49 protein-coding genes and 1 tRNA gene (1 of these 50 running past the window's edge) are annotated in these 57,671 nt (G+C 70.9%); 26 read left to right on the top strand and 24 right to left on the bottom strand.

What is annotated here, in order from left to right:
* Nucleotides 1–735 carry the 5' portion of a M23 family metallopeptidase gene (locus U870_RS0116165; protein WP_025158419.1) on the bottom strand. The gene continues 666 nt to the left of window position 1, outside the view, so 735 of the gene's 1,401 nt are visible here — the first part of the coding sequence; it begins with the start codon at nt 733–735; its stop codon lies off the left edge, out of view.
* Nucleotides 736–892: 157 nt separating this feature from the next.
* Between U870_RS0116165 and lepB the strand changes: the two genes are divergently transcribed.
* Complete coding sequence (gene lepB / locus U870_RS0116160) at nt 893–1,627, top strand: signal peptidase I (protein ID WP_025158418.1); 735 nt, start codon at nt 893–895, stop codon at nt 1,625–1,627.
* 34 nt (nt 1,628–1,661) lie between these two features.
* On the opposite strand, the gene U870_RS0116155 is transcribed toward lepB, so the two are convergent.
* On the bottom strand, nt 1,662–2,603 hold the full coding sequence (locus U870_RS0116155; RefSeq protein WP_025158417.1) for a siderophore-interacting protein: 942 nt from the start codon (nt 2,601–2,603) through the stop codon (nt 1,662–1,664).
* 163 nt (nt 2,604–2,766) lie between these two features.
* Between U870_RS0116155 and U870_RS0116150 the strand changes: the two genes are divergently transcribed.
* Nucleotides 2,767–3,096 carry a YciI family protein gene (locus U870_RS0116150; RefSeq protein ID WP_025158416.1) on the top strand — a complete coding sequence of 110 codons (330 nt, stop codon included), beginning with the start codon at nt 2,767–2,769 and terminating at the stop codon, nt 3,094–3,096.
* Nucleotides 3,097–3,177: 81 nt separating this feature from the next.
* Here U870_RS0116150 and U870_RS23250 read toward each other — a convergent pair whose 3' ends face one another.
* Nucleotides 3,178–4,140 (bottom strand): DUF4190 domain-containing protein, encoded by a 963-nt coding sequence (locus tag U870_RS23250; protein WP_025158415.1) that lies wholly within the window; start codon nt 4,138–4,140, stop codon nt 3,178–3,180.
* 237 nt (nt 4,141–4,377) lie between these two features.
* Between U870_RS23250 and U870_RS0116140 the strand changes: the two genes are divergently transcribed.
* Both U870_RS0116140 and U870_RS0116135 read left to right on the top strand, forming a co-directional pair.
* The gene (locus tag U870_RS0116140) at nt 4,378–5,955 is read left to right on the top strand and encodes a carboxylesterase/lipase family protein (RefSeq protein WP_025158414.1); all 1,578 of its coding nucleotides are present in this window, start codon (nt 4,378–4,380) and stop codon (nt 5,953–5,955) included.
* A 32-nt stretch (nt 5,956–5,987) separates the two neighbouring features.
* Nucleotides 5,988–6,371: a PLD nuclease N-terminal domain-containing protein gene (locus U870_RS0116135; protein WP_025158413.1), complete on the top strand. Its 384-nt coding sequence runs from the start codon at nt 5,988–5,990 to the stop codon at nt 6,369–6,371.
* A 16-nt stretch (nt 6,372–6,387) separates the two neighbouring features.
* Here U870_RS0116135 and U870_RS0116130 read toward each other — a convergent pair whose 3' ends face one another.
* The 4 genes from U870_RS0116130 to U870_RS0116115 all read right to left on the bottom strand — a co-directional run bounded on the left by U870_RS0116130 (nt 6,388) and on the right by U870_RS0116115 (nt 11,518).
* Nucleotides 6,388–8,160: a glycoside hydrolase family 35 protein gene (locus U870_RS0116130; protein ID WP_025158412.1), complete on the bottom strand. Its 1,773-nt coding sequence runs from the start codon at nt 8,158–8,160 to the stop codon at nt 6,388–6,390.
* A gap of 74 nt (nt 8,161–8,234) precedes the next feature.
* Nucleotides 8,235–9,587 (bottom strand): ABC transporter substrate-binding protein, encoded by a 1,353-nt coding sequence (locus U870_RS0116125; RefSeq protein ID WP_025158411.1) that lies wholly within the window; start codon nt 9,585–9,587, stop codon nt 8,235–8,237.
* Between the two features lie 57 nt (nt 9,588–9,644).
* Nucleotides 9,645–10,586, bottom strand: a complete 942-nt coding sequence (locus U870_RS0116120) for a carbohydrate ABC transporter permease (RefSeq protein WP_025158410.1) — start codon at nt 10,584–10,586, stop codon at nt 9,645–9,647.
* Complete coding sequence (locus tag U870_RS0116115; protein WP_025158409.1) at nt 10,586–11,518, bottom strand: carbohydrate ABC transporter permease; 933 nt, start codon at nt 11,516–11,518, stop codon at nt 10,586–10,588. The genes U870_RS0116120 and U870_RS0116115 overlap by 1 nt, the downstream gene beginning before the upstream one ends.
* 144 nt (nt 11,519–11,662) lie before the next feature.
* On the opposite strand from U870_RS0116115, the gene U870_RS0116110 reads away from it, so the two are divergent.
* The 3 genes from U870_RS0116110 (at nt 11,663) to U870_RS0116100 (ending at nt 15,293) form a co-directional block, all read left to right on the top strand.
* The gene (locus U870_RS0116110) at nt 11,663–12,718 is read left to right on the top strand and encodes a LacI family DNA-binding transcriptional regulator (RefSeq protein ID WP_025158408.1); all 1,056 of its coding nucleotides are present in this window, start codon (nt 11,663–11,665) and stop codon (nt 12,716–12,718) included.
* Nucleotides 12,719–12,873: 155 nt separating this feature from the next.
* Nucleotides 12,874–14,532 (top strand): thiamine pyrophosphate-binding protein, encoded by a 1,659-nt coding sequence (locus U870_RS0116105; RefSeq protein WP_025158407.1) that lies wholly within the window; start codon nt 12,874–12,876, stop codon nt 14,530–14,532.
* Between the two features lie 95 nt (nt 14,533–14,627).
* Nucleotides 14,628–15,293, top strand: a complete 666-nt coding sequence (locus U870_RS0116100) for a GntR family transcriptional regulator (protein ID WP_025158406.1) — start codon at nt 14,628–14,630, stop codon at nt 15,291–15,293.
* A gap of 78 nt (nt 15,294–15,371) precedes the next feature.
* Here the strand turns inward: U870_RS0116100 and U870_RS22685 are convergent, their stop codons facing one another.
* Nucleotides 15,372–15,902, bottom strand: coding sequence for a hypothetical protein (locus tag U870_RS22685; protein WP_240183728.1), 531 nt, complete (start codon nt 15,900–15,902; stop codon nt 15,372–15,374).
* A gap of 166 nt (nt 15,903–16,068) precedes the next feature.
* Here U870_RS22685 and U870_RS0116090 point away from each other — a divergent pair, with 166 nt between their 5' ends.
* Together U870_RS0116090 and U870_RS24050 are read left to right on the top strand one after the other, a co-directional pair.
* Nucleotides 16,069–16,893, top strand: a complete 825-nt coding sequence (locus U870_RS0116090) for a cellulose binding domain-containing protein (RefSeq protein ID WP_029947711.1) — start codon at nt 16,069–16,071, stop codon at nt 16,891–16,893.
* Nucleotides 16,890–18,083, top strand: coding sequence for a glycosyl hydrolase family 18 protein (locus U870_RS24050; protein ID WP_052357772.1), 1,194 nt, complete (start codon nt 16,890–16,892; stop codon nt 18,081–18,083). Before U870_RS0116090 ends, U870_RS24050 begins: the two co-directional genes overlap by 4 nt.
* Here the strand turns inward: U870_RS24050 and U870_RS0116080 are convergent.
* The 4 genes from U870_RS0116080 to U870_RS0116065 all read right to left on the bottom strand — a co-directional run bounded on the left by U870_RS0116080 (nt 18,050) and on the right by U870_RS0116065 (nt 21,509).
* Nucleotides 18,050–18,232, bottom strand: coding sequence for a hypothetical protein (locus U870_RS0116080; protein WP_025158405.1), 183 nt, complete (start codon nt 18,230–18,232; stop codon nt 18,050–18,052). The two genes, U870_RS24050 and U870_RS0116080, sit on opposite strands and share 34 nt — an antisense overlap.
* A 95-nt stretch (nt 18,233–18,327) precedes the next feature.
* A complete protein-coding gene (locus U870_RS0116075) occupies nt 18,328–20,232 on the bottom strand; it encodes an FAD-binding monooxygenase (RefSeq protein WP_025158404.1) in 1,905 nt (634 codons plus the stop codon).
* Nucleotides 20,233–20,477: 245 nt separating this feature from the next.
* Nucleotides 20,478–20,553: transfer RNA gene (locus U870_RS0116070), tRNA-Thr, on the bottom strand.
* Nucleotides 20,554–20,612: 59 nt separating this feature from the next.
* Nucleotides 20,613–21,509: a DsbA family protein gene (locus U870_RS0116065; protein WP_025158403.1), complete on the bottom strand. Its 897-nt coding sequence runs from the start codon at nt 21,507–21,509 to the stop codon at nt 20,613–20,615.
* Between the two features lie 302 nt (nt 21,510–21,811).
* Between U870_RS0116065 and U870_RS0116060 the strand changes: the two genes are divergently transcribed.
* Nucleotides 21,812–22,906 carry an ABC transporter ATP-binding protein gene (locus U870_RS0116060; protein ID WP_025158402.1) on the top strand — a complete coding sequence of 365 codons (1,095 nt, stop codon included), beginning with the start codon at nt 21,812–21,814 and terminating at the stop codon, nt 22,904–22,906.
* A gap of 109 nt (nt 22,907–23,015) precedes the next feature.
* Complete coding sequence (locus tag U870_RS0116055; RefSeq protein WP_025158401.1) at nt 23,016–24,320, top strand: DUF4032 domain-containing protein; 1,305 nt, start codon at nt 23,016–23,018, stop codon at nt 24,318–24,320.
* 159 nt (nt 24,321–24,479) lie between these two features.
* Here the strand turns inward: U870_RS0116055 and U870_RS0116050 are convergent, their stop codons facing one another.
* Nucleotides 24,480–25,457, bottom strand: a complete 978-nt coding sequence (locus U870_RS0116050) for a LacI family DNA-binding transcriptional regulator (RefSeq protein WP_205288783.1) — start codon at nt 25,455–25,457, stop codon at nt 24,480–24,482.
* Between the two features lie 244 nt (nt 25,458–25,701).
* On the opposite strand from U870_RS0116050, the gene U870_RS0116045 reads away from it, so the two are divergent.
* From U870_RS0116045 to U870_RS0116030, 4 genes are read left to right on the top strand one after another with little or no spacing between them, the layout of a single operon-like run.
* A complete protein-coding gene (locus U870_RS0116045) occupies nt 25,702–27,369 on the top strand; it encodes an amidohydrolase (RefSeq protein WP_205288782.1) in 1,668 nt (555 codons plus the stop codon).
* Between the two features lie 41 nt (nt 27,370–27,410).
* Nucleotides 27,411–28,307, top strand: a complete 897-nt coding sequence (locus tag U870_RS0116040; protein ID WP_025158398.1) for an ABC transporter substrate-binding protein — start codon at nt 27,411–27,413, stop codon at nt 28,305–28,307.
* Nucleotides 28,291–29,331, top strand: a complete 1,041-nt coding sequence (locus U870_RS0116035; protein ID WP_025158397.1) for an amino acid ABC transporter permease — start codon at nt 28,291–28,293, stop codon at nt 29,329–29,331. The genes U870_RS0116040 and U870_RS0116035 overlap by 17 nt, the downstream gene beginning before the upstream one ends.
* Nucleotides 29,328–30,110: an amino acid ABC transporter ATP-binding protein gene (locus U870_RS0116030; protein WP_025158396.1), complete on the top strand. Its 783-nt coding sequence runs from the start codon at nt 29,328–29,330 to the stop codon at nt 30,108–30,110. The genes U870_RS0116035 and U870_RS0116030 overlap by 4 nt, the downstream gene beginning before the upstream one ends.
* A gap of 82 nt (nt 30,111–30,192) precedes the next feature.
* On the opposite strand, the gene rlmB is transcribed toward U870_RS0116030, so the two are convergent.
* The 5 genes from rlmB to U870_RS0116005 form a co-directional block, all read right to left on the bottom strand.
* Nucleotides 30,193–31,218, bottom strand: a complete 1,026-nt coding sequence (gene rlmB, locus U870_RS0116025) for a 23S rRNA (guanosine(2251)-2'-O)-methyltransferase RlmB (protein ID WP_025158395.1) — start codon at nt 31,216–31,218, stop codon at nt 30,193–30,195.
* Nucleotides 31,215–32,648, bottom strand: a complete 1,434-nt coding sequence (gene cysS / locus U870_RS0116020; RefSeq protein ID WP_025158394.1) for a cysteine--tRNA ligase — start codon at nt 32,646–32,648, stop codon at nt 31,215–31,217. Before cysS ends, rlmB begins: the two co-directional genes overlap by 4 nt.
* Before the next feature lie 34 nt (nt 32,649–32,682).
* The gene (gene ispD / locus U870_RS0116015) at nt 32,683–33,864 is read right to left on the bottom strand and encodes a 2-C-methyl-D-erythritol 4-phosphate cytidylyltransferase (RefSeq protein WP_025158393.1); all 1,182 of its coding nucleotides are present in this window, start codon (nt 33,862–33,864) and stop codon (nt 32,683–32,685) included.
* A gap of 118 nt (nt 33,865–33,982) precedes the next feature.
* On the bottom strand, nt 33,983–38,047 hold the full coding sequence (locus U870_RS23720) for an RICIN domain-containing protein (protein WP_025158392.1): 4,065 nt from the start codon (nt 38,045–38,047) through the stop codon (nt 33,983–33,985).
* A gap of 211 nt (nt 38,048–38,258) precedes the next feature.
* Nucleotides 38,259–38,741, bottom strand: coding sequence for a CarD family transcriptional regulator (locus U870_RS0116005; RefSeq protein WP_021763858.1), 483 nt, complete (start codon nt 38,739–38,741; stop codon nt 38,259–38,261).
* A gap of 179 nt (nt 38,742–38,920) precedes the next feature.
* Here U870_RS0116005 and U870_RS0116000 point away from each other — a divergent pair, with 179 nt between their 5' ends.
* On the top strand, nt 38,921–39,469 hold the full coding sequence (locus U870_RS0116000) for a hypothetical protein (RefSeq protein WP_025158391.1): 549 nt from the start codon (nt 38,921–38,923) through the stop codon (nt 39,467–39,469).
* Between the two features lie 92 nt (nt 39,470–39,561).
* On the opposite strand, the gene U870_RS0115995 is transcribed toward U870_RS0116000, so the two are convergent.
* The gene (locus tag U870_RS0115995; RefSeq protein ID WP_025158390.1) at nt 39,562–40,245 is read right to left on the bottom strand and encodes a response regulator transcription factor; all 684 of its coding nucleotides are present in this window, start codon (nt 40,243–40,245) and stop codon (nt 39,562–39,564) included.
* Nucleotides 40,242–41,393, bottom strand: coding sequence for a sensor histidine kinase (locus U870_RS0115990; protein ID WP_025158389.1), 1,152 nt, complete (start codon nt 41,391–41,393; stop codon nt 40,242–40,244). The genes U870_RS0115995 and U870_RS0115990 overlap by 4 nt, the downstream gene beginning before the upstream one ends.
* Before the next feature lie 193 nt (nt 41,394–41,586).
* On the opposite strand from U870_RS0115990, the gene phoU reads away from it, so the two are divergent.
* Nucleotides 41,587–42,243, top strand: a complete 657-nt coding sequence (phoU, locus tag U870_RS0115985; protein WP_025158388.1) for a phosphate signaling complex protein PhoU — start codon at nt 41,587–41,589, stop codon at nt 42,241–42,243.
* 90 nt (nt 42,244–42,333) lie between these two features.
* On the opposite strand, the gene U870_RS0115980 is transcribed toward phoU, so the two are convergent.
* Nucleotides 42,334–43,083: a phosphoglyceromutase gene (locus U870_RS0115980; protein ID WP_025158387.1), complete on the bottom strand. Its 750-nt coding sequence runs from the start codon at nt 43,081–43,083 to the stop codon at nt 42,334–42,336.
* 40 nt (nt 43,084–43,123) lie between these two features.
* Here U870_RS0115980 and U870_RS0115975 point away from each other — a divergent pair, with 40 nt between their 5' ends.
* Nucleotides 43,124–43,942 carry a class I SAM-dependent methyltransferase gene (locus U870_RS0115975; protein WP_025158386.1) on the top strand — a complete coding sequence of 273 codons (819 nt, stop codon included), beginning with the start codon at nt 43,124–43,126 and terminating at the stop codon, nt 43,940–43,942.
* An 86-nt stretch (nt 43,943–44,028) separates the two neighbouring features.
* Here the strand turns inward: U870_RS0115975 and U870_RS0115970 are convergent, their stop codons facing one another.
* From U870_RS0115970 to U870_RS0115955, 3 genes are all read right to left on the bottom strand, one after another.
* Complete coding sequence (locus tag U870_RS0115970) at nt 44,029–45,162, bottom strand: YgfZ/GcvT domain-containing protein (RefSeq protein WP_025158385.1); 1,134 nt, start codon at nt 45,160–45,162, stop codon at nt 44,029–44,031.
* Nucleotides 45,162–45,758 (bottom strand): FABP family protein, encoded by a 597-nt coding sequence (locus tag U870_RS0115965; protein ID WP_025158384.1) that lies wholly within the window; start codon nt 45,756–45,758, stop codon nt 45,162–45,164. The genes U870_RS0115970 and U870_RS0115965 overlap by 1 nt, the downstream gene beginning before the upstream one ends.
* A gap of 191 nt (nt 45,759–45,949) precedes the next feature.
* A complete protein-coding gene (locus U870_RS0115955; protein ID WP_025158382.1) occupies nt 45,950–46,318 on the bottom strand; it encodes a hypothetical protein in 369 nt (122 codons plus the stop codon).
* A gap of 90 nt (nt 46,319–46,408) precedes the next feature.
* Here U870_RS0115955 and U870_RS0115950 point away from each other — a divergent pair, with 90 nt between their 5' ends.
* The 8 genes from U870_RS0115950 (at nt 46,409) to pstB (ending at nt 57,627) form a co-directional block, all read left to right on the top strand.
* A complete protein-coding gene (locus tag U870_RS0115950; RefSeq protein WP_025158381.1) occupies nt 46,409–47,101 on the top strand; it encodes a response regulator transcription factor in 693 nt (230 codons plus the stop codon).
* Nucleotides 47,102–47,193: 92 nt separating this feature from the next.
* On the top strand, nt 47,194–49,392 hold the full coding sequence (locus U870_RS0115945; protein ID WP_025158380.1) for an RNA degradosome polyphosphate kinase: 2,199 nt from the start codon (nt 47,194–47,196) through the stop codon (nt 49,390–49,392).
* Complete coding sequence (locus U870_RS0115940; protein ID WP_025158379.1) at nt 49,389–50,327, top strand: NUDIX hydrolase; 939 nt, start codon at nt 49,389–49,391, stop codon at nt 50,325–50,327. The genes U870_RS0115945 and U870_RS0115940 overlap by 4 nt, the downstream gene beginning before the upstream one ends.
* Before the next feature lie 66 nt (nt 50,328–50,393).
* Nucleotides 50,394–53,396 (top strand): DEAD/DEAH box helicase, encoded by a 3,003-nt coding sequence (locus tag U870_RS0115935; RefSeq protein WP_025158378.1) that lies wholly within the window; start codon nt 50,394–50,396, stop codon nt 53,394–53,396.
* A 178-nt stretch (nt 53,397–53,574) separates the two neighbouring features.
* Nucleotides 53,575–54,669, top strand: a complete 1,095-nt coding sequence (gene pstS, locus U870_RS0115930; protein ID WP_025158377.1) for a phosphate ABC transporter substrate-binding protein PstS — start codon at nt 53,575–53,577, stop codon at nt 54,667–54,669.
* 104 nt (nt 54,670–54,773) lie between these two features.
* On the top strand, nt 54,774–55,721 hold the full coding sequence (gene pstC, locus U870_RS0115925) for a phosphate ABC transporter permease subunit PstC (RefSeq protein ID WP_025158376.1): 948 nt from the start codon (nt 54,774–54,776) through the stop codon (nt 55,719–55,721).
* Complete coding sequence (gene pstA / locus U870_RS0115920) at nt 55,721–56,818, top strand: phosphate ABC transporter permease PstA (RefSeq protein WP_025158375.1); 1,098 nt, start codon at nt 55,721–55,723, stop codon at nt 56,816–56,818. Before pstC ends, pstA begins: the two co-directional genes overlap by 1 nt.
* 29 nt (nt 56,819–56,847) lie before the next feature.
* Entirely contained in the window at nt 56,848–57,627 is a 780-nt protein-coding gene (gene pstB, locus U870_RS0115915; protein WP_025158374.1) for a phosphate ABC transporter ATP-binding protein PstB, read from the top strand.
* The last annotated feature ends 44 nt before the right edge of the window (nt 57,628–57,671 follow it).

Here is a 57,671-nt window from a genome sequence, read left to right as displayed (position 1 = left end):
GGTCTGCAACCGGGACGCCGCGCCGAGCTTGCCCAGCAGATCTCCCGGTCCGCTCAACACGGCCGAGAGGGGATCGGCGGTCGGGCCGCGCGACACCGCCGACCGCACCAGCGCCGCGGCGGCGGCCGCCGACGAGGCCGCCCGCTTCGAGGCCGCCGTCGCCTGCGTGTCGAGGGCATCGGCCTGCGCTCGGGCCTGCTCCTGCTCGCGCTGGGCCTCCCGCGCCTGCTCGGATGCCGTGGCCAGTGCCTCCTGGGCCGTGGCGAGGTCGCTTGCGAGCTGAGAGGCCTGAGCGACCTCGGCGGCGTCGATGCTCGGGCCGGACCCCGGATCCGGGACGGCGAGGGGGATGTCGTCGGTCGGCGCGGGCGCAGTGCTGGGGGTCGGCGTCGGTGTGCCGGTCGGGGGCCGCGTCGGTGTGGGCGTCGGCGTGCCGGTCGGATCCGGGGTGGGCGTCGGGGTCGGCGTGGAGGTGGGGCCCGGGGTGGGGGTGCCCGCGGGGTCGGGCGCCGTGGGATCGGGTGTCGGAGTATCGGGTTCCGGGGCGTCGGTCGGTCCCGGGGAACCGTCGTCCGGCGTCGCACAGCCCGCCGCCGCGCATCCCTGCGCCGAGGCGGCCGACGTCGGCGCGGCGACGGTCCCGAGGGCGCCGAAGGCGAGGGCAACGGCGAGGGCGAGCAGGGGCGCGATGCGCGGCGGACGACCGCGGCGCGGCCTCCCGCGTCGTGACCCCACCCGCCGACGTCGCTGCGCGCTCTCCATGATCACGCGGGCCGGCGCCGAACACGGCGCACGCCCGTGTTCCGATGCTCTCACCGCGTCCGCCCCGCGACAAGACTCGGCTCCCGGATCGGATGCGGCTCACAGCCTGCGCACGGTACGGTGAGGCATTGTGACCGACAGCACTGCCACGACCCGCCCGCGCCGCTCTGCACGCAAGTCCGGGTGGAAGTCGCTCCTGCGGGATGTTGTCGTCATCTTCGTCGTCGCCGTGCTCGTCTCGTTCCTGATCAAGACGTTCGTCGCCCGCTCGTTCTACATCCCCTCCGGGTCGATGGAGAACACGCTGCAGATCAACGACCGCATCATCGTCAACGAGCTCCAGCCGCGCCTGTTCCCCCTCCAGCGGGGCGATGTCGTCGTGTTCAAGGATCCGGGCGGCTGGCTCCCCGCTCCGGCCCCCAGCACCGGGAACGCTCTCCAGCAGGGCGTCGGCGCGGTGCTCGACTTCGTGGGCCTGGGCGCCTCCGACAGCGATCAGCATCTGGTGAAACGGCTGATCGGCCTCCCCGGCGACACGATCACCTGCTGCAACGCGCTCGGGCAGATGAGCGTGAACGGCGTTCCGCTGAAGGAGCCGTACGTGCTGCTTCCCGCGGGCGTGCAGCAGGTCTCCGGCAAGCCGTTCACGGTCACCGTCCCCGCGGGGCATGTCTGGGTGATGGGCGACAACCGCTACAACTCGGCCGACTCCCGCTATCACATGGACGACCCGGGTCACGGGTTCGTGCCGATGGACGACGTCGTCGGCAAGGCCTTCGTCATCAGCTGGCCGGTCGGCCACTGGTCGTGGCTCAGCGACTACCCGGAGACCTTCGCCGGCGTCGAGGACCAGCGCAAGAAGTGACGCGCCCCGCGCCTGAGAGTCCGCTCAGGCCGGGTCAGTTCTCGGCGCGGCCGAGACGCCAGTAGCCCATGAACGCCACCCGGTGCCGATCGATCCCGTGCCCGCGCACCAGCAGGCGCCGCAGTGTCTTCACGGCGGCGGACTCCCCCGCGATCCAGGCGTAGAAGCCGACGCTGGTGCGCTCCGGCAGCTCCCAGAGGATGTCGCGGTCGACATCCACGTCGTCGAGGGCCTGCTCGGCGCCCGCGGCGGCCCGGGCGACGATCGCGGGGTTGTCGGCCAGCCATCCCTCGACCGCCGGGAGGAGCGCGCTCCCGTTCTCGGCGTCGCCGCGGGCGAGCCAGGTGACCGTCACCCCCGCGGGGGCGTCGAGCGGCAGGGCGTCGTCCGCGGACGGCACCTCGATGAAGACGCGGGCGCGGCAGTCGGCCGGACGGGAGGCGAGGATGCCGGCGATCGCGGGCGCCGCGGTCTCGTCCCCGACGATGAGCAGGTCCCTGCAGTCGGCGGGCTGCCAGTCGATGCCGACGCCGGTGGTGGCGCTGCGGGCGTCGGGGCCGACGATGACGAGCTCGTCCCCGGAGGAGGCCGCCAGCAGCCAGCGCGCGGCCGGACCGCCGTCGCCGTGGGCGACGAAGTCGATGTCGACGCGGCGATCGGCCGGGTCGGAGACACGCACCGTGTAGGTGCGGAACGGGTTCTGCCGGTGCGCGGGAAGGGCACGCCACCGCTCGTACCAGTCGCCGGCGGCCTGCGCGGCCTCGTCGTCGAGGCCGAGGTCCGAGAAGGTGCCGTCGGCCAGCGGGAAGATCAGCTTGATCCGCTGGTCGAGCCCTTCGGTGCCGAAGTGCTCGAAGGCGTCGCAGCGGAAGCTCACTCGGGTGAAGTGCGGGCTGAGCGGGCGGATCGCCGAGACGCGTGCGCGGTAGGGGCGGTAGGCGGGGCGGTCCGTCCGCGGTGGGGCGATGGCGGTCACGCGGGCACGGATCCTTCCGACGCAGGCACGATCTGGGTACTTAGGTAAGGCTACACTAACCGGTTCCGCCTCTCCCGTTCCTGGCATCCTCACGGCAGAATGTCGACCGAGCCGACGCCCGTTCGACCTCCGGGTGCACGTCCCCGATCGAAAGGACAGGACGATGAAGTACATGATGTTCGTGGTGACCTCGGCGACCCCCGACAGCCCGAAGGACGAGTCCGACGTGGAGCTGTGGGTCGACGAGTTCGACGGCTCGGGCGCCCGGGTCACCGGTGACGCGCTCGAACCGCCGGCGGCCTCCCGCGTCGTGAAGGTGCGCGGCGGCAAGCGCTACGTGACCGATGGCCCCTTCGCCGAGTCGAAGGAGTGGATCTGCGGGTTCGACATCCTCGAGTGCGACTCGATGGACGAGGCGGTCGAGATCGCGGCCCGCCACCCGATGGCCCGCAACGGCCAGCTCGAGCTGCGCCCGTTCATGGTCTGGGAGTAGCAGGCCCGGCCATCGCGGCCGCAGGGACGGCGGAGGGCCGGGCGGAACCATGCCGCCCGGCCCTCCGTCACGCGCGCGGTCTCAGCCGCAGTACGAGCCGAGCGTGTCGAACTGGTCGCTGATGGCGTTGACGTCGTCCTCGAGCTGCGTCGAGTCGCGGTCGGCCTCCGGCGTCGCGATGTACGTGTTCAGGTCGGCCTTGAACGTCTCGACGTCGCCGTTGAACGCGTCGAGCTCCGACGACAGGTCGGGGTCGCTGAGACCGGCGGTCGCAGCGGTGAACGCGTCGAAGGCGGCCACGATCTGCGTCTGGGCCGTGGCCAGGTCGGTGGCCAGGTTCGGGATCTGCTCGTTGAGCACCGGGATGAGGCTGTCGGCGGCCGTGGAGAGGCGCGCGCAGTCGACCGTCAGAGCGACGTCGTTGGACGAGTCCGTCGGCAGGTCGGTGGGCAGGCTGCGGACCGCGTTGGCGACGGCCAGCCCGCTCGCCACCGACACGATGATGGTGAACGTCACGGCGACCACGGTGATCACGATGCTGACGTACCCGATGATGAGGCCGGCCAGGGCGAAGCCGCGGCCCTTCTCGCCGGTCCGCTTGATCTGGCTGAGGGCGATGTGGCCGCAGACGACGCCGACGATGTTCACGAAGAACGACGCGACGAAGGCGACGATCGCGAGCACGTTGGTCGTGCCGTTGGACGGCGCGGGCGCGGCGTACGGCTGGTACGGCGGGACTCCGGGGCCACCGGCGGCCGACGGGGCGGGCGGAGCCGCCACGTACCCCGGTGCTGCCGCGGGCGCAGCGTAGCCGGGCGCCTCCGGTGCGACGGGTGCGGAGTACGCGGGCGCCTCCGGCACGGCGGGCTGGTCCGGGGTCGCGGGGAACGCGGCCGTCTCAGCGGCCGGGGTGTCGGCAGCGGCCGGGACGTCGGCAGCGGCCGGAACCTCGGGAACGGGGGGCTCGGTCGCCGGGGGCGTCTGCGCGTCCGCGGGTGCAGGGTTCGGCTGGACGCCGTCGGGTTCGGGTGGGGTCGTCGTCACGGGAGTCTCGCTTCTGGTGAATGGCTCGAACGGACCGCCCGGGATGACGTGACCCCCGGCACGGCCTTGCAAGTCTACGGAGGGATGGCCCGCTTCCCCAAGCCCGGGACCGCGCGCCGTGGAGACCGTCGCCCTGTCGTAACCGCCGTACGACCGGCCGAGAGCCTCCTGCGAACCCGCCTAGCGTCGTCCGGGGTGCGCCATCATGGACGACAGCACCGTGGGGGGAAGGACGACATGAGCAGTCACGACACCGCCGAGCAGGCCGGCGCCGGGCCGGCGGCATCCGGGAGGGGCGACGCGGTGGTGCGCATCCGCACCGGGGCCGTCCGCGGCGTCGCCGGCGAGCGCGCCGCCGTGTGGAAGGGCATCCGGTACGCCCAGCCGCCGATCGGCGCCCGCCGCTGGCGGGCCCCTGTCGCGGCCGAGCCGTGGGAGGGGGTCGCGGACGCCACGACCTTCGGCGCCGCGGCCCCGCAGCAGCTCACTCCGGCGATCTCCCTCGGCCCGGACCCCGAGCTCGACGAGGACTGCCTGTTCCTCAACGTGTGGCGCCCGAACGGCGGGACGGCCGGCAAGCCCGTGATGGTGTGGATCCACGGCGGCGCCTACACCTACGGCTCGGCGAGTCAGCCGCTCTTCGATGCCGAGGAGCTCGCCACGACCGGCGATGTCGTGGTCGTCACGATCAATTACCGGATCGGGGCGCTCGGCTTCCTCGACCTCTCCTCGTTCTCCACGGACGAGCAGGTGTTCGACTCCAACCTCGCCCTGCGCGACGTGCTGCTCGCCCTCGCCTGGGTGCGCGACAACGTCGCGGCGTTCGGCGGCGATCCGGGGCGGGTGACCGTGTTCGGGGAGTCGGCCGGCGGCGGGCTGGTCACGACCCTGCTGGCGACACCCGCCGCCGCGGGGCTGTTCCAGGCGGCCATCGCCGAGAGCTCCCCCGCCAGCTCGATGTACGGGCCCGCCCGGGCGCGCGCGGTCGCCGAGCGCTTCCTCACGGCGGTCGGGGTGGAGGCAGCGAACGCCGCCGCCGTGCTGCGTCGCCTCCCGGTCGACCGGATCGTCGACGCCGCCACGGCGGTCTACAGCGATGTGCCGAGCAGCATCCCCGGCACGCTCGCCTTCGCCCCCGTCGTCGATGGCGATCTGGTCCCGGAGGCGCCGATCACGGTGCTCGACGAGGGCCGCGGGCTCCCGGTCCCGCTGCTCATCGGCACGAACCGCGACGAGGCCACGCTCTTCCGGTACATGAAGTCGCCGCTCATCCCGATCACGCGCGACGCGATCGAGCGGATGTTCGCGCTCATGCTCGCCGACAACCCCAGGCTCGTGGCGCCCCGACGGGAGCAGGTGCTCTCCGCCTACCGCGGCGTTCGCGAGAAAGCCCGCGGCCTCGACATCGCGACCGACATCGGCTTCCGGATGCCCGCCGTCTGGATCGCCTCCGGCCACGCCCGCGTCGCACCGACCTACCTCTACCGGTTCGACTTCACGACGCTCGCGCTGCGACTCCTCGGCATCCGGGCGGCCCACGGCACCGAGCTGCCCTATGTCTGGGGCGCCCTGCACAACGGCCGCACGGATCCCACGTTCCGGCTCGGCGGCCGTCGCGCCGGAGAACGGCTCTCGGCCCGGATGCTCCGGCGCTGGACCGCCTTCGCCCGCACCGGGGTCCCGGGCGACGACTGGCCGGCCTACACCGACTCGGGGCGCGCGACCCTCGTCATCGACGCGCAGGACCGAGTGGCCGCCGACCTCGACCGTCCGCTCCGCGAGGCGTGGGGGGACGTGGTGCTCTCGTTCCGCTGATCCGGCCCGAGCACGCACCCTAGACTCGAGGCATGCTGGTGCTGCTGGCCGTGCTGATCATCGTCGCGATGACGCTCTTCGACATCCTGTCGCGCGACCCCGCCCTGGTGCGGCTGCTGCCGAAGGCGGCATGGGCGATCCTCACGATCCTGCTGCCGCTCATCGGCACCGTGCTCTGGTTCGCGATCGGCCGTCGCCCGGAGCCGGCCTCCGCGCGGCGCACGATCGTGGTGCGCGAGTCGTCTCCCGCCACGCCCGCGCCTCCCACGCCGCACCGGGCGCCCGGGGTCCTCAGCACGGAGGAGCAGCTCGCCGCCCTCGAGCTGGAGATCGAGGAGGACCGCCGCTCCCGCCGTATCGCCGAGCTGGAGGCGGAACTGCGCCGGCGCACCGACGGCGACGGCGAGCCCGCCTGAGAGCGTCGGGCGCCGCTCAGAAGTCGGTGTGCCCGAGCCGCGGCTCCGCCACGAACTCGGCGACGGCGTCGGCCGACGACTCCAGCTCCAGGACGATCAGCTCGTTGCGCCCCGCACGCACCACGGGCGCGGGGACGTGGAGCGTCTCCTGCGGACCGCGGGTCCAGTAGCGCCCGAGGTTGAAGCCGTTGATCCAGGCGACGCCCTTGCCGAGCCCTGTGGTGTCCAGGAACAGCGTCCCCGGTTCCTCGACCTCGACGAAGGCGCGGGCGAAGACCGGACCGGCCAGCCGCTCCGGGGCCGGCTGCCCGCTCGCCGCGGCGGCGTCGAACGCGTCCCGTACGGGGTCGAGCGACGACAGGCGCAACGGGAGCACGCTCCAGCGCCGCAGCTCCTCGCCGTTCAGGTGCACCGGACCGATGAGCCCCTTGGACTCGCCGATGCGGGGGCCGTAGTCGACGCGCCCCTGGTCCTCCACCAGCACGGTGAGGGTGCCGCGGCTCGGCGACAGGGTGATCGCGCGGTCGTGGTGGTCGCGGGCGAGCACGCCGACCCGGGTGGTCCCGACGAAGACGTACGCGCGGTCGCGCACCTCCCCGAACTCCAGCACGGCGGGCTCCTGCGTGTCGATCTCGGCGCGATAGAGGCCGAAGCCGGTGTAGTGGCCGAGCTCGTCGAACGTGGGGGCCCCGTCGGTGTGCACCCACTCCCCCAGGCGATCCGCGACGGCGGCGAGGGGAACCGTCGACTCGAAGGTCTGCAGGAGTGCGGGGGCGGCGGCCGCGACGACCGGCTCCTCCGCCGGGACGGCGGCGTGCTTCGCGATGACGTCGCGGAACGCCCAGAACTTCTCGGTCGGCTCGCCCGCCTCGTCGAGCGGGGCGTCGTAGTCGTAGCTCGTGACGATGGGCTGGTAGACGCCCTTGTCGTTGGCGCCGTTCGTGAAGCCGAAGTTCGTGCCGCCGTGGAACATGTAGATGTTGACGGAGGCGCCGAGGGCGAGCAGGTCGTCCAGGTCGGCGGCCGACTGCTCGACGGGCGTGGTGTGGTGGTGGGCGCCCCAGTGGTCGAACCAGCCGTCCCAGAACTCGGAGCACATCAGTGGGCCGGTCGGCTGGTGCTCGCGCAGGGTGGCGAGGCGCTCCGTCGAGCGGGAGCCGAACGACGCGGTCTTGAGCAGCTCCGGCAGCGAGCCGTTCTCGAGCATGTCGGGCTGCGGCTGGTCGACGGTCGTCAGCGGCACGGTGATCCCGGCGGCGCGGAAGACCTCGACGAGGTGGCGGAGGTAGTCCTTGTCGTCTCCGTAGGCGCCGTACTCGTTCTCGACCTGCACGAGCAGCACGGGGCCGCCCTCGTGGATCTGGAACGGCTTGACGATCGCGAGCACACGCTCCATGAAGGCGGTGACGGCGGCCACGAACGCCGGCTCGGAGCGGCGGATGCCGACGCTCGGGTCGGTGAAGAGCCAGGCGGGCAGGCCGCCGTTGTCCCACTCCGCGCAGATGTAGGGGCCGGGGCGCACGATCGCGTGCATCCCCTCCTCCTGGATGGTGCGCAGGAAGCGGGCGAGGTCGAGGCCGCCCTCGGTCGTCCACTCGCCCGGGCGGGGCTCGTGGGCGTTCCACGGAACGTACGTCTCGATGGTGTTGAGCCCCATGAGCCGGGCCTTGCGGATGCGGTCCGCCCAGTCGTCCGGGTGCACGCGGAAGTAGTGGAGCGCTCCCGAGAGGATGCGGTGCGGCTCGCCGTCGAGGACGAAGTCGTCGCCCGCGATCTCGAACGTGGTCATGAGGTGGGTCTCTCCTGAAAGGTGGGGTGCAGGCGCGTGGCCGGCCGCGACGAGCGACCGGCCACGCGGGGCGGTCACTTGCTGGTGACGGTGAAGCCCTGCTTGTTGCCGTAGTCGACGATCGACTTCTGCCAGGCCTGGAGGCCGGTGTTGAGGTCGCTGTTCGACGCGTACGACTGGCCGACGGAGTCGGCGTAGATGCTGTTCGCGTAGACCTGGTAGGGCAGGTACTGCCATCCGGTCGACACGTTCTTGGCGCCGTCCGCGAGGACCTCGTTGATCTTCTGTCCGCCGAAGTACTCGGGGGCGTCGGAGAGGAATGCGTCGGAGCTGAGGTCCTTCGTCGTCGACGGGAAGCCGCCGGACTGCAGGAAGACCTTGATGCTGGCCTCGTCGTTGTTGAGCCACTTGAGGAAGCCGGCCGCGAGCGCCTGGTTCTTGCTCTGCTTCAGCACGACCTGGCCGCCGCCGCCGTTCTCGGCGTTGGCCGGCTTGCCGTCGTAGGTCGGGATGGGGGCGACGCGCCACTGGCCGGAGGCCTCGGTGACCGACGACTCGAGGGTGCCGGGCATCCACGCGCCGGTGATCAGGGTCGCGATCGAGCCGTTGCCGAGCGCCTTGTACCACTCGTCGCTCCAGCCGGGGACCGAGGAGAGCAGCTTGCCCTCGACCAGCTTGTTCCAGGTGGAGGTCCACTTCTTGGTGCCCTCGTCCTGCAGGTTGACGGTCACCTTGGTGCCGTCGACGCTGAACGGACGGCCGCCGGCCTGCCAGATCATGCTGGTGGTGAAGCCGGAGTCACCGGAGTCGCTGGTGATGTAGGCGTTCGGGTCCGCGGCGTGCAGCTTCTCCGCTGCGGCCGTGTACTCGTCCCAGGTGGTCGGCACGGTGATGCCGTACTTGTCGAAGACGGTCTTGTTGTAGAACATCGCCATGGGGCCCGAGTCCTGCGGGAGGCCGACGAGCTTGCCGCCGACGTTGACCGAGCTCCACGGGCCGGCCGTGTAGTCGCTCTTGAGCTTGTCGAAGCCGAACTGGGTCAGGTCGACGAGCGAGTCGGAGAGGGCGAACTGCGGGATCGCGTAGTACTCGACCTGTGCGACGTCGGGGGCGCCCGAGCCGGCCTTGATCGCGTTCTGCAGCTTGGTGTACTCGGTGGTGTTGGTGCCGGCGTTGACCAGGTTCACCTTGACCTTCGGGTACTGCTTCTCGAAGGCGGCGACCTGGGCCTCCGCCGAGGGGGTCCACGACCAGTACGTGATCTCGCCACCGGCCTTGAGGGCGGCGTCGACATCGGAGCTGGAGCCTCCGGCCGAGTCGGAGCCCGAGCCGGACGAGCACGCGGCGAGGGAGGCGCCGACGACGGCCGTTGCGACGATCGCCGTCGCGACGCGGCGCAGCGACCGTGAACGCAGGATGCGCTTCATCAGGGGTGTTCCTTTCACTTCATTGGGATGTGATGGTGCGAGGGGTGGAGCGTGGTGTCACTGCTTGACGCTGCCGGCGGCCAGACCCGACTGCCAGAAGCGCTGCAGGAAGAGGAACGCGATGACGATCGGGACGATCGTGAGCAGCGATCCGGTGATGACCAGGTTGTAGATCGGTTGTGCCGCGACCCCGGTCGCCTGCGCGCTCCACTGGCTGAGACCGACCGTGAGGGGGTACCAGGTCGGATCGCTCAGCATGATGAGCGGCAGGAAGTAGTTGTTCCAGGTGGCGACGATCGCGAACAGTGCGACGGTCACGACGCCCGGGGCGAGCAGCCGCAGCGAGATGGTGAAGAACGTGCGGAACTCGCTGGCGCCGTCCATCCGGGCCGCCTCCAGCAGCTCGGTCGGGATGGCCTCGGTGGCGTAGGTCCAGATGAGGTACAGGCCGAACGGGCTGATCAGCGACGGGAGGATGACGGACCACGGCGTGTTCGTCAGGCCGACCTGGCTGAACATGAGGAAGGTCGGGACGGCGAGGGCCGTGCCGGGCACCGCGATCGCGCCGAGCACGATCGCGAAGACGGCACGCTTGCCCGGGAAGGTGAACTTCGCCAGGCCGTAGCCCGCGACCGTCGCCAGCAGCGTCGCCCCGCCGGCGCCGACGACCACGTAGAGGAGGGTGTTGCCCAGCCACTTGAGGAAGATGCCGTCGCGGTAGGTGAGCGTGTCCGCGATGTTCTGGAAGAGGGTGAAGTCCTTGCCGAACCAGAGGCCGAACGACGAGAACAGGTCGGGCTGCGTCTTCGTCGCGTTGACGATGAGCCAGACGAGCGGCACCACCGAGTAGATCGTGAAGAGCACCATGACGATGGTCAGCACGATGGAACGGCGCGGCTTGCGGCCTCCCGACGAGAAGGACTTCTCGGCGCGCCGCTCGGCCTTGCGCACGGCGGCGCGATCGGCGCGGGTGGGGGCGATGTCGGTGAGCGTGGCCATCAGCGGACCTCCTTGCGCGAACCGCGGAGCTGGACCACGTAGGCGATCACCGCGGTGACCACGCCCATCACGATCGCGACGGTCGCCGCGTAGTTGAACTGCTGTCCGGCGAAGGACAGGTTGTAGGCGTACATGTTCGGGGTGAAGTAGCTGCTGATCGCGTTGGGGGCGATCTGCTTGAGGAGGTTCGGCTCGTTGAAGAGCTGGAAGCTGCCGATGATGGAGAAGATCGTGGCGATCACGATCGCGCCGCGGACGGCGGGGATCTTGATGCTCCACATCTGGCGGAACGCGCCGGCGCCGTCGATCTCGGCCGCCTCGTAGAGCTCGCCCGGGATGACGCGGAGGGCCGCGTAGAAGATGAGCATGTTGTAGCCCATGAACTCCCAGGTGACGATGTTGCCGATCGAGCCCAGGATCCACGAACCGCTGAGTGGAGCGAGGTCGGTGCCGAAGAGCTGGTTCACGCTGGCGGTGAGGCCGAACTGATCGCCGTAGATGAAGCCCCAGATGAGGGCGGCGACGACGCCGGGGACCGCGTACGGCAGGAAGAGCGCGATGCGGAAGAACCCGGCGCCGTGCAGGCGGGCGCTGTCGAGGGCGAGCGCCGCGACGAGCGAGAGCACGAGCATGATCGGCACCTGGATGACCAGGAAGATGGTGACGCGACCGAGCGACTCCCAGAACTTCGGGTCCTGGAACACGGCGATGTAGTTGCCGAGCCCGGCGAAGACGTTGCCGCCGATGAGCTGCTCGCGGAACAGGCTGAGGTAGATCGCGTAGAGCACCGGCGCGATGATCATCGCGGCGAACACGACCATGAACGGGGCGACGAAGGCCCAGCCGCGCCAGTCGCGACGGGCGCGGCGCTTGCGGGGCTGCGGGGAGACGGCCTGCCGGCTCGCCGGCGGCGTGAGGGACGTCGTTGTCATGGCCTTCCTTGGATGGTTCGGGGGCGACACTGCGATGTTTACGTCAACATCTGCTCGCATACCCTAACATGTTGACGTCAACATCGCGCAAGTCCGACTTGTCGTCACCCCCGGACGGTGCGGCAGTCAGCAGAATGAGGAACTATGACCGAGTCGATCGCCGATCCCGCGCCCGCCGCGGCGCCGCGCACGGGACGCAAGCGGGGCCCCTCCCTCGGCGACGTCGCCGCGCACGCGGGCGTCTCCACCCAGACGGTGTCGCGGGTCGCGAACGGCCTGACCAATGTGGAGGCGGCCACGCGGGAGCGGGTGCTGACGTCCATGCACGCGCTCGGCTACCGGCCGAACCACGCCGCCCGCGCCCTGCGCTCTGGCCGGTTCCGCAACCTCGGCGTCGTGATGTTCACCCTCTCGTCGTACGGCAACATGCGCACGCTCGACGCCATCGCCGTCAACGCGGCCACCGCGGGCTACTCGATCACGGTCGTCCCCGTGGAGCGCCCCACCCAGAAGGACGTGAGCATCGCGTTCTCCCGCCTGCTCGAGCAGGCCGTCGACGGCATCGTGATCGTCATCGAGGCGCACATCGTCGACCGCGCCGACGTCGAGCTCCCCGAGGGCCTCTCCGTCGTCGTCATCGACTCCACCCAGCGACCCGATTACCCCCAGGTGGACAACGACCAGGCGCTCGGCGCCCGGCTCGCGACCGAGCACCTCCTCTCGCTGGGCCACCGGACCGTCTGGCACATCTCCGGCCCCACCGAGTCGTACTCGGCCGCCCGCCGCGAGGCCGCCTGGCGCGAGACGCTGGAGGCCGCGGGCGCCCCCGTTCCCGAGGTGCTGCACGGCGACTGGTCGACCCAGGCCGGGTACGAGCACGGCCTCGCCATCGCGACCCGACCCGAGATCACCGCGGTCTTCGCCGCCAACGACCGCATGGCGCTCGGCGTGCTGCGGGCGCTCCACGAGGCCGGCCGCCGCGTGCCGGAGGACGTCAGCGTCGTGGGGTTCGACGATATGGCCGAGTCGGACTCCTTCTGGCCGCCGCTGACCACCATCCACCAGGAGTTCGAGGTGACGGGCCGCCGGGCGGTGGAGCTGCTCATCGCCGAGATCGAGGGACGTCCCGAACCGGTCACCTCCACCGTCGTGCCGACCCGCCTGGTCATCCGCTCGAGCACCGGCCCCGCACCGCGCTGAGGCTCCACGGCCGCCTCGCTATACTGCGAGAGTCCGGCGGGCCGCTCCCGAGCCTCCCGCCGATGCTCGAAAAAAGGGCACGAGGCGCGCGCGGGGATGCGTGCGTGGGACACATACGGAAGCTCACCATCCGTTCTGTCTCGAAAGGCTCCGCCATGCCCTCCGTGTCCGCTCACGTCGCCGCCACCCTCGCCGCCCACGTCCAGCACGTCTTCGGGGTGATGGGCAACGGCAACGCCTACGTCCTCGACGCGTTGGAGCGCCAGGGCGCCGTCCCCTACACCGCCATGCGTCACGAGGGCGGCGCGGTGGTCGCTGCCGACGCGTTCCACCGGGCGTCCGGCGGTCTCGCCGCCGCCACCGCCACCTACGGCGCGGGCTTCACGAACACCCTGACCGCGCTGGCGGAGGCCGTGCAGGCGCGGATCCCGCTCATCCTGCTGGTCGGGGACGAGCCGACGTCCGGCCCGCGGCCGTGGGGCGTCGACCAGATCGCGCTCGCGTCGGCGGTCGGCGCCCGCACCTACACCGTGGGCCGCGCCGATGCCGCGGCCACCACCATGATCGCGGTCGAGCACGCGCTCACCTATCGCGTGCCGACCGTGCTCGCGATCCCCTACGACATCGCGACCCGGGAGGCGGGCCCGATCCCGGCCGCCCCGCAGCCGGTGCTGCCCGAGCCGGTCGCCCCGACGGGCCCGTTCGCCGCCGCCTCCGTCTCCGCCGCCGCGGACGCGCTCGCGAGCGCGAAGCGGCCCGTGCTGCTGGCCGGGCGCGGCGCCTGGATCGCGGGAGCAGGCACCGCCCTCGGCGCCCTCGCCGACGCCACCGGCGCGGTCACCGCCACGACCGCCCTCGGCCGCGGCGTGTTCCCCGACGCCCGGTACGACCTCGGGGTCGCCGGCGGGTTCGGCGCGGAGGGGGCGATGGACCTGATCCGCGAGGCGGACGTCGCCGTCGTCTTCGGCGCCTCCCTCAACCAGTTCACGATGCGGTTCGGCGAGCTGTTCGCCCCGGGGACGCGCGTCGTGCAGGTGGATGTGGGCGCGGCCGCGACCCATCCCCACGTGGGCGCCTACCTGCGCGGCGACGCTCGGGTGGTCGCCGAGGCGCTGGTCGCCGAGCTGAGCGCCCGCGCCGCCGCACCCTCGGGCTGGCGCGAGGCGGTCGAGCCGGGCGGGCTCCGCGTCCACGACTGCGGCGAGGCGGGCGGCCTCGCCGCCGACGGCCTCCTCGACCCGCGTGCGGCCGCCGCGCGCATCGGCGAGCTGCTGCCGGAGGACCGAGTGGTGGTCTCCGACGGCGGGCACTTCATCGGCTGGGCGAACATGTACTGGCCGGTGGCCTCCCCGGACCGGATGATCATGGTGGGAACCGCCTACCAGTCGATCGGCCTCGGCTTCCCGAGCGTCGCCGGCGCGGCCGTCGCGCACCCGGAGTCCGTCGTCGTGCTCACCACCGGTGACGGCGGCGGGCTGATGGCGCTGGCCGACCTGGAGTCGGCCGTGCGCGTCGCGCGGGGCCACGGCCTCGCCGTCGTCTGGAACGATGCGGCGTACGGCGCGGAGGTGCACGTCTACGGGCGCAAGGGCCTCGCCGAGGGTCCGATGCTCATCCCGACCGTCGACTTCGCCGGCCTCGCCCGCGCGGTCGGCGCCGAGGCCGCCGTGGTGCGGACCCTCGACGACCTCACGGTGCTCGGCGAGTGGGCCGCGCGTCCCGCGGACGAGCGCCCCTTCCTCCTGCTCGATCTGCGTATCTCCCCCGCCGTCGTCGCCCCATACCAGCAGGAGATCGTCCGCGCGAACCGCTGACGCCCGCCGAGGTTCACGATGTGGCGCCCATTCGAGCGGAATGAGCGCCACGTCGTGAACCTCGGGCGGCCTGCGGCGGATAGGATCGCCTTTCGATGGCGACGGACGAGAAGACGCAGAGCAAGTCCCAGGCCGCGTACGACTGGGTCAAAGCGCGGATCGCGCGACGCGAGTACACCCCGGGCTACCGGCTGGTGCTCGGGTCGATCGCGGCCGAGCTCGACATGAGCGTCGTCCCGGTGCGCGAGGCGCTCCGGCAGCTCGAGGCGGAGGGGCTGGTCACCTTCGAGCGCAACGTCGGCGCCCGCGTGGCGATGGTGGACGAATCCCAGTACGCGTTCAGCATGCAGACGCTGGCGATCCTGGAGGGAGCGGCGACCGCCCTCGCGGCACGCGCCCTGACCGTCGACGACCTGCGCCGCGCCCGCGACATCAACGACCGGATGGTCGCCAGCCTCGATCACTTCGATCCCGGCTCGTTCACCGCGCTGAACCACGAGTTCCACGCGACGCTGTTCGCCCCGTGTCCCAACCGGCGCATCCGCGACCTCGTCGACGCCGAGTGGGGCCGGCTCGGCAACCTCCGCAGCTCCACGTTCGCCTTCGTCCCCGGGCGCGCGCAGGAGTCGGTGCGCGAGCACGAGGCGATCGTGCTGCAGATCGAACGGGGCGCCCCGCTCGACGAGATCGAGACGGCCGCGCGCCGCCACCGCTCGGCCACCCTGGACGCGTATCTGGAGCACGAGCACTCGTCCGGGTGAGCGCGCCGTACCCGCCTCAGCGCCTGGTGTCACCGCGACGGACCGAAACGCGGCGAAAGGCGCCGTGGCGGCCGATTCTCAGCCGTCGCGGTCGCTACGCGGCATCCCACCCGGCGGCGGCGCGGACCGCACGCGCGAGCTGCGACGGCGTCGCGTCGGTCGCGTCGACGACCACGTCCTCGAGCGCGGCGCCCTCCAGGATGGCGGCGAGCTCCCCCGCCCGCCGCAGATGCCAGGCGAGGCCCGCGGGGTCGTCGTGGTGCCGGGAGCGGAGCCGCCGTTCGCCGACGTCGGGGCGGCGACCAGGCGGCAGACGAGCAGCGCGGTGGCGCCCGCGGCCTCCGCGTACCGGCCCACCTCGGCGGCCGACTCGATCACTCCGGCCAGGATGAGCCGGCGCGCGCCCGCTTCCCGGTAGTTGGCAGCGAGGGAGCGGAGGTTGCGCAGCTCGAGCTCGTGGTTGAAGACGTCCTCCACGGGCGCGGGATGCATGCGACGCACCGCATCGAGGTCGATGACCGCGTGCGGGGCGGCCTCCGCCGCGCTGATCGCATCCGCGACCGTCGACTTGCCGACGCCGACCGTCCCGTTCACGAAGACGCATTCCATGCCTCCCAGTCTGGACGACGACGACGTCGCGACGGCGGAACGTGCACGCGAGAACGCCGGGACGGCCGATGATTCGCCGCTTCGGCGAGCGGGCACTGACCGCGCGCGCAGAGCCGCCGATAGTCGCGGGTGACGGCATCGGCCGCCACCGAGTGGAGGTTCCCCCGTGATCGACTCCCCCCGCACCGCATCGCCCGGCCCCGACGCGCCCGGCACCGACGTTCCCGGCACCGACGTTCCCGGGGCGGCATCGTCGCACCGCCGACGCTCCGCCCTCGCCGCTGCCCTGCTGACCGCGGCCCTCGTCGTCGGCGGGGCCGTCGCCTCGACCACGGCGAGCGCTGCCACCGATCGTGTCGATGTCACCTGGAGCGTCAGCAACTCGTGGACGACCGGGTTCCAGGCGTCGGTGGATGTCGCCAACGGCTCGCGGACGACGCTCACTCCCTGGCAGGTGCGCTTCACCTTCCCGCACACCCTGGTCAGCATCTGGTCCGCCGTGCAGCAGCCCTCGGCGGCCGGCACCCTCACCGTCGGCGCGCCCGCGTGGGCGACGACTCTGGCGCCCGGAACGAAGGCGAACTTCGGAGTCACCGCGACGAAGGCGGGCACGGCGGCCCTCGTCCCCTCCGGGTGCACGGTCGTCGGTCTGCCGGCGGGGGTCTCCGTGCCCTGCTCCGTGAACGGCGGCTCCGTCGGCGGAGGCGCCACGGGAACGCCGACCGCAACACCGACTCCCCCGCCGACGCAGACGTCCACGCCGACGCAGACGCCCACACCCACACCCACACCCACTCCGACCCCCGTTCCCACTCCGACCCCCACCGCGACGCCCGCGACGCCCGCCCCGGCCTCCGGCGGCCTCGATGTCACGTGGAGCACGACCTCCGAGTGGACGGCGGGCTTCCAATCCGCGGTGCGCGTCCGCAACACCTCCGGGACCGCGCTGAGCCCTGGCAGCTCGGCTTCACGACCGCGACGACCGTCGTGAGCCTCTGGGACGGGACCGCTGCGACGAGCGCGGGAGGCTTCACCGTGACGGCGCCGTCGTATGCGAAGGCGCTCCCCGCCGGTGGCGAGATCTCCTTCGGCCTGACGTCGACCAAGGCCGCGGGCGCCGGGCTGGTGCCGACCGCGTGTCGCGTCGTCGGCAGCCCCTTGTCCTGCACCATCAACGGCACGCCCACCCCGACGTCCACGCCGACACCGACCCCCACACCGACACCGACACCGACACCGACACCGACCGTCCCCGCTCCGTCCGGCTCCCTGCTGATCGCCCCGTACGTGGACCTCGGCCTCTGGCCCACCGCCGATCTCACGGCCTTCAGCCGGGCGAGCGGCGCCCCGGCCGTGACCGCGGCGTTCGTGGTGGCCGATCGGGGGAGCGCCTGCTCGCCCACCTGGGCCGGTTACACCGCGTACGCCATCGGCGGCGGTCAGGACTTCCAGCCGAACATCGCCGCGTTCCAGGCGGCAGGAGGCCGCGTCATCGCCTCGTTCGGCGGAGCGGTGAACGACGAGCTCGCCCGCGTCTGCACCGACCCCGCGAAGCTGCTCGCCGCGTACGCGAAGGTCGTCACCCGCTTCGCACTCGACCGCGTCGACTTCGACATCGAGGGCGCCGACGTCTCCGATGCGACGGCCAACCAGCGCCGGGCGTCCGCCGTGGCGGCGCTGCAGAAGCAGCGCGCCGCCGCGGGCCACCCGCTCCAGGTCTCCCTGACCCTCCCGGTGATGCCCACGGGACTGCTCGACAGCGGGCTCCGCACCATCCGCGAGTTCACCGCCGCGGGGGTCCAGCTCTCGGCGGTCAATCTGATGACGATGGACTACGGGATCGGCGTCACCGACATGGCGAAGGCGGCGATCGACGCTGCGACGGCGACCGCCGCGCAGCTGAGGTCGGTGAGCGCGTTCGCCGCACTCAGCGATGCCCAGCGGCGCGCACTGGTCGCCGTCACCCCCATGATCGGCGTGAACGACACCGGCGAGCTCTTCACCGTGGCGAACGCGACCGCCGTGGCCGCCGCCGCGAAGGCGAATGGATTCGCGGGACTGGGCTGGTGGGAGCTCACCCGCGACCAGCCCTGCACCGGCGGCATCCCGGCGTACATGTGCACGGGGACCGCTTCAGCGCGCTGGGCCTACTCGAAGGCGTTCATCGTCGGCGCCCGCTGATCGAGCCCCATCCCGGCGGGACCGGGACCGGTGCCGTGCCCGGCACCGGTCTCGCCGTTGACCACCGCCCAGGTCCCGAAACCGAAGAGCGCGATCGCGACCAGCGCCAGGATGACGACGAGCACGATGGTCGCACGCTTGTGATTCACGGACCCTCCCCCAGGTGGACAACGGAGTCCACCCTACGGGGAGAACGGTAGGTTTCAGAATCGTCTGCCGGAATTAATGGACTCGGTGCACCGACTCAGACCGTCGCCGTGCGGCGCGCGACCAGGATCGGCGCGAAGAACGACGCCAGCTCCTCCGTCGCGTCGAGCGGCAGGACGTGCGCGACGTACTGGTCCGGCCGCACCACGACGATCGCGCCCCCGCGATCGATCCCGCGCTCCTCGAAGACGTCGTGGTCAGGGTCGACGGCGTAGACCTTCTCCTGGTCGATCAGCTGGAACGGTCCGACCCGGGGCCGGAACAGTACTGGGACCGCACCGAGGTCGACCTCGGTGTGCGGCTGCTGATAGATCACCTTCACGTCGAAGTGCGCGTCCAGGTCCGCCCCTTCCGGGGTCGAGACGACGACCGGCGAGTCGGGTGCGCCCAGCAGCCACTCGGCGAGCGCGGCCACCGGCGCGGATTCCCCTGGCAGCGCGGTGTCGGCGAAGACGTACACGCGCCACCGACCGTCCGCCTTGGCGTGGTGGCCGAGGTGCACCGGGTTGCCGTCGCAGACCCGCGTCGCGTTCGGCGACTTGAACCGCTTGCCGAGCGGGAAGCCGGATGCCCGCTCCTGATGCGTCGGCTCCCCGATGAGCAGGCTCGGCGGGTACTGGGTCATGAACCCGGCCGGGAACTCCGCCGTCCGCACGTAGAAGTCCTCCAGCTCGGTCGGATCGCCGAGTTCGTCGGGCTTCGTCGCCATGAGCGACGACCACTCCCGGTCGAAGTCGATCAGGTTCTTCGCGATGACCTGTCGCTCGGCCGAGTAGGTCGCCAGCAGGGCCTCCGGGCTGCGGCCCTCGAGCACGTGGCCGAGCTTCCAGCCGAGATTGAACCCGTCCTGCATGGAGACGTTCATCCCCTGACCCGCTTTGGCGCTGTGCGTGTGGCAGGCGTCGCCGGCGATGAACACCCGCGGGGTGCGGCTGCCGAGCTCCTGCGCGGTCACGTCGTCGAACCGGGCGGTCAGCCGGTGCCCCACCTCGTAGACGCTGTGCCAGGCGACGTTCTTCACGTCGAGCACATAGGGGTGCAGGATCTCGTTGGCCTTCGCGATGATCTGCTCGATCGTCGTGGCGCGCACGGCACCGTTGTCGCCCTCGTGCACCTCGCCGAGGTCGACGTACATGCGGAAGAGATGGCCTCCCTCGCGGGGGATGAGCAGGATGTTGCCGGCCTCCGACTGGATGGAGCACTTCGTGCGGATGTCCGGGAAGTCGGTGACCGCGAGCACGTCCATCACGCCCCAGGCGTGGTTGGCCTGGTCGCCGCGGAGGGTGCAGCCGATGGACTCGCGCACCGCGCTGCGCGCGCCGTCGGCGCCGAGGACGTACCGGGCGCGGATCGACCGCTCCTCCCCCTCGCGCTCCCCCGCCGTGCGCACGAGCCGCACGTGGACCGGGTGGTCGTCTCCGTCGTCCGTGACGGTCAGCCCGGCGAACGCGTAGCCGTAGTCGGGTCGCATCCGGGTCGGGGCGTTCGCCATGTACTCCGCGAAGTAGTCGAGCACGCGTGCCTGGTTGACGATGAGGTGCGGCCATTCGCTGATGCCGGTGGGGTCGTCCACGGCGCGAGCGGCCCGGACGATCCGCGAGGGATCGTCGTGGTCCGGCTTCCAGAACGCCATCTCGGTGATGCGGTAGGCCTCGGCGATGATCCGCTCGGCGAAGCCGAAGGCGTCGAAGGTCTCGACGCTGCGCGCCTGGATGCCGTCGGCCTGCCCGATCGCCAGGCGCCCGGGGCGGCGTTCGACGATGCGCGTCGTGACGCCCGGGAACTGCGACAGCTGCGCGGCGGCGATCATCCCGGCCGGCCCGGAGCCGACGATGAGCACGTCGACCTCGTCGGGCAGGTCGTCGGGGCGGTCGATCCCCGTCCCTGCGGCGGGCTGGACGCGCGGGTCTCCGGACACGTAGCCGTGGTGGTGGAACTGCACGGGTTCTCCTCACTGCACTGTGGGGCATAGATTGTTCGATTATCGAACACAGCGTTCTGATATCGCACACCGATCATAGGCGTGCGGAAGCGCAGCGACAAGGTGCGACGACACAGTCGTGGCAGGGCAGCGCGTGCGGACGGAGCGGCGTGCGGCGCGGCAGACGCGCGACGCAGAGGGCGCGGAGCGAGCCGCCGCGAGGAGGGGTCGCGGCGTCCACCGCGACACGAACCGCCGAAGGCGGATGGAGCCGGCTGCGGGACTCGAACCCGCGACCGCTCGCTTACAAGGCGAGTGCTCTACCAACTGAGCTAAGCCGGCGACGACGGCTGGCCCGTCGCCCACCATCCTAGAGGATGGCGTGGAGATCGCTCGAGGCGTCAGCCCGCGGGAGTCGGAGTCGGGGTAGGGGTGGAGGTCGACGAGTACTCGTCGCCCTGCGCCTGCAGCACGAACGCCTTGAAGTCGTCGGCACTCGTCAACGAGCCGGTGTACGGCTTGCCGTTGACCAGCACCAGGAGCGCGTTCGTCATCTTCTTGACATCCGAGTTCGGAATCGGCCCGCTCAGCGCGCGATCGCTTGCGCTGGTGGCCCAGCTCTTGAACCGGCCGTCGTCGATGCACGAGTCGATGCTGGAGACGCTGCTCGCCTTCGCGTCGGCGACGCGCGTCTTCAACTGCTCGTCACTGAGGCCCGGGCTGCCCTCCTTGGGCTGCTTCTGGAAGAGGGAGGCGTTGAAAGCCCAGAAGGCCTCCGGCGAGTAGTTCGCCACGCAGGCCGCAGCGTTGGCCGCGCGGAGCGAGTACTTCGTGCCGGCGGAGTGACTGGTGTAGATCGCGACCGGGTGCATCTCGACGGTCACCGCGCCGTCCTTCACCAGCGGCTGGAGCTGCGAGAGGTTCGTGCGCTGGAAGTCGCCGCAGAGGTCGCAGAGGTAGTCGGCGTAGATGCGGATGTCGACGGTGTTCGCCTCGGGGTTCGGCGTGGTCGCGACGGGCTTCGAGTCGGCGGCGAGGGCCGGGGTCGCGACGACCTTCAGGCCTGCGCCCACGACGACGCCGTCACTGGCCATGTTCTTCGGGCCGGGGACGGTGGGGCGGATGGCGCCGACGATGACGACGGCGACGATCGCGATGACGGCGAGCACGCCGAGCGCGATTCCGCTGCCGATGAGGGTCCTGTTGCGACGGTCCTTGCGCTGCTGGGACGTGCGGAGCTGGCGCGCTTTCTCCCGCGCGGCCGCACGGACGTCGCCGTTCTCGTCGGGATCGGTCATAGGGGCAATCACACTCTCGGGGTCGTTCGGGGCTGCGCAGGGGGGACGCAGCGGCGTCGTCGTGCACCGGGGACGCACGCAACCGGACGATCCTATTCGGGCAGTCTGGGAATAGACCAGACGGTCGCTGAACGCGCAGGCACGACGCCGGCGCCTCGACCCCAGGGGCGGTCGTCGGCACCCGCGCCGATGCCATATTATGGGGGATTGCGGCGCCGATGCCCAACGGACGTCGACGCCACGTTCATCCATCACAACGGATCGTCCGGCACGTACCTGCCGGTGAAGGAGAAAAAGAGAAAATGGCGACTGTCACCTATGACAAGGCGACCCGGCTCTACCCGGGTTCCAACCGTCCCGCCGTGGACGCGCTCGACCTGGACATCGCGGACGGCGAGTTCCTCGTCCTCGTGGGCCCGTCGGGCTGCGGCAAGTCGACCTCCCTCCGCATGCTCGCGGGTCTGGAAGAGGTCAACGACGGCAACATCTTCATCGGCGAGCGCAACGTCACCGACGTTCCGCCGAAGGACCGCGACATCGCGATGGTGTTCCAGAACTACGCGCTGTACCCGCACATGACCGTCGCGGAGAACATGGGCTTCGCGCTCAAGATCGCCGGCGTCGGCAAGGAGGAGCGCGCCCAGCGCGTCCTCGAGGCCGCCAAGCTGCTCGACCTGGAGCCCTACCTCGGCCGCAAGCCGAAGGCGCTCTCCGGTGGTCAGCGTCAGCGCGTCGCCATGGGCCGCGCGATCGTCCGCTCCCCCCAGGTGTTCCTCATGGACGAGCCGCTGTCGAACCTCGACGCCAAGCTCCGCGTCCAGACCCGTACGCAGATCGCGTCGCTCACCCGCCGCCTCGGCGTCACCACGGTCTACGTCACGCACGACCAGACCGAGGCGCTCACCATGGGCGACCGCATCGCGGTCCTCAAGGACGGCGTCCTGCAGCAGGTCGGCACCCCCCGCGACCTGTACGCGCAGCCGAAGAACGTCTTCGTCGCCGGCTTCATCGGCAGCCCGGCCATGAACCTGTTCACGGCCGACGTCACCGACGGCGGCATCCAGTTCGGCAACGCGGTCGTCCCGGTCGAGCGTGACATCCTCGCCGCCGCCGGCTCCGCCGTCACCATCGGTGTCCGCCCGGAGGACGTCGTCGTGTCGTCCACCGAGGGCAGCGGCCTCAAGGTGACGGTCGACCTCGTCGAGGAGCTCGGCGCCGACGGCTACCTGTACGGCCACTCGGAGGTCGACGGCAAGCGCACCGACATCGTCGGCCGCGTCGACGGCCGAGTGCACCCGAACGCCGGCGACACGGTGTTCATCACCCCGAAGCCGGGCCACGTGCACGCCTTCCACGCCGAGTCGGGCGAGCGCCTCGGCGGCGCCGTCGTCGACTGAGGTCGCGCGCACTAGGCTCCTGAGAAGGAATCCCACTCTGCCGCAGTCCGGTTCCCGGGCTGCGGCAGAGTGCTTTCCCCCTCCCGCACCGACACCGGAAGGCACCATCATGGCCGGCTCCGTCAACATCACCGCAGCGACGGTCGACCCCGCACTGCTCGACCTGCCCTGGAACATCCCCCTCGACCAGTGGTCCGCCGAGCACATCGCCCTGCTGCCGAAGGGCATCAGCCGGCACCTCGTGCGCTTCGCCAACCTCTCCGGCTACGTCATCGCCATCAAGGAGACGACGGCCGAGATGGCCCAGCGCGAGTACGACATGCTGCGCACCCTGCAGCGCCTCGACGTGCCCTGCGTCGACCCGGTGGCGGTCATCAAGAACCGGACGGACGACGACGGCAACGAGTTGAACGCGGCCCTGGTCACCCGGCACCTCAAGTTCTCCCTCCCGTACCGCGCGCTGTTCTCGCAGACGCTGCGGCCCGACACCGCCACCCGCCTCGTGGACGCGCTGGCCGTGCTGCTGGTGCGTCTGCACATCGTCGGCTTCTTCTGGGGGGACGTCTCCCTGTCGAACACCCTGTTCCGTCGCGACGCCGGCTCCTTCGCCGCCTACCTGGTGGACGCCGAGACCGGCCAGCTGTACGACGGGCTCTCCAACGGCCAGCGTGAGAACGACCTGGAGATCGCCCGCGTCAACATCGCCGGCGAGCTGATGGACCTGGAGGCCGGCGGTCGCATCGACGAGGAGCTCGACCCGATCAGCGTCTCCAACGGCATCGTCGCCGCCTACCGCTCGCTCTGGAAGGAGCTGACGGGCAGCGAGTCGTTCTCCTCCTCCGAGCGCTGGCGCATCAGCCAGCGCGTCGAGCGCCTGAACGAGCTGGGCTTCGACATCGAGGAGCTCGCCATCAAGACCTCGGACGAGGGAACGACGGTGCGCATCCAGCCGAAGGTCGTCGACGCGGGCCATCACCAGCGCCGTCTGCTGCGCCTCACCGGCCTCGACACCGGCGAGAACCAGGCCCGGCGCCTGCTCAACGACCTCGACTCGTACTCGGCGACGCTCGGCAAGCAGGGCCTCGACGAGGAGGCGATGGCGCACGAGTGGCTGCTGCGCGTCTTCGAGCCCGTGGTGCGCGCCATCCCGGCGGACCTCAAGGGCAAGCTCGAGCCGGCGGAGGTGTTCCACCAGCTGCTGGAGCACCGCTGGTTCATGTCGCAGAACGAGGGCAGGGACGTCCCCCTCGCCGAGGCGCTCACCTCGTACATCAACGACGTGCTGCGTCACCGTCGCGACGAGGCCACGGTGATCGCCCCGGCGACCGACACCATGAGCATCCCGACCATCCGGCGCGCGGCCGGTCTCGACGACGACGAGGACGACGCCGACGACTGGCGCTCGAAGGTCTGAGCCGACGGCGGGAGCGGAGGCGCCCCGGTCCGTGCAGTGCCCGGATCGCGGGCTCCGGAGGAGACCGGCGCGGGAACGCCCCGTATCTCCTCCGCTCCCCGCGGAATCTCCCGCGTCGAGCAGGGATCTCCTCCGTCGCCCACGAGGCGAGGCGACCGCCTAGCCTGAGTCGCGCACCCGGAGGACGGCGTCGAGACCGCGACGCACCGTCTCGGCGGGACGGTCGTGCTCCATCAGCTCCAGCAGCAGTTCCCCGCAGGCGCGGCCGAACGCGCGCGGCTGGAGGTCGACCGAGGTGATCGGCGGCGTGTGGAACTCCATGATCAGACTGTCCACCCCCGAGACCAGCCGGATGTCGACGCCCGGACGCATCCCGAGGGTGCGCAGCAGGCCGGCCACGCGCACGGCGACGCCGTCCGCGCCGACCAGGATCGCGTCGACCCCCTGCTCGCGGGTCCACTCGGCCAGGCGGCGGGCAAGCGTACCGTTCTCCTCGTGGATGGTGGTCACCAGCACGCGCGGCTCCAGCCGGCGCTCCGCGCACCACGCGCGGTAGGCGGATTCGAGTTCCTGCGCCCAAGCGGAGACCTGCTCCACCAGCAGCAGCCCCGGCTGCCCGGAGCCGAGCGCGACGAACCGGTCCAGCACCTCCCGGGTCGTTCGCGTGTTGGGCGACTCGACGATCCCCCACGGGTCGGAGAAGCCGGGCGGCGGGGAGTCGCCGGTGACCACGGGGAGGTCCTGGGCGAGGATCATCGCCGCGCCCTCGTCGTCGGAGTGCGGCTCGATCAGGATGAACCCGTCGACCGGCGGGAAGGACTCGATCCGCGGGCTGGTCGGCGTGCTCGGCACGATCAGGAGCGAGAGGTCGGCTTCGTGCAGCCGCTCGGTGAGGCCGAGGGTGGTCTCGGTGTAGTAGCCGAAGTGGACGGCGGATTCGGGCAGGTAGAGCCCGACCGCTCCGGCGCGGGATTGGCGCAGCGCGCGCCCGAGCCGGTTGATGCGGTAGCCGGACTCCTTGGCGATGGCGAGCACCCGCGCCCGGGTCTCCTCCGAGACGCCCTTCTTGCCGTTCAGGGCGAGGGAGACGGCGGCCCGGGAGATGCCGGCGCGCTCGGCGATGTCGGCCAACGTCATGGTCGGCATCGTCGCTCCTCTCCTGCCGCGGCGCCTGCGGGGCGGGTTCCGCACCGCGATCGCCCTGCGATCGGCCTGCGATAGGCCTGCGCATGCACGGCGCGTGCACAGCGATTGCATCGCGGCTCCATCGCATTGTATAGTCCCAGATTAATCGATCAAGTTCTCAATCGATTCAGTTCGGATTTCCCGAGCGTTTTCCTCCTTCGCCGCACAGCTGCGGCGACGAAGAGATGGGTGGCACGTGGCAGTGGAGCTCGACCTCGCATTCGTCGACGGCATGGTGTTCGACGGAGTCTCGGAGGCGCCGCGGCGGCTCGACGTCGGCGTGGCCGCGGGACGCATCGCCGCGCTCGGCCCGGACGTCGCCGCCGGCATCACGGCGAGCACCCGCGTGATCGATCTGACGGGCCGGATGCTCCTCCCGGGCCTGATCGACTCCCACGTGCACCCCGTCGAAGCCGGGGTCGAGCGACTCGCCTGCGACCTCTCGTCGGGCTGGACCCGCGAGGACTACCTGCGGATCATCGCCGACTACGCCGCCGCCAACCCGGAGCGCGAGTGGATCGTCGGCGGCGGCTGGCAGCAGGCGGCCTTCGCGGGCGGTGCGCCGCTGGCGGCCGACCTCGATGCGATCTGTCCCGACCGGCCGATGGTCATCTCCAACCGCGACCACCACAGCGCCTGGGTCAACTCCGAGGCGTTGCGCCGGGCCGGCATCGACCGCGACACCCCCGACCCGGTCGACGGCCGGATCGAACGCGACGCCGACGGCCTCCCCACCGGCACCCTGCACGAGGGCGCACGGATGCTCGCTCTGCGGCTGGCGCCCGACGCGACGGCCGAGGAACAGTACGCCGGCCTGCTCGAAGCGCAGCGCCACCTGCACTCGTTCGGCATCACCGGCTGGCAGGACGCCCTGATCGGCGACTACGGCAACCACTCCGCCGACATCGTCGAGGCCTACCAGCGCGCGATGGACGAGGACGCACTGCACGCCCGCGTCAACGGCGCCATCTGGTGGGAGCGTGAGCGCGGCGTCGAGCAGATCGCGCGCATCGAGGCACTCCGGGAGCGCTTCCAGGACGAGCGCTTCCGCGTCACCACCGTCAAGGTGATGCAGGACGGGATCGTCGAGAACCGCACCGCCGCCATGATCGAGCCGTACGAGCACCGGTGCGGCCCCGGCGAGACGCACGACGACGGCATCTCGTTCGTCGATCCCGAACTGCTCGCGGGCTACGTCAGCCGCCTCGACGCCGCCGGCTTCCAGGTGCACTTCCACGCCATCGGCGACCGCGGCGTGCGCGAGTCGCTCGACGCCGTCGAGGCCGCGCGGCACGCCAACGGCGACAGCGGGACCACCCACCACATCGCGCACCTGCAGGTCGTCCACCCGGACGATCGCGCCCGCTTCGCCGCCCTGGGCGTCGCCGCCAACATCCAGCCGCTCTGGGCCTGCTACGACCCGCAGATGGTCGAGCTGAACGTGCCTCTGCTCGGCGCGGAGCGCACCACCACCCAGTATCCGTTCGCCTCCCTGCTCGGCGCCGGCGCCCACCTCTGCGCCGGATCGGACTGGCCGGTCACCAGCCCGGACCCCTGGCTCGGCATCCACGTGGCGGTCAACCGCCGGGTGCCGTCGTGGCACCCCGACCACAACCCCGAGGCCTTCCTCCCGAACGAGAGCCTGACCCTCGCCGCCGCCCTGCGCGCCTACACCAGCGGCGCCGCACGCATCAACGGCCGCGACGACCTCACCGGGTCGATCGCGGTGGGCAACTGGGCCGACCTGGCCGTCGTCGACCGAGACCCGTTCGCCCACCCGGCGGACACGATCGCCGACACCCGCACCATCGAGACCTTCGTCGCCGGGGAGTCCGTGTACGCGGCCCTCCCCGCCGCGCGCTGATGGTCCCGTCCCGCACAGCACACCCCCAAGGAGACAGCACCATGAGAAATCGCACCCTCACCGTCCTCGCCGTGGCCGCCGTCGCCGCCGTGCTCACCGGCTGCTCCAGCGGCGCCGCGGGCAGCGCGGACCGGCAGACCGCCCTCACCGACCTGACGATCGAGAAGAGCTCCACCGCGGCCGAGTTGCTGCCCGCCGACATCCAGAAGGCCGGCAAGCTCGTGATCGGCGTCGACCCCACCTACGCTCCCAACGAGTTCAAGGACAAGGACGGCGCCCCGATCGGCTGGGAGATCGACCTCATCGACGCGGTGGCCTCGAAGCTCGGTGTGAAGACCGACTACCGGGTCGCCAAGTTCGACAACATCGTCCCGAGCATCCTCGGCGAGAAGTACGACATGGGCCTCGGCGGCTACTACGACACCAAGAAGCGGGAGGAGACGCTCGACATGGTCGACTTCTTCACCGCGGGCAACCAGTTCGCCTCCCCCGCCGCGAAGCCGATCACCGACGAGCTCGACGTCTGCGGGCTGAAGGTCGCGGTGCAGAACGGCGGGTCGGCGCCGCTGGTCTACCTGCCCGAGGTCGACAAGAAGTGCGAGGCCGCCGGCAAGGCGAAGGTCACCCAGCTCGGCTACGACACCCAGGACGACGCGACCGCCGCGGTCACGCTCGGTCGCGCCGACGCGATGGTCGCCGACTCCCCCGTCATCGGCTATGCGACCAAGCTCAGCAAGGGCAAGCTCGTCACCTCCCCGATCTACGACTCGCTGCTCTCGGGCACTCCGGTGAAGAAGGACCGCGGCGAGTTCGCGAAGGCCATCCTCGCAGCGCTGCAGGACCTGCAGAAGGACGGCAGCTACACGAAGATCCTCACGTACTGGGGCGTCGAGAACGGCGCACTCGAGACGATGCAGATCAATGGCGCGACCGAATAGCGCTCCCGACGCCGGCACCGCCTCGCGCGGTGCCGGCCGTCGGCGCTCCACCGACCCGGGCCTCCATCCTGTGACCGGAGCCCCGGCCATCCGCTCCACGCCGGTCCGTCACCCCTGGCGCGCCGTCGCCGGCGTGGTGATCGTGCTCGCGCTCGCACTCTTCGTGATCGACGCGAGCCGGCGCGAGGCCTACGACTGGTCCGCGTTCGCGCAGTACCTGTTCGACCCGCGCATCGTGCAGGCGGCCGGGGTCACGCTGCTGCTCACGGTGCTCTCGATGATCATCGCGGTGGTGCTCGGCGTGCTGCTGGCGGTCATGCGGCAGAGCCCGAACTACATCGTCCGCTGGGCATCCGGCGTGTTCATCTGGATCTTCCGCGGCACCCCGGTCTACGTGCAGCTGGTCTTCTGGGGCCTGCTCTCGACGATCTACCGCACCATCGAGATCGGCATCCCGTTCCAGCAGCCCTGGCTCGTGTTCGAGAGCATCGACCTGTTCGACGTGTTCTGGATCGCCGTGTTCGGTCTGGCGCTCAACGAGGCGGCGTACATGGCCGAGATCGTCCGCGCCGGTCTGCTCTCGGTCGACCTGGGGCAGAAGGAGGCGTCGACAGCCCTCGGCCTCACCCGGTCGCAGACGATGCGCAAGATCGTCCTCCCGCAGGCGATGCGGGTGATCATCCCGCCGACGGGCAACGAGGTCATCTCGATGCTGAAGACGACGTCCCTCGTCACCGCGGTGCCGTTCAGCCTCGACCTCTACACCCGCTCGCGGGACATCTCGGCCGAGACGCTCAACCCCATCCCGCTGCTGCTCGTCGCCTCGGTCTGGTACCTGGCGTTCACGTCGCTGATGATGATCGGCCAGCACTTCCTGGAGCGGCGGTTCGCCCGCGGCTTCGACCAGCGCGGCGGCGGACACGTCCCCGAGCCGATGCCCGAGACCGTGGCGATCGGGGCGGCCGGCGCCGCCCCGGCCGGCGAGCATCCCGCACCCACCCCGACGGAAGGAGCGGGCCGATGAGCGGCACCGTGACCGGCGCCCGGCCGATGGTCCGGGCCGAGGACGTCCACAAGGCGTACGGCAGCCACCACGTGCTCAAGGGCGTCTCGCTCGACGTGCACCAGGGCGAGGTGGTCTGCGTGATCGGGCCGTCCGGTTCGGGCAAGTCGACCTTCCTGCGCTGCATCAACCACCTCGAGAGCATCGACGGCGGCCGCATCCTGGTCGACGGGTCCCTGATCGGCTACCGTCAGGCCGGCGACCGCCTGCACGACCTCAAGCCGCGGGAGGCCGCGGCCCAGCGCCGCGACATCGGGATGGTCTTCCAGCGCTTCAACCTTTTCCCGCACCTCTCGGTGCTGGAGAACGTGACGACCGCGCCGATCATGGTCGGCGGCCAGAAGCCCGACCAGGCGACCGCCCGGGCCCGCGAGCTGCTCGACCGGGTCGGCCTCGGCGAGAAGGCGAACGCCTATCCCGGCCAGCTCTCGGGCGGTCAGCAGCAGCGGGTCGCCATCGCCCGCGCGCTGGCGATGGACCCGAAGCTGATGCTGTTCGACGAGCCCACCTCGGCACTCGACCCGGAGCTCGTCGGCGAAGTGCTCGACGTGATGAAGGGCCTGGCCCAGTCGGGCATGACGATGGTCGTCGTCACCCACGAGATCGGCTTCGCCCGTGAGGTCGGCGACACGCTCGTCTTCATGGACGGCGGCGTGGTCGTCGAATCCGGCGACCCCCGCGCCATGATCGCCGACCCCCAGCATCAGCGCACGCGCACCTTCCTCTCGCACGTGCTCTGACCCCCCGCGACACGAAACCGCCGAGTCCGCAGATTCTCTGCGGACTCGGCGGTTTTCGGCGTACTTTGCGCGGACTCGGCTGCTACGCGGCGGAGCCGGAGGACTCGGCGCGGAGCTTGGCGATCTCGTAGAGGGTGACGCTGACGGCGATGCCCGCGTTGAGGGATTCGGTCGCCGCGCTGATGGGGATCGAGACGACGGCGTCGCAAGTCTCGGTGACGAGGCGGGAGAGCCCCTTGCCCTCGCTGCCGACGACGATGACGACCGGACGGTCGGCGAACGACAGCCCGGGCAGCGAGACATCGCCGTCGCCGTCGAGACCGAGCACGAAGACGCCGGCCTGCTTGAACGCCTTGAGCGTCTGGGTCAGGTTGGGCGCCATCGCGACGGGGGTGCGCGCGGCGGCGCCGGCCGAGGTCTTCCACGCGGAGGCGGTCATGCCGACCGAGCGCCGCTGCGGGATGATGACGCCCTGGCCGCCGAACGCGGCGGTGGAGCGGATGATCGCGCCGAGGTTGCGCGGATCGGTGATGCCGTCGAGCGCGACGAAGAGCGGCGTCTCGTCGGAGCGCAGGGTGCGGTCGAGCAGCTCGCCCGGGTGGGCGTACTCGTACGGCGGGACCTTCAGCGCCACGCCCTGGTGCACGGCGTCGCGGCCGGCGAGCCGGTCGAGCTCCGGCCGCATGATCTCCAGGATCGGGATGGCCCGGCCGGTCGCGATGGAGAGGATCTCCTTCATCCGGTCGTCCATCTCCACGCGCGCGGCGATGTAGAGGGTCGTGGCCGGGATGCGGGCGCGCAGTGCCTCGAGCACCGAGTTGCGGCCGGTGACGATCTCGCTCTCGTCGCCGCTCTTGGCCCGGCGGGCGGCGCCGGACGCACCGCGCGGCGCACCGTCGCGGCCTCCGCCCCGCCCGGCCTGCTTGGCCGCGGCGCGCTCGCGCAGCACCTTGTTCTTGTGGGCGACGTGGTACTCGCGGTCCTCGGCCTTCGGCGTCGGGCCCTTGCCTTCGAGCGCACGGCGCCCGTTGCCGCCGCTGCCGACCTGGGCGCCCTTGCGCCCCTTCCGCACGGCGCCGCCGCGGGACTTCCCACCCGAACTCTTCATGATTCGATACTCCAATGCGACCCCGTCGGGGTGTCTTCGATGATGATGCCCGCGCCGGTCAGCTCGTCCCGGATACGGTCGGCGGCCGCGAAGTCGCGGACCTGCCGGGCGGCCTGCCGGTCGTCGAGCAGCCGCTCGACCAGCTGGCCGAGCGCCGCGTCGGCGGCGGACGAGCCCGAACGGCTCCACTGGGGGGACAACGGGTTGATGCCCAGGACCTCGGTCATGGCGAGTGCCTGGCCGCGCGCGGAGGCGGCGGCCTCCAAGTCTTCCGCATCCAGCGCGGCGTTTCCTGAACGCACGGTGTCGTGCAGGACGGCGAGGGCCTGTGGGATCGCCAGGTCGTCGTCCATCGCCTCCGCGAACGCGTCGGGCACGACCTCGGCCCCGCTCCCGGCGAAGCGTGTGCCGCCGAGCCGGCGGTCGACGCGCTCGAAGAAGCCGGCGATGCGGTCCAGGGCCGCGTCGGCCTCGGCGAGCGAGCCGTCGTGGAAGTCGATGGTGGAGCGGTAGTGCGCCGAGCCGAGGTAGTAGCGGACGACGAGCGGTCGGGCCGCGCCGAGCAGGTCGGTCGCGTAGACCGAATTGCCGAGCGACTTGCTCATCTTCTGCCCGTTGACGTGCACGAGGCCGTTGTGCACCCAGTAGTTCGCGAAGGCGTCGCCGGCAGCGGTCGACTGCGCCAGCTCGTTCTCGTGGTGCGGGAAGCGCAGGTCGAGCCCGCCGCCGTGGATGTCGAACTGCGGCCCGAGGTAGCGCCGCGACATCGCGGAGCACTCGATGTGCCAGCCTGGTCGTCCGTCGCCCCACGGGGAGGGGAACGCGGCAGACTCCGGCTCGTCGGCCTTGCGGCCCTTCCAGAGGGCGAAGTCGCGGGGGTCGCGCTTGTCGCGCGGGTCGGCGTCGGCCGCGGCCTCCATGTTGTCGATGCTCTGCCGGGTGAGCTCGCCGTAGGCGGCCCAGCTCTTCACGTCGAAGTAGACGTCTCCGGAGCCGTCGGCGGCGGCGTACGCGTGGCCGCCCTCGATCAGCCGCTCGATGAGCTGCTGCATCTGCGGGATGCTGGCGGTCGCGCGGGGCTCGTAGGTCGGCGGCTGCACACCGAGCGCGGTGTAGCCCGCGGTGAACTCCAGCTCGTACCGGTAGGCCAGCGCCCACCACTCCTCGCTGCTGCCCTCGGCCTGCGCTGCGGCGGCGTTGATCAGGATCTTGTCGTCGATGTCCGTGACGTTGCGCACCAGGGTGACGTCGAACCCGCGGTAGGTCAGCCAGCGGCGCAGCTGGTCGTAGACGAGGGCCGAGCGCAGGTGGCCGATGTGCGGCGACGACTGGACGGTCGGACCGCAGACGTACATCCCCACGGCGCCGGAGCGGAGGGGGACGAAGTCGCGCAGCGCGCCGGCCTTCGTGTCGTAGAGTCGCAGAGTCACGGCATACAGCCTACGGGCCGCGGGGTCCGCGCGCTCAGCGTGGCAGGAGGAGGACGGTCGCGAAGGCGGCGATGCCCTCCCCGCGACCGGTGAAGCCCAGCCCGTCCGTGGTGGTCGCGCCGACCGAGACGGGTGCTCCGAGCACGGCGGCGAGCGCCTCCTGCGCCTCGGCCCGGCGGGGTGCGAACTTCGGGCGGTTGCCGACGATCTGCGCGGTGACGTTGCCGATCCGGTAGCCCGCCTCCTCGACCAGGCGGCGTGCTTCGGCGAGGAAGACAGCGCCGCGCGCGTCGGCGAGTCGCGGGTCGTCGGTGCCGAAGACGGTGCCGATGTCACCGAGTGCGGCGGCGGAGAGCAGGGCGTCGACGATGGCGTGCGCCACCGCGTCTCCGTCGCTGTGCCCGGCGAGCCCGGCCTCCCCCGGCCAGTGCAGACCAGCCAGCCACAGCTCCGCTTCGGCGTCGAACGCGTGCGTGTCGGTGCCGAAGCCGGTACGCGGCACCGCGTCTCCCCCACCGGTGCCGCCGAGGAGCTCCTCGGCCCTGCGCAGGTCCCACGGCGTCGTGATCTTGAAGGCGTGCGCGTCTCCCGGGACGACGGAGACCGGGTGCCCGGCAGCGGAGACGAGTCCGGCGTCGTCGGTCTCGTCACGCTCCGCCGCCGCGTACGCCGCCAGCAGCTGGTCGCGCGGGAACCCCTGGGGTGTCTGGATGGCCGAGAGCGCCGAGCGGTCCACCGTCTCGTGCACCTCTCCGTCGGGCGAGACGCGTTTGATGGTGTCACTCACCGGCAGGCCGGGGATGACGCCGTGGCCGGTGCTGCGCACGGCGGCCACGACCGCGTCGAAGAGGGCGGGCGGGGTGAGGGCGCGTGCGGCGTCGTGGACCAGCACGACGTCGATGTCCGGGGCGAGAGCGCCGAGCCCGGCGGCGACGGAGCGCTGGCGGGTCTCCCCGCCGGGCACGACGGCGACGGGGGCGACGTCGCCCAGCGCGGCTTCGGCGATCGTCCGCGCCTCGTCGAGGTGCTCGGCCGGCGCGACCACGATCGTCTGGGCCGGCTCCGCCAGGCCGCGCACCGCGCCGAGCGACCGCTCCAGCAGGGTCCGGCCCGCCAACCGGACGAACGCCTTGGGGAGACCCGCCCCCAGGCGGGTGCCGCTGCCGGCGGCGACGACGACGACGGCCACGCGAGGGGAGGGGATGCTGCTGCTCACCCTCCCGAGACTACCGGTGCGCCCCTGCCGTCCGGCGGTGGGCCGGGCGGCAGGGGCGCGCGAAGGGGCGGACGGCAGTGGCGGACGGAAGGCGACGATCCGGCTTCCGCCGCGGCCGTCAGACGGTGCGCCTCCGTCGCCCGCGGATCAGCAGCGCCCCCGTACCGGCGGCGACGAGCAACAGGGCCAGCGCACCCGCGACGACCGGCGCCGTGCTCCCGGTGTCGGCGAGGCCGCCTGCGGGATCCGTGCCGCTGCCGACGGAACCGGCGACGGCCGCCACCGTCACGCCGATGCTCCACAGTTCACCCGCTGCGGTGCGGACCACGAGCCGGTGGCTCCCGGCTGCCGCGTCCACCGGGACGGTGCCGGAGAGGACGATCGCGCCGCCGTCGCCGATCGCCGTAGCGAGGGTGACCGGCGTGGAGTGGAACTCGAGCGCATACTCCGTGCCCACGACGGTCGGGTCGACGGTGACGGTCACGGCGTCGCCGGGCGTGAGCACAGCGCCCTCCGCCAGCGGACGGCCCGCGGCATCGACGACGTCGGTCACGGCCGGGGCCGGTTCGGGGGCTTTCGCGCCGACCGTGACCGTGTTCGATGCCACCGAGGTCGTCGTGAAGCCGCCCGCCGTCGCGTTCACCGAGACACGGAGCGGGAGCCCTTCGTCGGCGGCCTGCGGCGTGTACGAGGCGTCGGCCGCGTCCGTCACGACGGCGACGCCGTCCACCAGCCAGGTGTACCGCAGGGTGGCGTCCGCCGGGTCGACCGTGACCTTCGCCGTGACCGGCTCGGCGACGCGAGCAGCGCGCAGGTCGGTGACGGCGAGGGCGATCCCGCGGTCGAGGGCGACCGTGTAGGTCGCCGTCGCTGTGCCGTCCTCGCTCGTCACGACCACGGTGCCGACGTGGCCGTTCCCGGCCGACGGCTGGGTGACGGCGACCCGGGCCTTCGCATCCACTGCGACCGCCGCGAGCGCCGGCACGGCCGCACCACGGGTGGCCACGGTGTACGCGGTCGTCCCGGTCGCGAAGCCCGCCACCGGCTGTCCGCCCACGGTGAGGGCGGCGAGGCCCGCGACCGCTCCCGCGCCGGCGGTGCGCGCGTAGATCTGCACCTCGGCGATCGTCATGTGCGTGTTCGGGTACGCCGTCATGACCACCCGGACCTTCGCTGTGTTGACCCCGCCGACGGGCACGTCGACGATCGGAGCGCTGCCGTCCGCCGGGACGGGGACGACGGTCGGCGAGCCCGGCGCGTCGATCCACGCGCCGAGTGCGTCCGCGTACTGCACCGTGAGCTGACTCGGCCAGCTCGTGGTCGAGCCGTCCTTGTACGCGTAGACGGTCACGTGGTTCACCGTCTGCGTGCCGCCGAGGTCGTAGGTCAGCGTGCTGGAGGTCGGCTTGTTCGTCGACACCCAGTTCGACCAGCCCTTGTCGGTCGTGGTGCCGTTCCGGGTGTTGTCGGCGGAGTAGCCGCTCTCGGTCGAGGTCGCCGTCGCCTTCGTCGCCTGGTCCGTCGCCACGTTCCGCTCCGACGGGGTGGTGACGATCAGGGACAACGTCGCCGGGAGGGACGGGGCGGCCGGATCGTTCGAGACGGCGACACCGGGCACCGTGACCACGCCGGGGTTGGCCAGCGCGGCGTCGGTGACGGCGGTCCAGTCCCACGTCACGGCGGCGTCGTGGGTCGCGCCGCTCGCGCCCACGTGGGCCGGGACGGTGGCGGGGGCCGCGGCACGCACCGCGGCCGCGGAGACGCCCGCGAAGGTCGTCAGCGACACCGGATCGGTGCGGCTGTAGCCTCCCACGTCCACCGTCGCGACGGCGGAGTCGAAGGCGTGCCCGAACAGATCGGTGCCGGAGCCACGGAGGGCGACCGTTCCCGGCACGCTCCAGTCGGCACCCGCGGTGTCCCAGGTCACGGCCACCGGCGAGCCCGCGCCGGAACGGTAGACCGGCACGACGGTGGACGGCAGGGAGGGCGCGCTTCCGGCGAGGGTCGCGACCGCGACCGGCTGGATCGACACGAGCTGCGTGTCCTGGATGGTCCACAGCTGATTCGCTCCGGTGTTCGAGCCGTACACGCCGACCGGTGCGTTCTCGGCCGTCGACTGGCCGCCCACGTCGAGCACCGAGCCGGCCGCCACACTCAGGAGGCTGTAGCGGGCCCCGTCGACCGTCGACAGCATCCACTGCGCCGACGGGTCGGAGGCGGCGGCACCGTCCGCGAGCAACCTCACCGCGGTGCCCGCGGAGGTCGCCGTCAGGTAGCGGCCGGAGCCGTCCTGCAGCGTGTAGCGCTCGGTGTTCGCAGCGCCCGAGGTGAGCGTGCGGACCGTCCAGGTCTGGCCTGCGGCCACGGTCGCCGTGGTGGCGGACGAGGTGATCGTCGCCGTCCCGGTCGCGCTCCCGGTCAGATTCTTGCCGCTCTGCACGCCGCGCAGCTGGTACGCGTGCCCGTCCTGCAGCGGGACGGCGGTCTCGGCGACCCCGCGCACGCCGCTCACGACGAGCGTCGTGACCGACTTCGCGGGCACGGTGACGCGCGCGGTCTTGGCCGCCGCGTCCACCGGGAGGGCCGCCTTCCGCACCAGGGCGTTCGCCGTCGGGTCGCTCGCGGGCGACTCGGTCGTGACGATCGGGGTGATCGTCGCGCCCGCGTCGATCGCGCCGAACTTCGACAGGTCGATGATCAGGTCCTCGGGTGCCGTGCCCGCGTTCGTGTGCACCAGCGTGACCGTGCTGCCGTCGGCGCCGAGGGCCGTGGTGGTGGCGGCGTTCGTCGACGGGATGATGTGGTCGCCCGGGCGGATGTAGTGCGTGAAGTTGCGCACCGTGTTGTACTTCGCGTTCGTCACGACCTTGCACGACGGGTCGGCGTCGCCGTCCGCCAGGCGCCGCACGGAGTTCCCGTCGGCGTTGCAGTCGAAGTCGATGTCGATGCTGCCCCAGTTGAGCTTCTCGACCTTCTGCATGTTGTAGTAGTCCTCGACGGGCTGCCAGAAGATCCACGCGCTCGGCTCCAGCTCGCGCAGGTCGTCCGTGATGCGCGTGGCCATGCCGATGCCGTTGTTGATGTTCGTCTGGTTGTTGACGCCCGTGCCGTCCCAGTCACCCTCGACCTCGCTCATCCAGAGGTCCTTGCCGGTGGCCTTCGCGACGTCGCGCACCTGGGTGCGACCGCTCGTGCCGTAGGTGTGCACGTTGAGCTGGTCGACGGCGGCCTTGGCCTGCGCCGTCCAGCCGTTCCAGTCGGTCATGAAGGTCGACGGATTGGTCTCATCCATCGCCGAGATGTGCGCGCCCGTGGTCGTGCCCGGCTTCGCCAGCTCGGCCTGGAGCGCCTTGATCACCGTGTCCTGCAGTGCGGGCCCCATGTGGGCGCCCTCCTGCCCGCCCTTCTTCGGCCATCCGGTGCTCGCGTCGATGTTCGTGCCCCAGTAATTGGTGTTGGGCTCGTTGAACGGGTCGATGCTGTCGAAGCCGATGCCGCTGGTCTGCTCGATGTGCTGGACGACGGTCTTCAGGTAGGTGACGTAGTCCGCGATGCTCGAGGTCTTCAGCTGGTCGCTGGAGGCGTTGAAGTTGCCCGAGACGTAGCCGCTGTTGGTCATGAAGTACGGCGGGGAGTTGCTGAACGCCTCCCACTTCGTGATCGTGTCCTTCAGCGCGTCCACCCACCAGCGCTGGGTGGCGTCGGCCGTGAAATCGTAGGAGGCGGGGTCGTCCGCATCCCACGCCGCCCCGAGTCGATCGCGGTCGGCGTAGCTGCTCGTGATCGCTCCCTGGGCATCCGTCGCCGTGACGTCCGGGTTCCACCAGCCGTCGACAGCGCCGCCTGCCCGCAGGTAGGGCGGGACGTCGGTCGCGTTGCCGCCGCCGACGTTGTAGCGGGCGATGTTGAGGTTGAGCCCGTCGGTGCCGAAGACCTTGTCGAACAGGTCCTGGCGCACGGCCTCTGGATAGCCGCCGGTCGCGTTGGCGAACCAGGCGAGGCTGGTGCCCCATCCTTCGAACGCGGCGTTCTGGTAGGCGGGGTTCGGGGTGATGGTGACGGCGGAGGCGGTGGCCGCTGCGGCGGTTTCCTGGCTGCCGGGGATGCTCGCGATGCTTCCGGCCGCGGCGAGGGAGCCGACGGCGAAGGAGGCGAGCAGCAGCCGTCGAAGACGTGACGACACTGTCAGGTGACCTTTCGATTCTGGTGATGTTGACGTCAACATGTTTACGTCAACATGGCAGAGTCTGGCGCACCCCTCCCGTCGAAGTCAACGGTCGATCGCGGAAATCCCCCGCGCCGGCAGCATGCATTCCCCCGGCGACATGCCCCGGGAACGTATGCGGCCCCGCGACCAGGAAGGTCGCGGGGCCGCAGGAAAAAGCAGGGGTTCGTTAGGAGGCGAGCACCTCGTCGAGCAGGCTGGAGGCCTTCTCGTCGTCGGTCTTCTCCGCCAGCGCGAGCTCGGAGATCAGGATCTGACGCGCCTTGGCCAGCATGCGCTTCTCGCCGGCCGAAAGGCCGCGGTCCTGATCGCGGCGCCAGAGATCGCGGACGACCTCCGAGACCTTGATGACGTCGCCCGACGCCAGCTTCTCCAGGTTCGCCTTGTAGCGGCGGGACCAGTTGGTGGGCTCCTCGGTGAACGGGGCTCGCAGGACCTCGAAGACGCGGTCCAGGCCCTCCTTGCCGATGACGTCGCGCACTCCCACGAGGTCGACGTTCTCGGCGGGGACCTCGATGGTCAGGTCACCCTGCGTCACGTTGAGCTTGAGGTACAGCTTCTCTTCACCCTTGATGATTCTTTTCTTGACCTCGGTGATCGTTGCAGCACCGTGATGGGGGTAAACGACGGTTTCGCCAACCTCGAAAAGCATAGATATGTTGTCCCTTCAGCAAAGAATAGGATACCACACGAGGCACATGCTAAGGTTCGCCCTCGCACCTCCCGAGGCCCCGAGACGCCCTCGCGCATAGGCTAAACTCGACTCGAATCTCCGCTTCCTGACAGGGCTGCACCGCGCCGTCGAGCGGAAACGATCGGGAGGGTCATCCAGTGAAAGCTCGAGTCGCGGCGTCCGTCGTCCTCGCCCTGACGGTTGCGTTCGGCACCGCGGGTTGCGGGCTCATCGCCCCGCAGGCCACCACGAAGCACTACGACGCGAGCGACGGCGTCAGCGGCAGCGTCGGCACCGTCGACGTGCGCAACGCCATCCTCGTCACCGACGCGTCGGGCGGCACGGTCGGCAGCCTGGTGGTCACCCTCGTGAACACCGGGACGAGCTCCCAGCGCGTGGCCGTGACCGGCGGCGACAAGAGCGCCGAGCCGGCCTACGTCACGGTCGACGCCGGCCAGACCAAGAAGCTCGGCACCGACCCGGCGTCCACCGCCGGCAACGTCTTCTTCACGCCCTTCACCGCCCTGCCCGGCAGCCTCTACCCCGTCTACTTCCAGTACGGCGACCAGACCGGCGTGCAGCTGCAGGTCCCCGTGCTCGACGGCGGACTCCCCGAGTACAAGGACCTCGTCCCGCCGGCCGCGCTGCCGACCGAGACCCCGATCCCGACCGAGACCCCGACGCCGACGGAGACCCCGGCGCCGTAGCCCGGACACCGCCCGCATACGACGAAGCCGCCCCTCATCGCGAGGGGCGGCTTCGTCGTGTGCGAGCCGGGCGGGGCTCGTGCGCGGCCCGGTCAGGCGTTGAACCGGTAGCCGAGGCCGCGCACGGTGACCAGCATCTGCGGCTCGGACGGGCTCTCCTCGATGCGCGAGCGGATGCGCTTGATGTGCACGTCGAGCGTCTTCGTGTCGCCGAAGTAGTCGCTCCCCCAGACCCGGTCGATCAGCTGGCCGCGCGTGAGCACGCGCCCGGCGTTGCGCAGCAGCAGCTCGAGCAGCTCGAATTCCTTGAGCGGCATGGATATCTCCGACCCGTTCACCGCGACGGTGTGACGGTCGACGTCCATGCGGACGGTGCCGGCCTCGAGGATGCCGTCGTCCTCGATCTCCTCGGCCTCGACCCGACGACGCAGCACCGCGCGGATGCGCGCGAGCAACTCCCGCGACGAGTAGGGCTTGGTCACGTAGTCGTCAGCGCCGAGCTCCAGCCCCACCACGATGTCCACCTCGGAGTCCTTGGCGGTCAGCATGATGATCGGCACGGTCGAGCGGGAGCGGATCTCGCGGCAGACCTCGGTCCCCGGGATCCCCGGGAGCATCAGGTCCAGGAGCACGAGGTCGGTGTCGCCCTTGTCGAACTCGGCCAGGGCGGTCGGGCCGTCCTCGGCCACGGTCACCTCGTAGCCCTCACGGCCGAGCAGGTACGCGAGCGGCTCGCTGAGCGCGGCCTCATCCTCGACGAGCAGGATGGATGTCACTGGTTCTCTCCTATCGGGGGACGAACGGTGGAAGCTTCGGGCAACCGGATGGTGAAGGTGGAGCCGCGTCCCGGCTGCGACCAGACGCGGACCTCGCCGCCGTGGTTCTGCACGGCGTGCTTGACGATCGAGAGACCGAGACCGGTTCCGCCGGTGTTGCGCGAACGGGCCTGGTCCACCCGGAAGAACCGCTCGAACACCCGGTCGAGGTCGTCCTCCGGTATGCCCTCTCCTTGATCGGTGACCGCGATCTCGACGACGCCGTCGAGGGTGCGCACGCCGATGCCGACCCGCGAGTCGTCCGGAGAGTACTGGATGGCGTTGGAGATCAGGTTGTCGACCGCGGTGACGAGCAGGCTCTCGTTGCCGAGCACCTCGGCCGTCTTCTCGCCGCGCATGGCGATCTCGATGCTGCGGGCCTCCGCCGCGACCCGGTTCTGGTCGATCGCCGCCTTGACGATCTTCGAGGCGGAGAGAGTACGGGCGTCCCCCAGGGCATCGGTGGCCTGCAGCCGGCTCAGCTCGATGATGTCGCGGGTGATGCGGGCCAGCCGTTCGGCCTCCTCGCTCAGCCGGTGCGCGAACCTCCGCACCTGCTCCGGGTCGTCCGACGCGCCGTCGAGCGCCTCCGCGAGCAGGCTGACGGCGCCGATCGGGGTCTTGAGCTCGTGGCTGATGTTCGCGACGAAGTCGCGGCGCACCGAGTCCAGACGGTACGACTCCGTGCGGTCCTCCGCCAGCAGCAGGATGTAGCGGGAACCGAGGCGCGCCACCCGCACGCTGAGGTGGATGTTCGCGTCGCCGAACGGCCCACGCGCCAACTCGCAGTCCTCGGTCACCGGTTCGCCCGTACGTCGCACGCGGTCGACCAGCTCGACGAGGTGCGGGTGCACGAGCGTTCCGCCCCAGACCAGGCCGATCGCGTGCGCGCCTGGCGAGGCCTTGATGACGTTGTTCGACGGATCGAGCACGACGCCGGCCGACTCCATCGCGTCCAGCACCTGGTCGACGCCGTCGGGCACCGCGGGGTTCACCACGGCCGCGGCATGGTCGCCCCGCCGGGCGGCGATGTGCAGGATCCACACGAAACCGGCGCCGACGGCGAGGCCGAGGCCCAGCGAGAGCAGCACCAACCAGGCGGAGTCCATGTCGCAAGCGTATGGGATGGCGGAACACGGGTCTGCCGCGTGCCCCATTCCGCCGCGTGTTTTCGCGGGTACGTTAAGGAGTGTTCAGGCTCAGGGCACCGACTGTTAACCTGATGCGGCGAACATCGTGAGCGGGGTCAGAAGACCCCCGCATCCCGCGTGCCCGCGCACGCCCAGGAAGGATCCAACACCCATGCGCGAAGTGTTCCAGCAGGAGCTGGCCGAAGTCCAGGACCGGCTCGTCGAGATCGCCGAGCTCGTCGTCCACTCGATCCAGCAGGCGACGCGGGCGTTCAACGAGTCCGACGTGTCACTGGCCGAGGACGTCATCGCCAACGACCACAAGATCGATGAGCTGACCGTCGTCCTCGACGAGCTCTCCATCCAGATCCTCGCCCGGCAGCAGCCGGTGGCCCGCGACCTCCGTATCGTCGTCAGCGCGCTGCGCATCAGCGCGTCCCTCGAGCGGATGGGCGACATGGCCGAGCACATCGCCCAGCTCGCCCGCTACCGCTTCCCGGACAAGGTGGTGCCGAAGGGTCTGCGCTCCACGTTCGCCGAGATGGGCCGGCTCGACGTCGCCATCGCCGAGAAGCTCGCCGAGCTGCTGCGCACCCAGGACATCCGGCTCGCGGACGAGATCCGCAACGACGACGACGACGTCGACGAGCTGCACGCCAGCGTCTTCGACAAGGTGCTCGGTGAGACGTGGAAGGGCCAGGCCGTCGACACCGTCGACGCGACGCTCGCCTCCCGCTACCACGAGCGCTTCGCGGACCACGCGGTCTCGATCGCGAAGAAGGTCCAGTACCTGGCGACCGGCGACTGGGCTCCCGAGCTCGCCTCCTGACCCAGGATCACCGCTGACACCAAGAACCGCCGAGCGGGCGAATGATCTGCCCGCTCGGCGGTTTTTCGTGTATTTCGTGCCTTCTCGGGGCTACTTCTTGCCCTGGGCGGCGACCGCGGCGGCGCCGGCGGCGGCGGCCTCGGGGTCGAGGTACCGGGCCGGCTCCGTCGGGCGGAAGTCCGCGTCGAGCGTGTAGACGAGCGGGATGCCGGTCGGGATGTTGAGCTCGGCGATGTCGTCGTCCGAGATGCCGTCGAGGTGCTTCACCAGCGCGCGCAGCGAGTTGCCGTGCGCGGTGACGAGCACCGTCTTGCCCTCCACGAGGCTCGCGGTGATGTCGGACTCCCAGTAGGGCAGCATCCGGTCGATGACGTCCTTGAGGCACTCCGTGCGCGGGAGGTCGCTGCCGAGCCCGGCGTAGCGCGGGTCGTGCGCCTGCGAGAACTCGCTGTCGTCGTCCAGCGGCGGCGGCGGGACGTCGAAGGAGCGGCGCCACAGCTGGAACTGCTCGGGACCGTACTTCTCGAGCGTCTCGGCCTTGTCGAGGCCCTGCAGGGCGCCGTAGTGGCGCTCGTTGAGGCGCCAGGACCGCTTCACGTCGATCCAGAGCCGGTCGGAGACGTCGAGCGCGTAGTTCGCCGTCTGGATCGCCCGGGTGAGCACGGAGGTGTAGAGGATGTCGGGCTGCAGGCCGGACTCGGCGAGCAGCTCGCCGGCGCGCTTGGCCTCGGTGACGCCCTGCTCGCTGAGCCGGACATCCACCCAACCGGTGAACAGGTTCTTCTGGTTCCACTCGCTGTTGCCGTGGCGGAGGAGGATCAAAGTGTAGGGCGCGGACATGCCTCCTAATCTACCGTGCCGGGTACGGCAGACTGGAGCGATGGCTTCCGGTGCGATCGGCACGGTGACGCGTGGCACGACCAACACCAACCGGCTGCGCCGCATCGACCGCTGGGTTGCGGCCCAGCCGGTCCTCCGCCGCGCCCCGGACCCCCTCGTCGTCGACCTCGGGTACGGGGCGAGCGGGGTGACCGCGCTCGAGCTGCAGCAGCGGCTCGCGAAGGCCCGGCCCGACGTCGAGGTCGTCGGCCTCGAGATCGAGCCGGCCCGCGTCCGCACCGCGACGGAGCAGCTCGCCGCCGTGCGGGAGGGGCGGACCGGGTTCGACCCGGGCGCGCGCATCCGCTTCGCGGTCGGCGGGTTCGAGGTGCCGCTCCCCGACGATCGCCGCGCGGCCGTCATCCGCGCGTTCAACGTGCTGCGGCAGTACGACGAGTCCGAGGTCGCGGCCGCCTGGAGCCGGATGCTCGCCCGGTTGCAGCCGGAAGGGCTGCTGGTCGAAGGCACCTGCGACGAGATCGGCCGCATCGCGAGCTGGGTCGCCCTCGACCCGTCCGGTCCGGTCTCGCTGACGGTGTCGCTCCGGCTGCGCGGGCTGGACGCACCCTCCATCGTCGCCGAGCGGTTGCCCAAGGCGCTGATCCACCGCAACGTACCCGGGGAGCGCGTGCACGTCTTCCTGCGGGAGCTGGACCGGCTGTGGCGCATCCACTCCCCCCTCGCGGCCTACGGCCCGTCGCAGCGCTGGATCGCCGTCGCTCAGGGGATGCGCGACGGCGGCTGGCCGGTGCTCGGCGGCCGCACCCGCTGGCGCCTCGGCGAACTCACGGTCGCCTGGTCCGCCGTCTCCCCCGCCTGACGTGCGCCGAGGGCCCCGCACATTCGTGCCGAATGTCGACTCTGGGCGCCGCTTTCGCGACATTCGGCACGAATGTCGCGCGGGGGTCAGGCGCGGGGGCGGCGGGTGACGGCGCCGAGGCGCGGGAGGTGCGGGACCTGGGCTTCGGCACCGGCGGCGGGAGGCACGACGACCTCCTGCGCGGCCGCGACGGGAGTGCCGTCCGCGTCGACCGTGAGCGTCGCGTCCGGCGCGGTGGAGCGCTTGACGACGGCGAGCGCGATCGGGCCCAGCTCGTAGTGCAGTGCGGTGGAGGTCACGGTGCCGACCTCCTTCTCGCCGAGCGAGACCGTGGCGCCGCGGGCCGGGTGCACACCCTCCGAGCCGTCGAGGTGCAGCATCACGAGGCGGCGCGGCGGGTGGCCGAGGTTGTGGACCTTCGCGACGGTCTCCTGCCCGCGGTAGCAGCCTTTGTCGAGATGGACGGCGCTGCGCAGCCAGTCGAGCTCGTGCGGGATGGTGCGCTCGTCGACCTCGGTCGCGAACCGCGGACGCCAGGCCGCGATCCGCAGCGCGTCGGCCGCGGTCGCGCCGGCGACGGCGAGTTCGCCGCTCTCGACCCGGGCGACGAGGGAGTCCAGGGCGTCGCGCGGGACCAGGCGCTCGCTCCACGTCCATCCGGCACCGGGATGCTCGCCCTGCGCGTACTGGTGGCCGCCGGCGGTCACGGCCCGCCAGGGGTCGTGCCAGATGAGGGGGACGCCGTTCGGAGCGGCGATCGGCAGCGGCGGGTCGCCGAGCGTGCCGATGGTGGCGAGGTCGGCGCTGCGGTCGGCGAGCTCCACGCGGAGCAGGAAGCGCATCCGGTCGAGCCACGACAGCAGGCCCTCGGCCTCGGGGCGGTCCACGAGCAGCCAGAGCGTCTCGCCGTCCTCGATCAGCCGGACGGCGTGCTCGACCCGGCCGGTCACGTCCAGCAGCAGGGTCTCGGACGACTCCCCGGGCTGCAGCCGGTTCACGGCCTGGCTGGTGAGGGAGTTGAGCCAGCTCAGCCGGTCCGGCCCGGTGATCGTCAGCACGGCGCGGTCGGAGAGGTCGACGATGGCCCGCCCGTCCGCGAGGGCGCGCTGCTCCCCGAGCGGGTTGCCGTAGTGCGCGGGAACGCCGGCCTGCGCCGTCGAACCGGGCACGGCGCCGGCGTCCACGGCTCCGGGGAGGTGCAGGAAGGGCGAAGCGGCCATCACTCCGCCTTGGCGAGGCGCGCCGACGCGTGCGTGCGCAGTTCCTGCCCGAGCGCGGCGATGTCCCACGCCCAGAGCAGGTGGTTCTCGACGAGGCCGTAGAGGCGGGTCGCCGCGGTGTACTCCTTCGCCCCGGCGGTGCGCAGCACGGCGTCGGTCGCGAGGTCGATGCGCGGGCCCTTGACCTGGCCGACGTAGACCTCGCTGACGCCGTCGGGGTGGATGACGGAGACGTCGAGGTCGAACGCGCCGTTGGAGTTGCGCAGCGTCTCGACGGCCTGCGCCGTGCCGAACGGGCGCGGACCGGAGCCCGGCAGCATCGCCGGCCCCTGGTCCCCCTCGATCAGCTTGCGACTGAGGCGCCAGTAGCCGGTCTCGGCGGCGAGCGGCGTCTTCTCCTCGTCGAGGATCCACGACGTCGACGAGTACTCGAGGTACGGCTGCCCGTCGTGGCTGAAGCTCACGCGCTGGCCGAACTCGAGCTCGGTGTGCTCCTCGCCGATGGCATAGTCGAGCACGCCGGTGCCCTCCCAGACCCCGAGGAGCCAGGAGAGCGGGACGAGCTCGGAGGGGAGGTCGGTCGGCAGGTCGATCATGTCGGGGCCGCTCCCCGGCCTAGCGCTGGCCGCGGAAGAGGTTGTAGACGACCAGTCCGGAGACGCCGAGGATGGCGAGCGTGGCCAGGCCCAGCAGGCCGACGAAGAAGAGTTCGAGAGCGACGAGCATAGGACGAGTCTATGTCAGCGGCGCGTCCCTGTCAGCGCGCGGGTCCGGCGCGGGCGACGCGTCAGCTCGCGGCGGAGACGATGCCGAGGATCGCCCCGGTGATCCCGAGGATGACGAAGCTGCCGGTCAGCGTCGCCGCCAGCCGGTTGACGAAGCCGTCTTTGCGCTGGGTGGCGAGCTGGGCGGTGAAGGCCAGGAGCACGCTCACACCGAGGGCGAGGGAGAGCCACGACGCGTAGGCCCGGTGCGGGGAGAACAGACCGATGAGCACCGCGAGCACGATCGCGACGGCCCAGACCGACCCGACACTGCCGTAGAGCGCGGCCCGCGGCATCGGCTCCGGCGTCTCGGCGGCCGCGGCGGGACCCTGCGGGTGCGGTCCGGGACCGGGCAGGTCGGGGCCGGGCGCGCCGTTCGCGATGTCGCTCATGTTCCCATTGTGCCCCGGGTGCGGGCTCCGGCGACGGTCGGAGCATGCATTTCGGGTAGCATTGCCGCACCGAGAGGGTGGAGGAACTGGGTGGCGCAGCTGTTGATCCTCACCTCTGCGCCGGACGTGGAGGTGCTCCCTTCGCTCGCCCTCCTCAGTCATCGCACCCGCCAGATCCCGGCCGAGCCGGCCGCTCTCGTGAACGCACCGAGCTGCGACCTCATCTTCGTGGACGCCCGGCGCGACCTCGCCAGCGCGAAATCCTTGTGCAAGATCCTCACCACCACGGGTGTGACCGTGCCGCTTCTGCTCATCCTCACCGAGGGCGGACTGACCGCGGTGAGCGCCGACTGGGGCGCCAGCGACGTGGTGCTCGACAGTGCGGGGCCCGCCGAGGTGGATGCCCGCATCCGGCTCGCGATCGGCCGCCAGACGCAGGAGCACTCGCAGAGCAAGATCCAGGCCTCCGGCATCACCATCGACGAGGCGAGCTACTCGGCCAAGGCGCACGGGCGCCAGCTCGACCTCACCTTCAAGGAGTTCGAGCTGCTCCGGTTCTTCGCGACGCATCCGTCGCGGGTGTTCACGCGCGAGCAGCTGCTCAGCGAGGTGTGGGGCTACGACTACTTCGGCGGCACCCGGACCGTGGACGTGCACGTGCGGCGGCTGCGCGCCAAGCTCGGCGACCTGGAGTCGCTCATCGGCACCGTGCGCAATGTCGGCTACCGGTTCAACGTCTACGACGACGACAACGACCGGGTGCCCTCCAGCGTCCACCACTGACCGGCGTGCATCGCGGGCCTGTGGAACGGTCGTTTATCCACCGTTAACCCCAGCCCGTCCCCGTCGTCGCAGGCGAGTGCCAAGATGGGGGGATGGACGCCGATGACATCCTCCTCGACAGCGGGCTGACCGGAAGCCTGGGCAGCGACTTCGACGACGACTTCGCGCCTTTCATCTACGAGCCCGATCCCGATCTTCCCGACGACCGGTACCTCGACCGCGAGATCAGCTGGCTGGCGTTCAACCAGCGCGTGCTCGAGCTCGCCGAGGATCCGCTGCTGCCGGTGCTCGAGCGCGCCAACTTCCTCGCGATCTTCGCCAGCAACCTCGACGAGTTCTTCATGGTGCGCGTGGCCGGGCTGAAGCGCCGCATCGCCACCGGCCTCGCCGTGCCGACGAACGTCGGCCGCGCCCCGCAGGACGTGCTCGCCGACATCTCCCTCAAGGCGCACGAGCTGCAGGAGCGGCACGCACGCGCATACCGCGAGCTCGTGGAGCCCGCGCTCGACGCGGCCGGCATCTCCGTCGTTCCGTGGAGCCAGCTCGACGAGGCCGACCGCGCGCAGATGCGCGAGGTGTTCTCGCAGCAGATCTTCCCCGTGCTCATGCCGCTCGCGGTGGACCCGGCGCACCCCTTCCCCTACATCTCCGGGCTCTCGCTCAACCTCTCCGTCCGGGTGCGCAACTCGCGCACGGGCAAGGAGCAGTTCGCGCGCCTCAAGGTGCCTCAGATGCTGCCCCGCTTCGTGCGCATCGACCAGCGCGAGGGACTCGGCGAGGTGCGCTTCATCCCCCTCGAGGACCTGATCGCGAACCACCTGGGCGACCTGTTCCCCGGCATGGAGATCCTCGACCACCACGTCTTCCGGGTGACCCGCAATGAAGACGTCGAGGTCGACGAGGACGAGACCGAGAACCTCATCCAGGCGCTGGAGCGCGAGCTGCTGCGCCGCCGGTTCGGTCCGCCGATCCGCCTCGAGGTCACCGAGGACATGGACGACCTGACGCTCGGGCTGCTCGTGCGCGAGCTCGACGTCACCGAGCAGGAGGTCTATCGCCTCCCGGCCCCGCTCGACCTCGGGGGGCTCTTCGACCTGGCCCGGATCGACCGTCCCGACCTGCACTACCCGAACCACGTGCCGACCACGGCGGCCCAGCTCATGCCGAGCGAGCCGAACGCCAAGCCGGACGTGTTCGCCGCGGTCTCGCGGCAGGACATCCTGCTGCACCACCCCTATGAGTCGTTCGCGACCAGCGTGCAGTCGTTCCTGGAGCAGGCCGCCGCCGACCCGCATGTGCTCGCCATCAAGCAGACCCTGTACCGCACGTCGGGCGACAGCCCCATCGTCGAGGCCCTGATCGACGCCGCAGAAGCCGGCAAGCAGGTGCTCGCCCTCGTCGAGATCAAGGCCCGGTTCGACGAGCAGAACAACATCTCCTGGGCGCGCAAGCTCGAGAAGGCCGGTGTGCACGTGGTCTACGGGCTCGTCGGGCTCAAGACGCACTGCAAGCTCGCGCTGGTGATCCGCGAGGAGAAAGGCGTCCTCAAGCACTACAGCCACATCGGCACGGGCAACTACAACCCGAAGACCTCCCGCATCTACGAAGACCTCGGGCTGCTGACGGCCGACGACCAGGTCGGCAAGGACCTCACCCGGCTGTTCAACGAGCTCTCGGGCTACGCGATCGAGAAGAAGTTCAAGCGCCTCCTGGTCGCGCCGCTGCACCTGCGCAAGGGGCTGCTCAAGCGCATCGACACCGAGCGCGCGAACGCCGCCGCCGGCAAGCCGTCCGGCATCCGGATCAAGCTCAACTCCATCGTCGACGAGGCGATCATCGACGCCCTGTACCGCGCCAGCCAGGCCGGGGTCCCGGTCGACCTGTGGGTACGCGGCATCTGCGGGCTCGTCCCCGGGCGGGAGGGCCTGTCGGAGAACATCCGCGTGCGCTCGGTTCTCGGCCGCTACCTCGAGCACTCGCGCGTGTTCTCATTCGTCAACGACGGCGACCCGCAGGTCTACATCGGCAGCGCCGACATGATGCACCGCAACCTCGACCGCCGCGTCGAGGCCCTGGTGCGTCTCACCTCGCCGGACCATCTGGCCGAGCTGGACGCGCTGTTCGACCTCGCCTTCGACACGCGCACGGCCTCCTGGTCGCTCGCCGACGACGGCGTCTGGACCCGCCATCACCTGGACGAGGAAGGAAAGCCGCTGATCGACCTGCAGAATAAACTCATGCAGCAGATCAGTCACCGTCCTCGCAGCCAGCGCACGGGAAGCAGGCGGTGAGCCAGGCCATCTACGCCGCGGGCGCCCTGTGCTGGCGTGTGGTGGACGAGCGGATCGTCGTGCTCGTCGTGCACCGCACGAAGTACGGAGACGTCACCATCCCCAAGGGGAAGGTCGACCCCGGCGAGACGCTGCCGCAGACCGCGGTGCGCGAGATCCAGGAGGAGACCGGCCTGTCGGTCGCGCTCGGTATCCCGCTCGGTATCTCCGCGTACCCGCTCGCCAGCGGCCGCGAGAAGATCGTGCACTTCTGGGCGGCCGAGGTCTCCGCCAAGGCGATCGAGCAGTCCACCTTCGTCCCGAACGGCGAGATCGCCGCGGTCGAGTGGGTCACGATCAAGAAGGCCCGCGGCTATCTGACCTATGAGCGCGACGTCGAGATCCTCGATGCATTCGAGGGCTTCGTGCGCCAGGGCATCACCTCGACCTTCTCCCTCGTGGCCCTGCGGCACGGCAAGGCCGAGCCGCGCGGCGGCTGGGACGGCTCCGACGCGTCCCGCCCGCTCACCGACCGCGGCGTCAAGCAGGCCGCCGGCGACGTACCCACCCTGCTCGCCTGGCGGCCCAAGCGGATCATCACGAGCGACGCCGTGCGCTGCGTCGCCACGGTGGCGCCGCTCGCGGCCGCGACCGGCATCCAGCCGCACCGCACCCACGACATCAGCCAGGACGCCTACGAGGAGGGGCGTGGCGACGTCCGCGCCGTCGTCGGCAAGCGCGTGCGCGCGGGCAAGAACGCCGTGCTGTGCAGCCACGGCCCCGTACTGCCCGAGATCCTGCGCGAGATCGCCCTCGCGACGGGGACGATGCCCGGCGCCTATCTGAACGACGCCGCCGACCTCGACACCGGCGGGTTCTCGGTGGTGCACCTCTCCGCTTCGAATCCGGCCTCCGGCATCATCGCGATCGAGACGCACGCTCCCGCGGTGGCGTGACGACCGGCCCCGTGCCGGTGTCGCCGGTCCGTGCCGGGTGTCGCCGGTCCGTGGGAGTGTGAGGCGATGACCTCCTCCGACCCCGCCCCGTCGTCGTCCTGGCGGGAGGCGGTCGCGCGCCTCTCGCGCCCGGCGACGGAGGACGGCACCGGTGGAGCGACCGCCGCGCTCCACTTCGAGCTGCGGCAGCTCGTCCGCCGGCCGGCGGACCGCTGGCAGCGATCGAGCTCGCGCACGGTGCCGGCCGAGCCCGGATCGGACGCCCCCGTCGTCCTGGCCGTGCGCCCCGCGCTGCTCGGCGCCTCGGGACGCTGGAAGACCTCCGGCATCAGCTGGGGCAGCATCCCGTACCACGTGCATCGACTGTCCCTCACGCGCGATCAGACCCGATGGTTCCACCAGGTGGCGGCGTTGCAGCGCTCGACGCCGGTTCCGCTCGGCGACGACCCCGATCGCATCCTCCTCGACGACTACGAGAGCCCCTTGCTCTGGGAGCTGCTCGCCCGGGCGGACGATGCCGGGATCGAGCTCGTCACGGGCGCCGCGGGCGGCTCGGTGCAGCTCGGGCGCGAGGCGGATGTGCTGCTCGACGCGAGCGTGGGCGACGGCGGGCTCGACCTGGAGACCGTCGTCCTGTTCGACGGCGAACGCCATCCCCCCGGATCGGTGGGGCGGATCGGCGACCACGGCCTCTACACGGTGCGCTGGGCCCCCGCGCCGCAGATCCTCCTCGCCCCGAGCACCGCACCGCTCACGGCCGAGCAGCAGTCGGTGCTCGACCGCCCGCTGCCCCGCGTTCCGGCCGCGGAGGCCGACGAGTTCCTCCAGGAGGTCTACCCGGCCCTCCGCCACGCGATCGCCATCGAGAGCGCCGACGAGAGCGTCGCCTTCCCGCGCATCGACCCGCCGACCCTCGCGCTGGTCGTCGAGCACCGGCCGAACGCGTCGGTCGAACTGCACTGGGAATGGCTCTACCGGGTGGGTTCCACTCGCTCGCGGCGGCCGACGGACCTCGAGCCCGCGCCGGGGCAGTACAGCGACCCGGTCGCCGAGGCGCGCTGCCTGGCGCTGATCGGCCGCGACCCGCTCCCCGACGGCCTCGTCGCCGGCGTCCCCGCCGCGCTGCGTGACGTCGACGCGCTCGACTTCGTCGAGCAGACGCTCCCGCGCCTGGCCGCCCGGGGCGACCTGCGGATCCGCGAAGTGGGCGTGCGCCCGGCGATCCGGGCCGTCACCGACGCCCCTGAGTTGACGATCACCGTGATGCCCGGCGACGACGCCGACTGGTTCGACCTGGGGGTCATCGTCCGGGTCGAGGGCCGCGACATCCCCTTCACACCGCTGTTCGAGGCGTTGTCCCGCGGCGCGAAGAAGCTTCGGCTCGTCGACCACACCTATCTGCGGCTCGATCTGCCGGTGTTCGACCGGCTGCGCGAGATCATCCAGGACGCCTCGACCTTCCCCGAGTGGGAGACCGGCGTGCTGCGGCTCAACCGTCACCAGGCCGCGGTCTGGGAGGAGTTCGAGGAGCTCGCCGATCACACCGAGCAGGACCCGTCCTGGCGTGCGACCGTCGCGGGGCTGCTCGCCCTGGCGGCCGGCGACGATCCCCTCGACGGCGCACCGCCGCCCGCCCCCGCCGGCACCGTCGCGCTCCGGCCGTACCAGGAGCACGGCCGTCGCTGGCTGCACTTCCTCTGGCGGCACGGTCTCGGCGGCATCCTGGCCGACGACATGGGCCTCGGCAAGACCGTGCAGACGCTCAGCCTCATCGCCGACGCCGTGGCCGCGCGCCCGTCCAATGCTGCGCCCGCGCCCTTCCTCGTCGTCGCTCCGGCCTCCGTCGTCGCCAATTGGGGGTCGGAGGCCGGACGGTTCACCCCCGGGTTGACGGTGGCCACCCTGAGCTCGGGGGTGCGGAGCGTCTCCCGGCTGCGGGAGGCCATGGCGGGGGCCGACCTGATCGTCACCTCGTACGCCCTCTTCCGGCTCGACGCGGAGCGCTATGCGGAGCTGGACTGGGCGGGGCTCGTGCTCGACGAGGCGCAGGTCGTGAAGAACCGGCAGTCGCTCATCCACCGGTGCGCCCGCGACTTCCCCGCCCCGTTCAAGCTCGCCATCACCGGGACGCCGCTCGAGAACGACCTCCTGGAGCTGTGGGCGCTGTTCGCGATCGTGGCGCCGGGGCTGCTGCCTCCGGCGCACCGCTTCACCCAGCACTACGCCCGGCCGATCGCCGCCCGGGAGGAGGTCGCGGCCGCGCGGCTGGAGACGCTGCGCCGTCGCGTGCGCCCGCTGCTGCTGCGCCGGACGAAGGAGCAGGTCGCCCCCGAGCTGCCGGCGCGCCAGGAGCAGGTGCTGACGGTCGAGCTCGCGCCGAGCCATCGCCGCGTCTACGACGCCTACCTGCAGCGGGAGCGCCAGAAGATCCTCGATCTCGTCGACGACCTCGATCGTCAGCGGTTCACCGTGCTCCGCTCGCTCACGCTGCTGCGGCGGTTGAGCCTCGACGCCTCCCTCATCGACACCACGGACGACCCGCACGGGGAGTTCGACGACATCCCGTCGAGCAAGCTGGACGCGCTGCTGGAGCAGCTCGCGGATGTGCTGGCCGAGGGGCATCGCGCACTGGTGTTCAGCCAGTTCACCAGCTACCTCGCGAAAGCGGCCGAGCGGCTCGCGACCGCCGGAATCGCGTACGCGATGCTCGACGGGTCGACGCGGCGACGCTCGGAGGTCATCGACGGCTTCCGCGCCGGTTCCGCGCCGGTCTTCCTGATCAGCCTCCGCGCGGGCGGTGTCGGCCTGAATCTGACCGAGGCGGACTATGTGTTCCTGCTCGACCCGTGGTGGAACCCGGCGGTGGAGCAGCAGGCCATCGACCGCACCCATCGGATCGGCCAGACCGCACCGGTCATGGTCTACCGCCTCGTCGCCGCCGACACGATCGAGGAGAAGGTGATGGCGCTGAAGGCCGAGAAGGCCCGGTTGTTCGACGCGGTGCTGGACGGCGGAACCGGCTTCGATGCGGCCCTGACGCCCGACGACATCCGGGCCCTGCTCGCCTGAGCGCGCCGCGCGGCGCACCCATGCCCGCACACGATCGGGCCCCGGATCGCCAAGACAACACCGCTCGTTCACCTTTTGTTTACCGTTGCGGGGGACGCTGGTCAGACACCGGGAATAGCGTCGCACGCGGGTCGCACCGACCCCGTCCTGTTGTTACTGATCCCCGGAAGGGACAACTGTGAAACTGAAGCGTCTTGGCGCTCCTCTGGCCGTTCTGGCCGCTGCCGCCATCTCTCTGACCGCGTGCGCGTCGAACGAGGGCAGCACCCCGTCGACCACGTCCGCCGCGCCTTCGAACCTCTCCGGCACGCTGAACGGCATCGGATCGTCCGCGCAGGGCGCTGCGCAGACCGTCTGGGCCGCCGGCTTCCAGGAGGCCAACCCCAAGGTCACCGTCAACTACGACCCGCAGGGTTCGGGCGCGGGCCGCAAGTCCTTCATCTCCGGTGCCGCTGACTTCGCCGGCTCCGACGCCGCGCTCAAGACCGAGGAACTCGCCTCCGACTTCGCGGGCTGCGCCGCGGGCAGCAAGGGCATCGACCTCCCCGTCTACATCTCCCCGATCGCCATCGCGTACAACGTCGACGGCGTGAAGGACCTCAAGCTCGACGCCGACACGATCGCCGGCATCTTCTCGGGCAAGATCACCACGTGGGACGACGCCAAGATCAAGGACCAGAACTCGGGCGCCTCGCTCCCGTCGGCCCCGATCACCGTCGTGCACCGCTCCGACGACTCGGGCACCACGCAGAACTTCACCGAGTACCTCGCGGCGAACGCTGCGGACGTCTGGACCGCTCCCGCGTCGCAGACCTTCCCGTTCCAGGTCGGTGACGCCGCCAAGGGCACCTCGGGTGTCGCGGACGCCACGAAGAACGCCAAGAACTCGATCACCTACATCGACGAGTCGGGCTCGGCCGGTCTGTCCATCGCCCAGCTGAAGGTCGGCGACACCTACACGAAGCTGAGCGCCGACGGCGCTGCCGCCGTCGTGGCCGCCTCCCCCATCGCCGACAGCCGTGAGGCCAACGACCTCGCCATCGCGATCGACCGCAAGGCCGACAAGAAGGGCGACTGGCCGCTGGTCCTCGTCTCCTACATCATCGCCTGCCAGCAGTACAAGGACGCTGCCAAGGCCGACCTGGTGAAGGGCTACGTCGACTACATCGTCAGCGCGGACGCGCAGAAGGCCGCCGCCGAGCAGGCCGGCTCCGCCCCGCTCGCGACCGACCTCGCCGCCAAGGTGAGCAAGGCCGCCGCCACCATCAAGTAACACCCCGGCCGCTCGGCCCGGGCTGCGACCGCAGCCCGGGCCGAGCGGTACGTCTCCCCTCCCTCACCGCAGCCCGCGGGAAACCCGATGAGAGAAAGCCAGGAATGACCGCCGGAACCGTAGGAGCAATCAGGCCGAAGGCGAAGGTCCGCGCAGGCGACCGCGTCTTCTCCACGAGCACCATCGTCGCGGGGTCGCTCATCCTCGCCACGCTCGCCGCAGTGGGCCTCTTCCTCATCATCCAGAGCATCCCGGCACTCTTCGCCGGGGCGGGTGAGCTGCCCAACAACGCCACCAACTTCTGGGCGTGGGTGTGGCCGCTCGCCTTCGGCACCATCTGGGCGGCCGTGATCGCCCTCCTCATCGCCACGCCGTTGTCGATCGGCATCGCGCTCTTCATCTCGCACTACGCGCCCCGCCGCGTGGCGCAGACGCTGGGCTACATCATCGACCTGCTCGCCGCGGTCCCGTCGGTCGTCTTCGGCCTCTGGGGCATCGCGACGCTGGCCTCGTTCGTCCAGCCCTTCTATGTCTGGCTCGGCGACAACCTCGGCTGGATCCCCTTCTTCGCCCCGCCGGTCTCCGGCACAGGCCGCACGATCCTCACCGCCGCGATCGTCCTCGCGGTCATGGTCATCCCGATCATGACCGCCATCTGCCGCGAGATCTTCCTGCAGACCCCGCGCCTGCACGAAGAGGCCGCGCTCGCACTGGGCGCGACGAAGTGGGAGATGGTCCGCATGGCCGTCCTCCCCTTCGCCCGCAGCGGGATCATCTCCGCGATCATGCTCGGCCTCGGCCGCGCGCTCGGCGAGACCCTGGCGATCGCGATGGTGCTGTCGCCGGCACTCGTCGTCAAGTTCGCGGTCCTCCAGGCGCAGAGCCCCAACACGATCGCCGCGAACATCGCCCTCCAGTTCCCGGAGGCCACCGGTGTCGGCGTCAACGCCCTCGTCGCCTCCGGCCTGGTGCTCTTCGTTGTGACGCTCTTGATCAACATGCTCGCCCGCTACATCGTCAACCGCCGCAAGGCCTTCTCGGGAGCGAACTGATGGCCGCCACCACCGCCACCGCCGCAGGGCCGCGCCCGCTGGCGAACAGCTATACCGCCGGCAAGCTGCCCGGATGGAGCCCCTGGGCGATGCTCGTCGCGTCCTGGGTCGTCTTCGTCGCGATCTTCGCGATCCTCGCCGCCAGCGGCGCCACGAAGGAATTCAACATCGTCGGGGCCGTCTTCTTCGGAACCGTGCTCTTCGACGTCGCGATCTACGTCACCTCGCTCCTCGTCGAGGGGAGCCGCAAGGCGAAGGACCGCCTGGTCACCTCGCTCGTGGCCACGGCGTTCATCATCGCCCTGCTCCCGCTGATCTCCCTCGGCTGGACCGTGATCGCCCAGGGCCTCGCCCGCTTCGACGTCCAGTTCTTCTCCGAGTCGATGCGCAACGTCATCGGCGCGGGCGGCGGCGCCCTGCACGCCATCATCGGCACACTGCTCATCACGGCGATGGCCGCGGTCATCTCGGTGCCGATCGGACTCCTGACCTCGATCTACCTGGTGGAGTACGGACGCGGGATGCTGGCGCGCGGCATCACGTTCTTCGTCGACGTGATGACGGGCATCCCCTCGATCGTCGCCGGTCTGTTCGCCTACGCACTCTTCGCCCTGATCTTCGGCCCGGCCGTGCGCAACGGCTTCATGGGCTCGATCGCCCTCTCGGTGCTGATGATCCCGGTGGTCGTGCGCTCGAGCGAGGAGATCCTGCGGATCGTCCCGAACGAGCTGCGCGAGGCCTCCCTCGCCCTCGGTGTGCCGAAGTGGCTGACCGTCGTGAAAGTGGTGCTGCCGACGTCGCTCGCCGGCCTGGTCACCGGGGTCATGCTCGCCATCGCCCGTGTGATCGGCGAGACGGCCCCGCTGCTCATTGTCGCCGGGTTCACCACCAGCGTGAACTACGACCTGTTCAGCGACCGGATGATGACCCTTCCGGTGTTCGTCTACACCCAGTACACCCAGGCCGCCGGACTGCACGCGCAGGACTCGATCGACCGGGCCTGGACGGGCGCCCTCGCCCTCATCATCATCGTGATGCTGCTGAATCTCGTCGGTCGCATCATCGCCAAGGTCTTCGCCCCCAAGTACGGCCGCTGATCCGGTTACCCGAGACAAGGAACATACACGTGTCCAAGCGCATCGAAGTCAACGACCTCAACGTCTTCTACGGCAAGTTCCACGCCGTCGAGGATGTCTCCCTCACCATCGAGCCGCGGACGGTGACCGCCTTCATCGGCCCTTCCGGCTGCGGCAAGTCCACCTTCCTCCGCACGCTCAACCGCATGCACGAGGTGATCCCGGGCGCCTATGTCGAGGGCGACGTCCTGATCGACGGCAACAACCTCTACGGCCCGGGCGTCGACCCGGTGCTCGTCCGCCGCCAGGTGGGCATGGTGTTCCAGCGCCCCAACCCCTTCCCCACGATGAGCATCCGCGAGAACGTGCTGGCCGGGGTGAAGCTGAACAACCGGCGCATGTCGAAGTCGGAGTCGGACGAGCTGGTGGAGAAGTCCCTGCAGGGGGCCAACCTGTGGAACGAGGTCAAGGACCGCCTCAACCTCCCCGGCTCCGGACTCTCGGGCGGACAGCAGCAGCGCCTCTGCATCGCCCGCGCGATCGCGGTCTCCCCCGACGTGCTCCTGATGGACGAGCCGTGCTCGGCCCTCGACCCGATCTCGACCCTCGCCATCGAGGACCTGATCGAGGAGCTCAAGAACGACTACACGATCGTGATCGTGACCCACAACATGCAGCAGGCCTCGCGCGTCTCGGACCGCACCGCGTTCTTCAACATCGCGGGCACCGGCAAGCCGGGCAAGCTCATCGAGTACAACGACACCAACCAGATCTTCTCGAACCCGAGCGTGCAGGCCACCGAGGACTACGTCTCCGGCCGTTTCGGTTGAGCTGACCTCGCGCGGCCGAGCAGTCGCCGAGCACACGAAAAGTG

The organism is Leifsonia aquatica H1aii, assembly GCF_000633535.1.
GTDB classification, from domain to species: Bacteria; Actinomycetota; Actinomycetes; order Actinomycetales; family Microbacteriaceae; genus Leifsonia; species Leifsonia aquatica_A.
This window is presented reverse-complemented; position numbering and strand designations above follow the sequence as displayed.

Excerpts from the sequence above, each read along its gene's own strand:
- U870_RS0116150 (WP_025158416.1), top strand. The coding sequence starts at position 2,767 with ATGAAGTACATGATGTTCGTGGTGACCTCGGCGACCCCCGACAGCCCG.
- U870_RS0116140 (WP_025158414.1), top strand. The coding sequence starts at position 4,378 with ATGAGCAGTCACGACACCGCCGAGCAGGCCGGCGCCGGGCCGGCGGCA.
- U870_RS0116135 (WP_025158413.1), top strand. The coding sequence starts at position 5,988 with ATGCTGGTGCTGCTGGCCGTGCTGATCATCGTCGCGATGACGCTCTTC.
- U870_RS0116130 (WP_025158412.1), bottom strand. The coding sequence starts at position 8,160 with ATGACCACGTTCGAGATCGCGGGCGACGACTTCGTCCTCGACGGCGAG.
- U870_RS0116125 (WP_025158411.1), bottom strand. The coding sequence starts at position 9,587 with ATGAAGCGCATCCTGCGTTCACGGTCGCTGCGCCGCGTCGCGACGGCG.
- U870_RS0116120 (WP_025158410.1), bottom strand. The coding sequence starts at position 10,586 with ATGGCCACGCTCACCGACATCGCCCCCACCCGCGCCGATCGCGCCGCC.
- U870_RS0116115 (WP_025158409.1), bottom strand. The coding sequence starts at position 11,518 with ATGACAACGACGTCCCTCACGCCGCCGGCGAGCCGGCAGGCCGTCTCC.
- U870_RS0116110 (WP_025158408.1), top strand. The coding sequence starts at position 11,663 with ATGACCGAGTCGATCGCCGATCCCGCGCCCGCCGCGGCGCCGCGCACG.
- U870_RS0116105 (WP_025158407.1), top strand. The coding sequence starts at position 12,874 with ATGCCCTCCGTGTCCGCTCACGTCGCCGCCACCCTCGCCGCCCACGTC.
- U870_RS0116100 (WP_025158406.1), top strand. The coding sequence starts at position 14,628 with ATGGCGACGGACGAGAAGACGCAGAGCAAGTCCCAGGCCGCGTACGAC.
- U870_RS22685 (WP_240183728.1), bottom strand. The coding sequence starts at position 15,902 with ATGGAATGCGTCTTCGTGAACGGGACGGTCGGCGTCGGCAAGTCGACG.
- U870_RS0116065 (WP_025158403.1), bottom strand. The coding sequence starts at position 21,509 with ATGACCGATCCCGACGAGAACGGCGACGTCCGTGCGGCCGCGCGGGAG.
- U870_RS0116060 (WP_025158402.1), top strand. The coding sequence starts at position 21,812 with ATGGCGACTGTCACCTATGACAAGGCGACCCGGCTCTACCCGGGTTCC.
- U870_RS0116055 (WP_025158401.1), top strand. The coding sequence starts at position 23,016 with ATGGCCGGCTCCGTCAACATCACCGCAGCGACGGTCGACCCCGCACTG.
- U870_RS0116050 (WP_205288783.1), bottom strand. The coding sequence starts at position 25,457 with ATGACGTTGGCCGACATCGCCGAGCGCGCCGGCATCTCCCGGGCCGCC.
- U870_RS0116040 (WP_025158398.1), top strand. The coding sequence starts at position 27,411 with ATGAGAAATCGCACCCTCACCGTCCTCGCCGTGGCCGCCGTCGCCGCC.
- U870_RS0116035 (WP_025158397.1), top strand. The coding sequence starts at position 28,291 with ATGGCGCGACCGAATAGCGCTCCCGACGCCGGCACCGCCTCGCGCGGT.
- U870_RS0116030 (WP_025158396.1), top strand. The coding sequence starts at position 29,328 with ATGAGCGGCACCGTGACCGGCGCCCGGCCGATGGTCCGGGCCGAGGAC.
- rlmB (WP_025158395.1), bottom strand. The coding sequence starts at position 31,218 with ATGAAGAGTTCGGGTGGGAAGTCCCGCGGCGGCGCCGTGCGGAAGGGG.
- U870_RS0116005 (WP_021763858.1), bottom strand. The coding sequence starts at position 38,741 with ATGCTTTTCGAGGTTGGCGAAACCGTCGTTTACCCCCATCACGGTGCT.
- U870_RS0115990 (WP_025158389.1), bottom strand. The coding sequence starts at position 41,393 with ATGGACTCCGCCTGGTTGGTGCTGCTCTCGCTGGGCCTCGGCCTCGCC.
- phoU (WP_025158388.1), top strand. The coding sequence starts at position 41,587 with ATGCGCGAAGTGTTCCAGCAGGAGCTGGCCGAAGTCCAGGACCGGCTC.
- U870_RS0115980 (WP_025158387.1), bottom strand. The coding sequence starts at position 43,083 with ATGTCCGCGCCCTACACTTTGATCCTCCTCCGCCACGGCAACAGCGAG.
- U870_RS0115975 (WP_025158386.1), top strand. The coding sequence starts at position 43,124 with ATGGCTTCCGGTGCGATCGGCACGGTGACGCGTGGCACGACCAACACC.
- U870_RS0115970 (WP_025158385.1), bottom strand. The coding sequence starts at position 45,162 with ATGGCCGCTTCGCCCTTCCTGCACCTCCCCGGAGCCGTGGACGCCGGC.
- U870_RS0115965 (WP_025158384.1), bottom strand. The coding sequence starts at position 45,758 with ATGATCGACCTGCCGACCGACCTCCCCTCCGAGCTCGTCCCGCTCTCC.
- U870_RS0115955 (WP_025158382.1), bottom strand. The coding sequence starts at position 46,318 with ATGAGCGACATCGCGAACGGCGCGCCCGGCCCCGACCTGCCCGGTCCC.
- U870_RS0115945 (WP_025158380.1), top strand. The coding sequence starts at position 47,194 with ATGGACGCCGATGACATCCTCCTCGACAGCGGGCTGACCGGAAGCCTG.
- U870_RS0115935 (WP_025158378.1), top strand. The coding sequence starts at position 50,394 with ATGACCTCCTCCGACCCCGCCCCGTCGTCGTCCTGGCGGGAGGCGGTC.
- pstC (WP_025158376.1), top strand. The coding sequence starts at position 54,774 with ATGACCGCCGGAACCGTAGGAGCAATCAGGCCGAAGGCGAAGGTCCGC.
- pstA (WP_025158375.1), top strand. The coding sequence starts at position 55,721 with ATGGCCGCCACCACCGCCACCGCCGCAGGGCCGCGCCCGCTGGCGAAC.